This window comes from Modestobacter roseus, assembly GCF_007994135.1.
Classification (GTDB): Bacteria; Actinomycetota; Actinomycetes; order Mycobacteriales; family Geodermatophilaceae; genus Modestobacter; species Modestobacter roseus.
Genome location: NZ_VLKF01000001.1, coordinates 3,095,231 through 3,149,358 on the forward strand (window position 1 = coordinate 3,095,231; position 54,128 = coordinate 3,149,358).

The following is a 54,128-nucleotide window of genomic DNA, read 5'->3' on the forward strand; positions in this document are numbered from 1 at the left end:
AGCACCGTCCGCACCCGGCTCCTGGTCCGCGACAGCGCCCGCGCCTGGGCAGCGGTCCGCACCGAGGCCCGCCGGTCGGAGGCGCTGGCGCTGAACTCCTCCGACGCCGTGGTCGTCGTCGACCCGGCGGGGCGGCTGGTGGCCGACTCCCGGTCGATGGCCGAACTGCTGGGCCAGCCCGGTGCCGCCGGCGACTCGCTCCCGGCGATGCTGGCCACCATCGGCGTCGACCCGGCCGAGGTGCTGGCCGCCCTGGCCCGGGCCCGCGCACAGCCGGGGACCGCCACGGAGCTCGAACTCCGCGGCGGGCAGGCCGGCAGCGGCACCGTGTGGCTGGGTGGGCGCGCCGTCGACCTGCTCGACGACCCCGACGTCGGGGGCATCGTGGTCAGCGTCTACGACATCACCCCCCGCAAGCTCGCCGAGGCGGAGCTCGCCCACCAGGCGTTCTACGACGCGCTGACCGGCCTGGCCAACCGCTCGCTCTTCCTGGAGCAGACCGAGCAGGCGCTGCGCCGGGCCGGCCGCACCGGGACCCCGCCGGTCGTGCTGTGCCTGGACCTCGACGGCTTCAAGGACGTCAACGACAGCCTCGGCCACCTGGCCGGCGACGAGCTGCTGCGCACCGTCGCCTGCCGGCTGCGGGGCGCTGTCCGCGCGGCGGACACGGTGGCCCGGCTGGGCGGCGACGAGTTCGCCGTCCTGGTCGACGACCCCCGCGGCGGGCTGCCGGAGGCGACGGAGCTCGCCCAGCGGCTGCTGGACGTCATCGGGGCGCCCATCGACCTGGGCGGGCACCGGGTCTCGGTGGCCGCCAGCATCGGCGTCGTCGCCGCGGAGGCGTCCGCGACGCCGCTGTCGCTGTTCCGGGACGCCGACATCGCCATGTACCGGGCCAAGACCGCCGGCCGGGCCCAGTGGGTGGTGTTCGACCCGGAGATGCGGGCGGCTGCCCTGGAGCGGATCGAGCTGGAGCGCCAGCTGACCGGGGCCCTGGAGGCCGGGCAGCTGCGGCTGGTCTACCAACCCGTCGTCGACCTGGCCACCGAGCGGGTCGTCGGCTTCGAGGCGCTGCTGCGCTGGCACCACCCGGTGCTCGGGCCGATCGGTCCGGACCGGTTCGTCCCGGTCGCCGAGGACTCCGGGCTGATCGTGCCGATCGGCCGCTGGGTGCTGGCCGAGGCCACCCGCACCGCCGCCCGCTGGCAGCGCGCCCATCCCCGGGACACCCCGCTGTCGATGGCGGTGAACGTCTCCGCCCGCCAGCTGGCCGGTGGCACGCTGCTCGGGCACGTCACCGAGGCGCTGTCCGCCAGCGGCATCCCGCCCTCGTCGCTCGTGCTGGAGGTCACCGAGACCGCGCTGGTCACCGACCGGTCCGCGGTCGCCGCGCGGCTCGCCGAGCTGCGCGCGCTCGGCACCCGCCTGGCGCTGGACGACTTCGGCACCGGCTACTCGTCGCTGAGCTGGCTGCGCCAGTTCGACGTCGACGTGCTCAAGATCGACCGCTCGTTCGTGAGCCTGCTCGACGGCTCCCCGGACGACGCCGCGATCGTGCACGGCCTGGTCCAGCTGGGCCGCACGCTGCGCCTGGAGGTGGTGGCCGAGGGCGTCGAGACCGCTGCCCAGCGCGACCGGCTGCGCGCCGAGCGCTGCGACCTCGCCCAGGGCTACCTGTTCGCCCAGCCGCTGGAGGAGCCCGACGCCGAGCTGCTGCTCGCGGACTCGGACGCAGCGGCGCCCCGCGCCCCGGCCTGAGCCGGCCGATCAGCCCACTGCGGCGCGCAGCACCGACGCCGCGGCGTCGCGGAGCTGCCCGGCCAGCTCGGCCTCGGCGGCCGCGTCGGTGCGGACGACGACGACGCGGGGGCCGCCCGCGCCCAGCGCCGCGACCAGCTGCTCCGGCTCGGTGACCGCGGTGGCCGCCCAGCCCAGCGACCGGGCCACCGCCACCAGGTCGCGGCCGTGCGGCGTGCCGAACACCCGCCGGTAGCCCGCCGCGTACTGCGGCTGCCCCGGCTCCAGCTGGGCGAAGATGCCGCCGCCGTCGTTGTCCGGGACGACGACGGTCAGGTCCGGTCGCCGCTCGCCCTGCCCGGTGAGCAGCCCGGTGAGGTCGTGCAGGAACGTCAGGTCGCCCATCAGCGCGAACGCCGGGCCACCGCCGGCGCCCTGATGGGCCAGCGCGGCCCCGACGGCGGTGGAGATGGTGCCGTCGATGCCGGCGACGCCGCGGTTGGCCAGCACGGTCAGCCCGGGCCGGGGCACCGCCAGCCGGTCGACGTCGCGGACCGGGGTCGACGACCCCAGCACCAGCAGCGCCCCCGCCGGCAGGGTCGCCACCACGTCGCGGGCCAGCCGCGCGGCGGTGAGCGTCCGCCCGGGGCGGTCGTCGAGCAGCGCGTCGACGGCGATGCCCACCCGTTCGGCCGCCGCCGACCACTCGGCCGCCCACCCGCGCCCCGGGCGCGGGCCGCCCTCGCGCAGCGCCCTGCCCGGGTCCAGGTACGCGCTGCCGACCAGTGCGCTCCCCCGGCCCGGGTCCGCCCACCGGGGCGCCGGGGCGTAGGTCTCCACCGTCACGTCGGGGTCGGCGAGCAGTGCGTTGACCGGGCGGGACAGCGTCGGGCGGCCCACCACCAACACCCGGTCGGGGCGGTGCCCGGCCAGCCACTCCCGCGCGCCCAGCAGCAGCGCCGGTCCGCGCAGCGCCCCGGCGGCGCCCCACGCCCCGCTGCTGGGTTCGGCGAGCACCGGCCAGCCGCGCTGGTCGGCGAGGACGGCGGCGGCCCGGCCGACCCCCAGCGGCGCGTCGCCGGCGATCAGCAGGGTGCGTCCACCTGCGGGGTCGGGGCCGGTGAGCGGCGCGCCGTGCGGGGCGCGCCCGCCGGGGACCGCCGCCGTCCACGGCGCGCCGTCCGGACGGCCGGCGAACGGGCCGGTGGGCAGCGGCGGGCGGACGTCGGGGGTGACGTCGTCGGGCATCAGCGGCTCGCGCAGCGCCAGGTTCAGGTGCACCGGGCCGGGGTCGCCGGACAGCTCTCCGCAGGCCACCAGCAGCGCCTTGGCCACCAGCGAGCGCCAGTACCGGTTCTGCGCCGCCTCGCGGCCGGCCTCGGGCACCCCGACGTCGGCCGCCCAGCGCACCGCCCGCCCGTACAGGCCGGGCTGCTCGATGGTCTGGTTGGCCCCGGTCGCGCGCAGCTCCGGTGGCCGGTCGGCGGTCAGCGCGAGCAGCGGCACCCCGCTGGCGTCGGCCTCCAGCACCGCGGCGTGCAGGTGCGCGGTCGCCGTCCCGGAGGTGGTGAGCACCGGCACCGGCCGCCCGGCGGCCTTGGCCAGCCCCAGCGCCAGGAACGCCGCCGTCCGCTCGTCGATGCGCACGTGCAGCCGCAGCCGGCCGGCGGTCTCGGCGTCGGCGAGCGCGAGCGCGACCGGGGCCGACCGGGAACCGGGCGAGACGACCGCGTCGGTGACGCCGCCGCGGACCAGCTCGTCGACCAACACGCGGGCGAAGGCGGTGGCCGGGTTCACGGCGCCTGCACCGCGCTCAGCCGCTCGCGCCAGCGCCGCTCGGTCTCGGCGTCGGCCGCGGTCTGGGCGAGCCGGTCGGGCACGGGGCGGGTCACCGGCAGCGCGCCGTCGACCGGCAGCAGCGGTTCGCTGGCGACGTCGGCGGTGAACAGCGCGACCGTCGCCAGCCCGCAGGCGAACGGCAGCTCCGGCAGCGCCGCCGCCAGCGCCACCCCGGCGGCGATGCCCACCGAGCTCTCCAGCGCGGAGGAGACCACGCACGGCAGCCCGTGCGCCTCGGCCACCTCCAGCGCGGCCCGGACGCCGCCCAGCGGCTGCACCTTGAGGACGACGACGTCCGCGGCCTCGCGCAGGTCGACCCGCCGCGGGTCCGGCGCCCGGCGGACCACCTCGTCGGCGGCGATCCGCACGTCGACCCGGCGGCGCAGCGCGGCCAGCTCCTCGACCGTGGCCACCGGCTGCTCGGCGTACTCCAGGTCGAACCGGTCCAGCGCCGTCAGCCGGTCGGCCGCGGTGTCGACGTCCCAGGCGGCGTTCGCGTCGACCCGGATCGCGCCGGCCGGGCCGAGCGCGTCGCGGACCGCCTCGACCCGGGCCAGGTCGTCGGCGGCGGCCTGGCCGGGGTCGGCGACCTTCACCTTGGCGGTGCGGCAGCCGGAGGCGGCGACGATCTCGTGCGCCCGCTCCGGGCCCACCGCGGGCACCGTGACGTTCACCGGCACCGTGCCGCGCACCGGGTCGGGCCAGCCGAGCACCGCGGCCTCGTGGGCGCTGGCCCACCAGCGGCGGCTCTCGGCGACGTCGTAGTCCCAGAACGGGGAGAACTCGCCCCAGCCGGCCGGGCCGCGGACCAGCACGCCGTCGCGCACGTCGAGGCCACGGAAGCGGTTGCGCAGCCGCACGCGGTAGACGTGCGCCTCCAGCGCCGCACCGGCGCCGCCGGCTGCCGGGACGATCACCCGCCCAGCGTAGAGCGCACCCCGGTCACCTGCGGCCCGCGCAGTACCGTGGCTCCTCGTGCCCCGGCAGCTGACCCTCGTGCCGGCGCCGTCGGCCGCCGAGCCCGCCGCGGCGCTGGGCACCGTCTGGCCCGCACTGCGCGCCGCGCTGGCGGGTGGTGCCCCGCTGGCCGTGCTGCCCGCCGACCCCGGCCCGGCCGACGCCGCCCGGCAGCTGCTGCGCCCGGACGAGCCGCTGGAGCCGGGCACCGACCTGGTGGTGGTCACCTCCGGCTCGACCGGGAGCGGCAAGGGCGTGCTGCTGTCCGCCGGCGCGCTGCGCGCCTCGGCCACCGCCACCCTGGACCGGCTGGGCGGCGCGGGGAGCTGGCTGCTGGCGCTGCCGGTGTCCGCCGTCGGCGGGCTGCAGGTGCTGGTGCGCAGCGCGCTGGCCGACCGGGAGCCGGTGGTGCTCGGCCGCGGCGAGCCGCTGGCCGCCGCCACGGCCCGGCTGCCGGCCGGTGACCGCCGGTACGTCTCGCTCGTCCCGACCCAGCTGCGCCGGTTCCTGGCCGAGGAGCCCGACGCGCTGGCGTCCTTCGACGGCGTGCTCGTCGGCGGCGCGGCCAGCGACCCCGCGCTGCTCGCCGCGGCGCACGCCGCCGGGGTGCGCGTGCGCACCACCTACGGCATGAGCGAGACCGCCGGCGGCTGCGTCTACGACGGGGTGCCGCTGGACGGCGTCTCGGTGCGGGTGGCCGACGGCGGGATCGAGCTGACCGGGCCGGTGCTCGCGCACGGCTACCGGCTCGACCCCGCCGCCACCGCCGAGGCGTTCGCGCCTGGTCCCGGCGGCGGGGTGTGGTTCCGCACCCGGGACGCCGGGTCGGTCGACGACGACGGCCGGCTGACCGTGCACGGCCGGCTGGACGACGTGGTGATCAGCGGCGGGGTGAACGTCTCCCCGCCGGCGGTCGAGGCGCGGCTGCGCGAGCACCCGTCGGTCGCCGACGCCGTCGTCGCCGGGGTGCCCGATCCCGAGTGGGGTCAGCGCGTCGTCGCCGCCGTCGTCGCCGCCCCGGGCGCCGCCCCCCGGCTGGCCGAGCTGCGGCCGTGGGTGGCCGAGCGGCTCGGCGCCGCCGCCGCGCCCAAGGCGCTGCGCCTGATCGACACCGTCCCGACCCTGCACACCGGCAAGCCCGACCGGCGCGCCGTCCTCCACATCCTGGGAGACATCTAGTGGCCACCCCTGCCCAGTGGCTGGCGGGTGCCCGCCCCCGCACCCTGCCCGCCGCCCTCGCGCCGGTGTTCGTCGGCTCCGGCGTCGCCGCCGCGCTCGACGGGTTCCGGCTCGCCCCCGCCCTGCTGGCGCTGCTCGTGGCGCTCGCCCTGCAGGTCGCGGTGAACTACGCCAACGACCACTCCGACGGCAAGCGCGGCACCGACGCCGACCGGGTGGGCCCGATGCGGTTGGTCGGCTCCGGCGCCGCCAGCGCCCGGCAGGTGCTGGTCGCGGCGATGCTCGCCTTCGCCGTGGCCGCGGTGGCCGGCCTGGCGCTGGCCGCACTGTCCAGCTGGTGGCTGGTCGCGGTCGGCGCGGTGAGCATCCTCGCCGCCTGGACCTACACCGGCGGCCCGATCCCCTACGGCTACCGGGCGCTGGGCGAGGTGTTCGTCTTCGTCTTCTTCGGGCTGGTCGCCGTCGTCGGGACGACGTTCGCCCAGACCGAGTCGCTGGACGGGCTGGCGTTCGCGGCCGCGGTGCCGATCGGGCTGTGCTCGGTGGCGCTGCTGGTGGTGAACAACCTGCGGGACGTGCACGGCGACGCCGCCGTCGGCAAGCGCACGCTGGCGGTGCTCCTCGGCGAGGGGCGCACCCGGCTGTTCTTCACCGGGCTGCTCGTGGTGGTCTTCGCCGCGATCGTGCTGATCGGCCTGGCCCGGCCGTGGGCGCTGTCGGGGCTGCTCGCCGCGCCGCTGGCCGTGCCACCGGTGCGCACCGTGCTCGGCGGTGGCCGGGGCCCGGTCCTGATCGATGCGCTCAAGGGCACCGGTCAGCTGACCCTCGCCGTCGGCGTGCTGCTCGCCGTCGGCCTCGCCCTCAGCTGACAGGGCCCTCAGCTGAGTTCGGCAGCAAGGTGTGGCAGATGTGCGTGAGTCCCGCTGTCGTTCACTAGTCACGCGGCGTGGACGGCGGCCCGCAGGAGGAGCAGTTCGCCAGGGGGTACGGCCGCACAGCCAGGCCGTCCGCGAACGGCGGGCCCGAGCAATGTGCGGTCATGGCCGGTTCTGGACGCGGAAGCCGCCACGAACGCACATCACCGAGCCGTTGAACCGCCGAGAACCACAAGGAGGCTGCTTCTGGGCCTGGGTGGTCCATCGTCTCCGCTGTGCGTGCCGACCGCGGTCGGCCGCGCCCGGTTCTCTCACGGAACGTAGCCGGACTTGCGCACAGAACAACACACCCTGCTGCCGAACTCGCCGTCAGCTGACGGGGCCCTCAGCTGACGGCGTCGTCCTCGCCGCGCAGCTGGGCCCGGATCTGCTGCTTGCGCACGCTGCGCCCCGCGATCGCCTCGGTGAGCCGGTCGCGCATCGGGCGCAGCGCCAGGTAGGCCACCGGCATGCCCAGCAGCAGCCCGATCAGCAGCGCCGGGAAGCCGGGCAGCCCCAGCACCCAGATCAGCGCGATCAGGCCGGCCACGATCGCCAGCCGGGCCGCGGTGTAGGCCAGCAGCCACGGCACCAGCGGCGGCGGCTCCGCTGGTCCACCGGTCGGTCCGACCGGCCCCACGGGGGTCACCGGTGCCTGCGCGTCGTCAGCCACGACGTCCCTCCCACTTCGTTGAAAGAACCACCGTGGTCCGGGTGCGGGCCACGCCCCGGATCCGGTTGATGGCACTGATGGTGTCCTCCAGCGCCGGGATGTCGGGCACCCGCACCTTGAGCACGTAGCCCTCGCTGCCGGCCACCCGCCAGCAGTCCTCGACCGGGGTGAGCGCGGCGAGCGCCTCCTCCAGACCGACGTCGTCCACCTGGTCGCTCTCGATCACGCCCACCAGCGCGGTGACGCCCAGGCCCACCGCGGCCGGGTCGACCTCCGCGCGGTACCCGGTGATCACCCCGGCGGCCTCCAGCTTGCCCACCCGTTCGTGCACGGAGGGCGCCGAGAGGCCCACCTGCCGGGCGAGCTCGGCGTAGCTGGCCCGCCCGTTCGCCCCCAGCAGCGCGATCAGCTGCTCGTCCACCGCGTCGATGACGCCCCTCCGGTCCTGCCGTGGTCGCACCCGGCGTCCCTGTGGAGCCGCTGTGCCCGGTCTGTGCGCCTCGCACGCTCCGCGCGAGATCACCGGGTCCCAGTATCGGCGCGGTCGTACATTGGGTGCTGACGAGGGGGGTGGACCGATGGTCTTCCTGGTGATGCTGGTGATCGCTGCCGCGGTGGTCGTGCTCGTGATGCGGGCTGCCGCGGCTCAGGGCGGGGGTCCCGGCGGCTCGGGTGGGATCGGGCGGCCCGGTGCCGGACCCCGGCCGCCACGGCCGCCGAAGGCCCAGCGCCCGACCCGGCCGGTGGCGCCCGACGACGACCCGGAGTTCCTCCGGGAGCTCGAGCGCCGGGCCAAGCGGGACGACGGCAGCCTGAGCTGAACCGCCGCCCGCAGACGACGCGAGCCGTCAGCCTCCCCGGAGGCTGACGGCTCGCGTCGTTCCCGGCCCCGCTGCCGGGTCCCACCGCGAGCCAGCGAGTGGTGGGGGCAGCGGGGTCCTTGTTCAGGCGGCGGTGCGAGAGCCGCCGAAGAGCCGGCGCCAGCCGGTCCGGCGCGGGGTGGCGTGCTCCTCCGCCGGGACCTCAGCACGGTCGGTGCCGCCGTCGACGTCCAGGTCGCCGGGCCAGCCGAGGCCGGTGCCGTCGGCCGGGTCGCCCGGCCAGCCGAGCCCACCGGAGCCGGCGGCGTGCCGGGGGCCGGACGGCTCGGGCCGCTGCTGCAGCGCCGCGGCGACGAGCGGGTGCACGGACGCGCCCTCAGCCGCCAGGTGCCTACCCACAGTGAACTCCACCGGGTTCAGTCATGCGCCGAGGATGGCACGAACGCGCACCTGGCCGCGAGTCGCCACCGACCCACCCGGTGTGCCATTCACCCGATCGTGACCCTGGGTGACCGGAGGGTCAGTTGACGCCGCCGTAGCTGTGCAGCCCGGTGGACACCAGGTTGACGAACAGCAGGTTGAAGATCATCACGACCAGGCCGACGATGTTGATCCAGGCGGCGGGGCGACCGCGCCAGCCGGACGTCGTCCGGGCGTGCAGGTAGGCGGCGTAGACCACCCAGGCGATGAACGCCCAGGTCTCCTTGGGGTCCCAGCCCCAGAAGCGGCCCCAGGCGCTCTCCGCCCAGATCGCACCGGCGATGACCGCGAACGTCCAGATCGGGAAGCCGAAGACGGCCGTGCGGTGCGCGGTGCGGTCGAGCGCCGCCGCCGTGGGCAGCCGGTCCAGCAGGGACGGCGCCAGGACCTCCCCCGCCGCCGCGCGGGACTCGCGGCGACTGCGGACCAGGTACAGGATGCTGGCGATCCCGCTGACGAAGAAGATGCCGAAGCCCAGCGTCGCGGTGCTCACGTGCACCGCCAGCCAGCTGGAGCGCAGCGCGGCCACCAGCGGACCGGTCTCCACGTAGAGGAACAGCCCGATCAGCACCAGCGAGAGGACGACCGGGGCCAGCACGAAGACGCCGATGTGCCGCAGGGACGGCGTGCGCACGGCCAGCACCGCGTAGGCGATGACCGCCACGAGCACCACCGCGGTGGAGAACTCGTACATGTTGCCCCAGGGCAGCCGGTCGGCGGCCATCCCCCGGGTGACCAGCACCCCGGCGTGGGTCAACGCGCCGGCGACGGTGAGGACCATCCCGGCCAGGCCCAGCCGGCGGGCCCGGCCGGTCTCCGGCGCGTCGTCCGCACCGGCCGGGGTGCCGATGGGCTCGGCCGGTGCGTGGCCGGCCGCGACGAGCGCACGGGCACGGGCGGGCCGGCCGAAGGCCAGCTCGGCGCAGAACGCCACCACGGCGAGCGAGTACAGGCCCACGGTGACGGAGAAGAGCGTGTCGGACAGCGCGGCGAGCGACTCGTCGATCACGACGGCGGTGCCTCTCTCTCGGGTGACGGGGGCGGTGCCGGTGCGGTCGCGGCCAGCGCGCGCGTGACGTCGTCGGTCAGCTCGGCGAACCGGGGGCCGGTGTCGGCGCTGCCCCGCGTCAGCGAGCCGATCGACAGCACCGTACCCCCGCCGTCGGCCGCCGGGCCGACCCGGGCGAAGACCCGCTCGCGGCGCACCAGCAGCATGCCGAGCAGCCCGACGAGGACCGCGATCGCGGCGCCGAGCACCCAGATCTGGCCGGGGTCGTGGGACAGCTGCAGGGCGGCGAACTGCCGGTAGCTGCTGAAGGTGACCACGGTGCCGTCCGGCAGCGTCGTCGACTCCCCGACCGCCAGGTTGGCCCGGCCGACCTCGGTGAGCCGGTCCTGGTCGATCAGCCGCTGGTCGAGCGTGTAGACCGACTGCGGCAGCCCCGAGTCCAGCCCCAGGTAACCGGAGTAGACGAAGACCGCGACCTGCGGGTCGAGCGGGCGCGGGTCGGCCGAGGAGAGGATGCCGCCCTGCACGACACCGGTGGGGGCGAAGAAGCCCTGGATCGCCAGCTGCTCGGTGATGCCGGCCCCGAGGTCGGGGAGCTTGAGCACGCCCTCGCTGCCCATGACGGCCTGATCGGTGGGGAGGAACGGAGCGCAGGCGTCGGTGATCGGCTCGGCGCCGGGCACCGCCACGGTGAAGCACGGGCTGTAGCCGTGGCCGGTCACGTACACCCGGTCGCCGTCGGTGCGCAGCGGGTCGTTGACCCCGATCGTCGTCTCCTGGTCGGCACCCCCGCCGGCCGGGCCGTAGGTGATGTCGGCGGTGTAGGAGGCCGCAGTGCCGTTCTCCTCGTAGGTGGCGGAGAAGTCGGCCAGGTCCACGCAGAGGTCCGACATCTCGCCGTTGTCGACCAGCGGGCCGGCCGAGTAGGTGTCGTACTGCTGGACGGTGTTGCAGAACCCGGAGCCCTCGGTGACCAGGATGCTGCCCTCGTAGCCCCACAGCTTCCCGCCGGCCAGGCCGAGCAGCAGCGCCAGCAGGGAGAGGTGGAACAGCACGTTGCCGGTCTCGCGCAGGTACCCCTTCTCCGCCGACAGCTCCGGACCGGCCTTCCCGTCGCGGCGGACCACCCGGAACCGGCGGACCCGCAGCTCCTCCTCCACCACGTCCAGCGCCGCGGGTGCGGCCAGCGGGGTGGGCAGCGTGGCCGACTCCGGCAGCCGGTGCAGGTGCCGGGGTGCCGTGGGCGGCGGGGTGAACAGCGTGCGGCCGTGCTCGACCGCCCGCGGGAACACGCAGCCGATCAGCGAGATGAACAGCAGCAGGTAGATCGCGGCGAACCACGGCGAGCTGAACACGTCGAACAGGAACAGCCGGTCCAGCCACGGCGCGAGGGTCGGGTGGTCGACGAAGTACTGGTTGACGTTGGTCTGCGACAGCGACCGCTGCGGCAGCAACGACCCGGGGATGGCGGCCAGGGCGAGCAGGAACAGCAGGATCAGCGCGGTGCGCATGGCGGTGAGCTGTCGCCACCAGCGGAGCAGGCGGTTGGCCAGCCGGCGCCCGGCCGAGGGCGGGGCGGCGGGGCCGGGGCGGCAGCCGCGCGCGGCTGGGCGGTGGTGGTCACAGCGGCGCGCTCTCCGCGAGGCCGGTGGCGGCCAGCCAGCCCTGCAGCCAGCGCATCATCTCGGTCCACGCGCCGGTGACCAGCAGCAGCCCGACGAGCACCAGGACGGCGCCGCCGAAACGGGTCACCGCGCGGGCGTGGGTCTTCAGGAAGGACATGGTGCCGACCGCCCAGCGCGCGCCGAGCGCGACCAGCACGAACGGCACGCCCAGCCCCAGGCAGTAGGCCAGGCCCAGCAGTGCACCGCGGCCGGCGGTCGCCTCCTGGAAGGCGAGGTTCTGCACCGCCGACAGGGTGGGGCCCAGGCACGGGGTCCAGCCGAGGCCGAAGACGACACCGAGCAGCGGTGCCCCGGCCAGCCCGGCGGCCGGGCGGGCGTTCAGCCGGGCGGTGCGCTGCAGGAACGGCAGCCAGCCGAGGAAGCCGAGCCCGACGGCGATGGTGACCACGCCCATCACCCGGGTGATGATGTCGTTGTACTGCAGCAGCAGCCGACCCATACCGCCGAAGGCGCTGCTCAGCGCCACGAAGACCACGGTGAAGCCGAGCACGAACAGGACGGCGCCGAGCACCATGCGCCGGCGCGGCGCCCGCTCGGTGGTCTCCTGCCGCACCGCCGTCGCCACGCCGCTCCCGGTGGCCGGAGCCGTGGCGCGGGTGCCGGTGCCGGTGCCGACCAGGCCGGTGACGTAGGAGAGGTAGCCGGGCACCAGCGGCAGCACGCAGGGGGAGGCGAAGCTGATCAGCCCGGCGAGCGCGGACACCAGCGCCGCGACCAGCAGCGGGCCGTCGGCGACCAGGCCCTGCACCCCGTCGCCCACCTCAGGCCTCCCCGGTCAGCTGCGCCAGCACCGTGCGCAGGTCGTCCTGGCGCACCTCACCGGTGTACACCGCCGCGACCCGGTTCTCGCGGTCGAGGACGATCGTCGAGGGGATGGCGTTGGCCGGGTAGTCGCGGAAGGCCAGCGCGACCTCGCCCCGCGGGTCGTAGAGCGAGGGGAAGGTGATGCCCTTCGTCGCCACGAAAGCGTCGGCGAACTGCTGATCGGTTTCCTTGACGTTGAGGCCGAGGAACTGGACGCCGTCGTCGCGCACCTCGTCGTAGACCTCCTGAAACTGCGGGGTCTCCACCCGGCACGGCGGGCACCAGGACCCCCAGAAGTTGAGCACCGCGACGTCGCCGGCCAGCTCGGTGGAGTCGAAGTCCCCACCGTCGAGCAGGGTGCCGGAGAACTCCGGCGCGCTCTCCCGCTCCCCCTCGGGGATGACCTCGCCGGCCGGGGTGCTCGCCACGTAGCGGAACTCCCCGCCGTTGTTCACGTCCACGGCGCTCTCGCCGCTCGTGCACCCGGCCAGCAGGACGCCGGCCAGCGCGAGCGCGGCCGCCAGGCTGCTACGCACCGGGCACCTCGTCCGGGTCGGTGGCGCCGGCCGGCTCGGCGTAGGAGATGCCCACCAGCCGGTCGCCGTCGTAGCTGAGGGAGGTGACGCTGGCCAGGCCGCACTCCCGTCGGCGCGGGTCGTGCACGTACCGGCGACCCTCCACGTGCAGCCGCACCGTCCAGATCGGCAGCTGGTGGCTGACCAGCACCGCGGCCGAGCCGCGGGCAGCGTCCCGGGCGGTCTCGACCGCGGCCAGCATGCGGGCGGCGATCTCCACGTACGGCTCGCCCCAGGACGGCCGGAAGGGGTTGCGCATCAGCCACCAGTTGGCCGGCCGGCGCAGCGCGCCGTCGCCGACCCCGAAGGTCTTGCCCTCGAACGCGTTGCCGGCCTCGATGATCCGGTCGTCGGTGTGGATCTCCAGCCCCAGCGCATCGCTGATCGGCTGCGCGGTCTGCTGCGCCCGCTCCAGCGGGCTGGCCACCAGGTGCGTGACGCCCTTGTCGGCGAACCACTCGGCGCCCGCCAGCGCCATCGCCTCACCGGTGACCGACAGCCGGTAGCCGGGCAGCCGGCCGTAGAGCACGCCCGCCGGGTTGTGCACCTCGCCGTGCCGCATCAGGTGGACGGTCGTCTGGCTCACGCTGTTCAACGGTTCGCTCCCGCCCAGCGCTCCGCTCCTCGCTCGTTCCTCGCTGCGATGCTCACGCTGGTCTTCGCTCACGGCTGCAGCTCCTGGGCGTCGGTGGAGACGGCGGACGGCGCCGGTCCCCCGGCAGCGGCCGCGGCGGCCGAGGCGGCGGCGGGCAGGGCGGCGAGCACGTGCTCGACGGCCTCGTCGTCCAGCGCGGCGCTGACGAACCACGCCTCGAACGCCGACGGCGGCAGGTACACCCCGCGGGCGAGCATCGCGTGGAAGAAGGCGGTGTGCGCCGCGACGTCCTGGGTGCGGGCGTCGGCGTAGTCGCGCACCTGCCGCTCGTCGGGGACGAAGAACACCGAGAACATCGACCCGGCCTGCTGCACCCGGTGCGGCACGCCGGCGGCGAACAGCGCCGCGCTGGCGGCGCCGCGCAGCGTGGCGGCGACCTCGTCGCAGCGCGCGTAGACCTCGTCGGTGCACAGCCGCAGCGTGGTGAGCCCGGCGGCGACGGCGACCGGGTTCCCGGCCAGCGTGCCCGCCTGGTACACCGGCCCGGACGGGGCGAGCTGCTCCATCACCTCGGCGCGGCCGCCGAACGCCGCGGCCGGCATGCCGCCGCCCATGACCTTGCCGAAGGTGAACAGGTCGGCGTCGACCGGGTCGAGGCCGTACCAGCCGGCGCGGGACACCCGGAAGCCGGTCATCACCTCGTCGACGAGCAGCAGCGCGCCGTGCGCGGCGGTGATCCGGCGCAGCTCGGCGTTGAAGCCGTCCAGCGGCGGGACGACGCCCATGTTGCCCGGCGCCGCCTCGGTGACCACGCACGCGATCTGGTCACCGCGCTCGGCGAAGACGGCCTCGACCGCGGCGACGTCGTTGTAGGGCAGCACGATCGTGTCGGCCGCGGCCCCGGTGGTGACGCCCGGGGTGTCGGGCAGGCCGAGCCGGGCGACGTCGGAGCCGGAGGCGTGCAGCAGGGTGGCGACGCCGGAGCCGGCGGAGGCCAGCAGCGCGTCGACGTGGCCGTGGTAGCAGCCGGCGAACTTCACCACCAGCGGCCGCCCGGTGTACCCGCGGGCCAGCCGGAGCGCCGAGAGCACCGCCTCGGTGCCGGAGTTGACCAGCCGCACCCGCTCGACCGGGTCGACGCGGCCGGCGATCTCCTCGGCCAGCTCGGCCTCGGCCGCGGTGGGCGTGCCGAAGGTGAAGCCGTTGCGGGCCGCGGCGGTGACGGCGGCGACCACCTCGGGGTGCGCGTGCCCCAGGATCATCGGCCCCCAGGAGGCCACCAGGTCGACGTAGCGGCGGCCGTCGGCGTCGGTGAGCCAGGGGCCGGAGCCCGAGGCCATGAACCGGGGGGTGCCACCGACGGCGCGGAAGGCGCGCACCGGGGAGTTGACCCCGCCCGGCGTCACCTGCCGGGCCCGGTCGAACAACTGCGCCGACGCCGGCGCCTCGTACGGGTAGGGCTCGGTCACGGCTCCACTCTCCCAGGCGGATCTGTGGGAGCGCCGCCCCCGGGGTGCCCGGCCAGGATGGCGACGGTCACAGCCCGCGGCGCGCGGGTCGGGACGAGCACGGTGCCGCCGTCGGTACGCCGCAGCGGCAGCCCGGTGCGGCCCCGCGGCAGCGACCAGCCACCGCCCAGCACGGGGGCGCCGGCGTCCACCCCCGCCGTCCCGGCCTGGACGGCGCGCAGGTGGTCGGCGTCGACGTCGGCCAGCGGGATCCGCTCCCGGCCGACGCTCAGCGCGGCGTCGGAGCCGCGACCGCCGACCCGCACGGTCCAGGCCCGGCGGGCCGACAGCGTGCCGGCGGCCAGCACCCCCAGCACGAGGCCGGCGACCACGGCGACCACCCCGGCCGACAGGCCCGGCAGCAGTGCGGCGAGCACCAGCAGCGCGCCCAGCACGGCGGCGGCCAGCCAGAACAGCCGCCACGACCCCCCGGGCTCGACGTAGGTCGCGTCGGCCGGGGGCTCGGGGTCGGTCATCGGGGTTCCGCTTACCGCAGCCAGCGGGCGGCCTCGACCGCCCAGTAGGTGAGCACCGACCCCGCGCCGGCCCGGCGGATCGCGGTCAGCGTCTCCAGCACGGCCCGCTGCCGGTCGACCCAGCCGTTCGCGGCGGCCGCCTCGACCATCGCGTACTCACCGCTGACCTGGTAAGCGGCCACCGGGACGTCGACGGCGTCGGCGACCCGGGCGACGATGTCCAGGTAGGGCAGCGCCGGCTTGACCATGACGGCGTCCGCGCCCTCGGCGAGGTCCTGCGCGACCTCGCGCAGCGCCTCGTCGGCGTTCGGCGGGTCCATCTGGTAGGTCGAGCGGTCGCCGAACTGCGGCGCGCCCTCGGCGGCCTCACGGAAGGGGCCGTAGAAGCCGGAGGCGTACTTCGCCGCGTAGGCGAGGATCGGCGTCTCGGTGTACGCGGCGCTGTCCAGCCCGGCGCGGATGGCCGCGACCTGGCCGTCCATCATCCCGCTGGGCGCGATCACGTGCGCCCCGGCCTGGGCCTGGGCGATCGCCACGGCGGCGTACCGGTCCAGCGTGGGGTCGTTGTCCACGACGCCGGCGGGTGTCACGACGCCGCAGTGCCCGTGGTCGGTGTACTCGCAGAGGCAGAGGTCGGCCATCAGCACCAGCTCGTCGCCGAGGTCGGCGCGCAGGTGCTGCAGGGCACGGTTGACCACGCCGTCGGCCGCGTCGGCCTGCGACCCGACCGGGTCCTTGTCGGCGGGGATGCCGAAGAGCATCAGCCCGCTGATGCCCGCCTCGGCGGCCTCGTGCGCGGCCTGCCGCAGCGAGTCCTGGGTGTGCTGGACGACACCGGGCATCGAGCTGATCGGCTGCGGCTCGGCGATGCCCTCCTTGACGAAGACGGGCAGCACCAGGTCGGCCGGGGCCAGCCGGGTCTGCGCGGTCCACCGCCGCATCGCCGGGGTGGAGCGGAGCCGGCGCCCCCGGGCGAACCCGGGGTGAGCGCCGGCCCGGCGTACGTCGGGGTCGGTCACTTCTCGCCCTCGGCCTCGGCCCGGCGGGCCTGCGCGAACTCGGCCAGCGCGTCGACCAGCGGGCCGACGGCCGCGGTCTCGGGCTGGACGTCGACCCGCAGGCCGAACTCGGTGGCGCTGGCGGCGGTGGCCGGGCCGATCACCGCGACGACGGTCTTGGCGTGCGGCTTGCCGGCGATGCCGACCAGGTTGCGCACGGTGCTGGAGGAGGTGAAGCAGACCGCGTCGAAGCCGCCACCCTTGATCGCCTCGCGCACCGCGGCCGCCGGCGGCGCCGCCCGGACGGTCCGGTAGGCGGTGACGTCGTCGATCTCCCAGCCACGCTCGACCAGGCCCGCGGCCAGGGTCTCGGTCGCGATGTCGGCGCGGGGCAGCAGCACCCGGTCGATCGGGTCGAAGACGTCGTCGTAGGGCGGGAAGTCGGCCAGCAGGCCCTCGCTGGACTGCTCGCCGGTGGGCACCAGCTCCGGCACGATGCCGAAGTCGCGCACCGCCTGGGCGGTCTGCTCACCGACGCAGGCGACCTTGACGCCGGCGAAGGCCCGGGCGTCCAGGCCCAGCTCCACGAACTTCTCCCGCACCGCGCGCACGGCGTTGGTGGAGGTGAACACGATCCAGCCGTAGCGGCCGGTGACCAGGCCCTTGACCGCGCGGTCCATCTGCGCGGGGCTGCGCGGCGGCTCGACGGCGATGGTCGGCACCTCGACCGGGACGGCGCCGTAGGCGCGCAGCCGCTCGCTCATCTCGCCGGCCTGCTCCTTGGTGCGGGGCACCAGCACGCGCCAGCCGAACAGCGGGCGGCTCTCCCACCAGCCGAGCTTGCCGCGCTTGTCCACGGCGGAGCCGACGGTCACCACGACCGGGCCGGTGAGCGCGTCGAGCCCGGCGGACTTCTCCGCCACGGCCGCCAGCTTGCCGGCGATGCTCTTCTGCGCGGTGCCGCTGCCCCCGGTGGTGACCAGGACCGGCGTGGCGCCGGAGAGGCCGCCCTCGACCAGGCCGGCGGCCAGGGTCGGCAGCTGCTCGGCGGAGGCCTGCAGCACCAGCGCGGCCCCGGTGCCCGAGGCGGCGGCGGCCAGCGCGGCCAGGTCGGCCGGGGCCTCGGCGCCCGGGCGCACGTCGGCGGTCACCGAGGTGCCACCCAGCGGGACGCCGGCGTAGCCGGGCACCGCGGTGCTCACCGCGACGCCGGGGACGACGTCGAACGGGACGCTGGTACGGGTGACCGCGAGCGCCTCCTTGACCACGGCGTCACTGGTGAACGGGTCACCGGCGACCAGCCGGACCACCACGTTGCCGCTCTTGGCCGCGGCGACGGCGCCCTTGGCCACGTCGGCCGGCTCACCGCTCACCGGGGTCAGCTCGAGGTCCGGGTACGCCTCGCGCACCGCCTCGGTGACGGCGGCGGAGACGTCGGGGTCGACCAGCACCGTGTCGGCGCCGGCGAGCGCTGCGCTCGCCCGGGCGGTCAGCAGCTCCGGGTCACCGGGGCCGGCACCGACGAACACCACGGTGCCCTTGCTGCTGCCGTTCTGCTTGCGTGAGCGCGTCATCGCGTGCTCCTGTTCCTGCCCCCGGAGGGGGTCGCTGCGGGTGGTACGGGGTCGGAGGAGCGGGTGGGCACCCGCTCGGGATGGCGCGTCACCGGGGTGTCGCCATCAGCGCGGCGGCGCCGCGGTCGAGCAGTTCGGCGGCCAGCTGGCGGCCCAGCGCCTCGGCCTCGACGGCCGGGCCGGTGAGCGAGCCGCGGATGCCGTCGCTGCCGTCGATCGCGGTCACCGAGGCGCGCAGGTAGAGCTCGGCCGCGCCGTGCTCGTCCTCGGCCAGCTCGGCGGAGGCCGCCACGGGCGCGCTGCAGCCGGCCTCCAGCGCGGCGAGCACGGCGCGCTCGGCGGCGACGCAGGCGCGGGTGGCCGGGTCCTCCAGGACGGCGAGCAGCTCGCGCACCCGGGAGTCCTCGGTGCGGCACTCGACGGCGAGCGCGCCCTGGGCCGGCGCGGGCAGCACCTGGAGCGGGTCGAGCACCTCGGTCACCGCGGCCAGCCGGTCGATCCGGGCCAGCCCGGCGCGGGCCAGCACGACGGCGTCCAGGTCGGCGTCCGGCCCGAGGGCGCGGGCCATCCGGGTGTCCACGTTGCCGCGGATCGGCACCACGTCCAGGCCGAGGCCGAGCGCGCGCAGCTGCGCCATCCGCCGGGGAGCGCCGGTGCCCACGCGGGCGCCGGCGGGCAGCTCACCGAGGGTGAGCCCGTCCCGGGCGACGAGCGCGTCCCGGGCGTCCTCGCGGGGCGGGACGGCGGCGAGCGTCAGCCCCGGGGCGGGCGCGGTGGGCAGGTCCTTGTAGCTGTGCACCGCGAGGTCGACCTCACCGCGCAGCAGCGCCTCGCGCAGCGCCGCGACGAAGACGCCGGTGCCGCCGAGCTGGGTGATCGCCTCCATCGAGCGGTCGCCGTAGGTGCTCACGTGCACCAGCTCGACCGGCACGCCGGTGGCCGCGGTCAGCGCGTCGGCGACGTGCGAGGACTGGGTGAGGGCGAGCTGGCTGGCGCGGGTGCCCAGCCGCAGCGGCGCGGCGGCGGTCACGGGGCACCCCCGGCGCGCCCCTCGCGGGCGGCCTCGATCCGCGGGTCCAGCGCCGACAGCGGGGTGCCGGCCGGGAGCTGCGGGTCGACGGTGACCGCGTCGGAGAGGGTGGCCCGGTCGCCGTCGGTGGCGCCGGACAGGCCCAGGCCGAACAGCGCGCGCAGCGCGTCGGCGTAGTCGGTGCCGCCGGGAGCGGAGGCCAGCTCCTTCACCCGGACGGTCGGCTCGTGCAGCAGCTTGTCGACGACGCGGCGCACGGTGCGGGCGATCTCGCTGCGGGCCTTGGCGTCCAGGTCGGGCAGCCGGGTGGACAGCCGCAGCAGCTCGGCGTCGACGACGTCGGCGGCCTGGCTGCGCAGCGCGGAGACGGTGGGCGCCACGGCGGCGGCCTGCCGCTCGGCACGCAGCAGCGAGGTCTCCAGCTCGACGAGCGCGTGGGCGGCGGCGATGTCGTCGGCGGCGACCGACCCGGCCACCGGCTGCCCCGGGTGGGCGGCCCGCTCCCCCTGCAGCATCGCCAGGTCGACCACGTGCACGCCGGGCAGGCCGGCGACGGTGGCCTCGACGTCGCGGGGCAGCGCCAGGTCGACGACGACCAGGCGCCGGTCACCCCGGCCGCTCATCGCGCCGGCGACCAGCTCCTCGCCGATCACCGTGCCGGTGGCGCCAGTGCAGGTGACCAGCACGTCGGCGGCGGCCAGCTCCACGGGCAGCTGGTCCAGGTCGGCCTGCCGGCCGCCGATCGTCTCGGCCAGGCGCGCGGCGCTGGCCGGGGTGCGGCTGCTGACGGTGACCGCGGCGCCGCGGCGGGCCAGCGTGGTCGCGGCCAGCGCGCCCATCGAGCCCGCGCCGACGACGAGCACCGGGCGGCCGGTCAGGTCACCGATCAGGTCGGTCACCCGGTCCAGCGCGACCGACACCAGCGAGGCGCCGGCCCGGTCGATGCCGGTCTCGGCGTGCACCCGCTTGCCCACCCGCAGCGCGCGCTGGGCGATCGGGTGCAGCTCGCGCCCGACCGTGCCCTGCTCCTGGGCCAGCGCGTAGGCGGCGCGCAGCTGCCCGAGCACCTGCGTCTCCCCCACGACCATCGAGTCCAGGCCCGCGGCGACCGTGCACAGGTGCCCGATCGCCTGGTCCTCGTAGTAGACGGTGACGTAGGGCGAGAGCTCCTCGACCGTGGCGCCGGCGTGCCGGGCGAGCACCCGGCTGACGTCGGTGACGCCGCCGTGGAAGCGGTCGACCTCGGCGAAGACCTCGATCCGGTTGCAGGTGGCCAGCACCATGGCCTCGCTGACGTGGTCGCTGTCGAGGAGCTCGTGCAGCGTCTTGACCGTGTCGTCGCCGCTCATGCTGACCTGCTCGAGCAGGGCGACCGGCGCGGTCTGGTGGCTGATCCCGACGGCGAGCAGGCTCATCCCAGGCTCCCCGCGGTGCGCAGTGCGGCTGCCGGCGCGGGCACCTGGGCGCGCTGCTGGTCCAGGAAGGCCAGCACCTGCAGCTCGACGGACAGGTCGACCTTGCGGACGTCGACGCCCGCGGGGACGGACAACGCCACCGGCGCGAAGTTCAAGATGCTCCTCACCCCGGCCGCGACGAGCCGGTCGCAGACCGACTGCGCCACCTCGGCCGGTGTCGTGATGACGCCGATCGTGGCGGCGGTGGCTCGCACCACCGCCTCGAGCTCCTCCACCGGGCGGACCGTGCAGCCGCCCACCCGGGTCCCCACCGTGGCGGGGTCGCTGTCCAGCAGGCCGACGAAGGTGAAGCCGCGGCTGGCGAAGCCGGTGTAGTCGGCCAGCGCCGAGCCGAGGCGGCCGAGCCCGACGAGCACGCACGGCCGGGACCGCTCGCCGCCGAGAGCCTCGGAGAGACGTGCGCGCAGACCGGCCACCGAGTAGCCGACCCCCCGCACGCCGCAGGGCCCCAGGTGCGAGAGGTCCTTGCGGAGGCCGGCGGGGTTGACCCCGGCGGCGGAGGCCAGCTCGCCGGAGGAGACATGGCTGCGACCGTCGTCGGCGAGACCGGCCAGCACCCGCAGGTACACGGCCAGCCGGGCGACGGTGGCCTCCGGGATGTTCCGGGGCCGCGACTGGGTCACGGGCAGACTCTCCAGCGATCCGAACGCGACCCGGACGGGACCGGACGTTCGGGGGACTCGGGGCACGGGCACGTGGGGCTACGGCACGTGTAGGACCTGGGCGCGTCAGCGCCCGGCCACCTCACGGTAACCGCTTGTGAAGCCGTGAACAAAGTCGTCGACCCCGTTCGCGCAGGTCACGGGCGCCCGCTGTGGCGGATGCCACGCCGTGCGCCACCCGGTCGGGTGCGGCCGGTGGCTCAGCCGGTGCCGAGGTCGCGCCGCAGCCGCACCACGTCGACGGTGAAGTAGCTGTGCTCCCGGCCGTCGAGCAGCACCACCGGGACGCGGTCACCGTACTCGGCGCGCAGCTCCTCGTCGCCGTCGACGTCGACCAGCACCGGCGTCAGACCGGCCTCCGCACCGATGCGGGTGAGCGTCTCCTCGGCCACGGCGCACAGGTGGCACCCGGTCCGGGTGAGCAGCTGCAGGCGCGGTGTCGGCTCAGTCACCGGGTTCCTCCCAGAGGGCGGCGCGGGCCGCTCGTTCCATCCCCAGCTCCCGCAGCCGGGCGCGGCTCACCTTGCCGGTCAGCGACTGCGGCAGCTCGGGCACGACGTGCACCGCGACCGGCACCTTGAACCGCGCCAGCGACGCCGCGGCGTGCGCGCGCAGCTCCGCCTCGTCGACCTCGGCACCCGGCGCGGCCACCACGACGGCGTGCACCGCCTCCCCGGTCCGCGGGTCGGGCAGCCCGATGACCGCGCTCCGGGCGACCCCCGGGTGCGCGTCGAGCACCCGCTCGACCTCGCCCGGGTAGACGTTGAACCCGTTGACCAGCACCAGGTCGCGCCGGCGGTCGACCAGCACCAGGTCGCCGTCGACGTCGCGGTAGGCGATGTCGCCGGTGAGCAGCCAGCCCTGCGCGTCCGGGCCGTCGGCGCCGTCGGGCCAGTAGCCGCTGAACAGGTTGGGGCCGCGGGCGCAGATCTCCCCGGCCTCCTCCTGCTCGTCCTCCAGCCGGTCGTCCGAGGGGTCGTCACCGGCCGTCGGGCCACCCGCGGTGTCCCGCAGCCGCAGCTCGATCCCCGGCAGCGGTCCGCCGATGCGCCGGGGCACCGGCCGGCCGGTGACCAGCGTGCTGGCCAGCACGGGCCCGGCCTCGGTGAGCCCGTAGCCCTCCCAGACGGTGACCGCGGCCCGGTCCCGCATCGCGGTGAGCACCGCCGCCGCCAGCGGCGCGGACCCGGAGCTGGCCGTGCGGACGGCGGCGAAGGCCCGGCGGAGGACGGCGTCGGAGCCGGCGGCGTCCGCGGCCGCCAGCCAGGCCGCGTACATCGGTGGTGCCGCCGGGACGGTGGTGACCTCCTCCTCGGCCATCAGCCGGAGGGTGGCCAGCGGGTCGAACTCCTCGACCAGGACGGCGCAGGCGCCGGTGGCGGCGGCCAGCCCCCAGGCGCTGGTGAAGCCGTAGACGTGGAAGAGCGGGAGCGCGACCAGCACCCGGTCACCGGCGCGCACCGGCGGCGGGTCCAGGGCCAGGCACTGCCGCTGGTTGGCCAGCAGCGCTGCGTGGGTGAGCATCGCGCCCCGCGGCCGGCCGGTGGAGCCGCTGGTGTAGGCGAGCAGCGCCAGCGCGGCCGGGTCCTCGGGGTCGTCGGGAGCCGGGCCGTCGTCGTCCGGCGGCCCGGCCAGCACCGGCACCCCGGCCAGCTCCGGCCGCTCGGCGGTGGCCACCAGCAGCCGCGCGCCGGAGTCGGTGAGCAGGTGCGACACCTCGGGGTCGGTGTAGGCGGTGTTGACCGGGACGACGACCAGCCCGGCCCGCAGCGCGCCGGTGACCGCGACGACCCAGTCGACGCCGTTGCGCAGCTGCACCGCCACCCGGTCGCCGGTGGCCAGGCCCCGGGCGCGGTAGCCGGCGGCGGCCCGGTCGACGAGCGCGTCGAGCTCCGCCCAGGTCAGCCGGCGGTCCCCGTGCACCAGCGCCGGGGATCCGCCCGAGGTGGCGGCCGCGCGTCGCACCAGCGCGGCCAGGGACCCCACCGGCGCGGTCGACGCCACCGGGGCGCCCTCTCCTGTCACACGGACCTCCCTGGACCCACGCACCGCCCCCGACCGGCGGCGACGACGCCATCGGGGCACGATGGTGTCATCCCGGTGAGCCGCCCGCAGCGGGTCGTGCCACGCCGGGCGAGCCGGCCGGACCAGGGGTGGAGGAGCTGCACGGCATGACCCGCGCCCACCCGTCCGCGCCCGTCAGCGCGCTGCCCGGCGCCGGGCCGCGCCGCCGGTCGGTCCCCGCCCCCGGCCCGAGCCGCCCCTGGCGGGCGGCCCTCCGGTCGTCGTCGGCGAGGCGCCGGCGCCCCCCGTCGAGGACAGCGGGTCCGCGCCCGCCGGCCCGCACGCGGACCCGGACGAGGTCTGGGAGTTCGTCCGCCGGGCGCAGCAGGGCGACGCCGAGGGGTTCGGCCTGCTCTACGACCGGTACGTCGACGTGGTCTACCGCTTCCTGCTGCTCCGGGTGGGCGACCGGGCGACCGCGGAGGACTTCACCAGCGAGACCTTCGTCCGCGCGCTGCGCCGGATCGACTCGCTCACCTTCCAGGGCCGCGACGTGGGTGCCTGGCTGGTCACGATCGCCCGCAACATCGTGCTCGACCACGTGAAGAGCAGCCGCCACCGGCTGGAGGTCACCACCGCGGACATGCGCACCGCGGACCGGGCGACCGGGAGCCCGGAGGACACGGTCGTGCAGCGGCTCACGGACGCCGAGCTCGTCGCCTGCATGCAGCAGCTCTCCGCCGACCAGCGAGAGTGCCTGGAACTGCGCTTCCTCCAGGACCTCAGCGTCGCCGAGACCGCGGCCGCGATGGGCCGGAAGGACGGCGCGATCAAGGCGCTGCAGCACCGCGCGGTCCGCCGGCTCGCCGCGTTGGTGCCCCCGGGACTGCGGTGACCCCTGTGACCGTGCGGCCGCGCTGCGTAACGCCGGGCCCGGCCCGGTCGTTGCCTGGGTGGGGACGGCGCACCGATCGGCGGAGCGCGACCCGGGAGGTCCGCGGAGGGCGACGGTGACGGTGCAGCAGGACGACGCGACGGGCGCCGTCCGCCGTACCGCCGGCCCGCCCCCCAAGGCCCTGCCCTTCACCCCGGAGGACCTGGTGCTCGCCCGGCTGGAGGGGCTGCCGGCGGAGCACGCCGCCCGGCCCGACCCGGTGTTCCGCGCGACGACCCGGACCCGGCTGGTCGCGATGGCCGCCGTGCGGGAGCCCGTGACGCGACGGTGGGGCTCCCGGCGCGCGGGCGCCTCCCCCTGGCGGGGCCGGATCACCGCCGGCCTGGCCGGCGCCACCCTCACCGTCGGTGCGCTCGGGGGCCTGCTGGCCGCCGCCCAGGGCGCCGCCCCCGGCGACCTGCTCTACCAGGTCAAGCGCGGCGGCGAGGCGACCCAGCTGGTGCTCGCCGGCGACAGCAGCCGGGGGGCGACGCTGCTGGCGTTCGCCAGCGCCCGGCTCGGGGAGCTCAACGAGCTGGCCGCCGCCGGCAACGGCGCACCCGTGGTCGAGACGTTGCGCACCATGGACCGGCAGACCACCGACGGCGCCGCCTGGCTCACCGCCCGCGCGGTCGCCGACGACGACGCGGCCGCGTTGCGCGCGCTCACCAGCTGGACCGCCGGGCAGCGCGCCGGGCTGGACGCGCTCGCCGACGACGTCCCGCCCGGCGCCGACGGGGCACTGGACAGCTCCCGCGAGCTGGTCGCCGCCGTCGCCGACCGCGCCGACGCACTGGGCACCGCCCTCGACTGCCCCGGCGGGCCGGCGGTCGCGGCCGGCGACGAGCTCGGCCCGCTCCCCGCACCGTGCCCGGCCGGCGCGGCGACGGCGCAGGAGTCCGCGGGCGGTGCACCCTCGCCCTCCCCGACCGGGTCGGACACCGAGCCCGCGGCGCCGGGCCGCGTCGCGCCACCGGTCGCCTCCGGGGCGACATCCACACCGCCGCCCGCCCCGGCCGAGGCCGGGGCAGCAGCCCCCGCGCCGGCACCGACCCCTGCTCCGGCCCCGCCGCCTGCTCCCGCCGTCCGGCCCGAGCCGGCCGCCCCGGCGCCGGCCGCCACCGCGACGCCGTCCCGGCCGCGGGTGGTCGTCGAGCTGCCGCCCGTCGTCCCGGGCCTGCGGGTGTGCCTGCCGCCGGTGATCTCGCTCGACTGCCGACCTGCCGCCGACTGAGCGGTCCGGCTCGCTAGGGTCGGGTGCCCAGTGCAACCCCGACCGGGAGGTGACCCGTCGTGCGAGTTCCCTTCCGCGGGCGGGGTGCGCGCCTCCCCGGCGGGCTGGCCGACGAGGAGACCCGCGCGCTCGTCGCCGGCACCGCGTCCGCCGAGGCCGCCGAGACGACACCGGCGCCGGTCCCGCACCCGGACCCGACGGGCGCGGCGTTCTTCGACGTCGACAACACGATGATGATGGGCGCCTCGCTGTTCTGGTTCGCCCGCGGTCTGGCCGCCCGCAAGTACTTCACCAGCCGCGACGTGGCCTCCTTCATCTGGCAGCAGGCGAAGTTCCGGATCGCGGGCAGCGAGAGCAGCATCGACATGCACACCGTCCGGGACAACGCGCTCGCCTTCGTCGCGGGCCGGCCGGTCGAGGAGATCAAGCAGGCCAGCGAGGAGATCTACGACGAGCTGATGGCCGACCGGATCTGGTCGGGCACCCGGCTGCTCGCCCAGCAGCACCTGGACGCGGGGCAGCGGGTCTGGCTGGTCACCGCCACCCCGGTGGAGCTCGCCTCGATCATCGCCCACCGGCTCGGGCTCACCGGCGCGCTGGGCACGGTGGCGGAGGTGGTCGACGACCGGTTCACCGGGCGACTGGTCGGTGAGCTGATGCACGGCGACGCCAAGGCTCAGGCGGTGCGGGTGCTGGCCGAACGCGAGGGCCTCGACCTGACCCGTTGCACCGCCTACAGCGACTCCAGCAACGACCTGCCGATGCTCAGCCTGGTCGGCACGGCGGTCGCGGTGAACCCCGACTCGGAGCTGCGCGCCATCGCCCGCTCCCGCGGCTGGACGATCAAGGACTTCCGCACCGGGCGGAAGGCGGCCAAGATCGGCGTCCCCACGGTCGGCGCGGCAGCGGTCTCCGGCGGCGTGGTCGGCGGGCTGGTCGCACTCCGGCGCCGCAACCGCTGGCCGTTCTAGCCGCCGGCGGTCGCCAGTCCGCCGCCCGCGCCGTCCTGGCGCAGCGGGTCGACGAGCATCATCCGCAGCAGCGTCTGCTCCCAGGCCGTCCGCACGGCGCAGGGCTGGTCGGCGAGAGCGCCCGGTGCCGACACGCGGACGCCGCGCACGTCGTCCACCACCGCGTCGAAGGCCAACCGGAACACCAGGTCACTGGCCTGGTCCGCGGACAGGCCGGCGCCCAGCAGCGGCTCCAGCACCCAGCCCAGACCGTGCTCCTCGACGTCCACCACGAACGGTCTTCGCGTCGGCCACCCCGTTCGGATGCACCGCGGGGCCGACGTCCCGTGTTCGTCGGCGGGTGGTGCGGCCGGCGCTCAGCTGAAGACGCTGCGGCGCTGCAGGAGGAGCCGGTAGATGGAGTGCTGGATCGTCTCCCGCACCTGGTCGGTGAGGTTGAAGACGATCATCGGGTCGTCGGCGGCGGCCGGTCCGTAGGACGCGGTCTCGATCGGCTCGCCGAAGGCGATGAACCACTTCGACGGCAGCGGCACCGCGCCCAGCGGCCCCAGCAGCGGGAAGGTCGGCGTGATCGGGAAGTAGGGCAGCCCGAGCAGCCGGGCGGCGGCCTTCGCGTTGCCGAGCATCGGGTAGATCTCCTCGGCGCCGACGATCGCGCACGGCACGATCGGCACCCCGGTGCGCAGCGCGGCGCTGACGAACCCGCCACGGCCGAACCGCTGCAGCGTGTACCGCTCGCTGAACGGCTTGCCCACGCCCTTGAAGCCCTCGGGGAAGACGCCCACCAGCTCCCCGGCCGACAGCAGCCGCTCGGCGTCCTCGTTGCACGCCAGCGTCGTGCCGAGCTTGCGCGCCAGCGCGCCGATGAACGGCACCTGGAAGACGAGGTCGGCGCCGAGCAGACGCAGCCGACGTCCGGCCGGATGGTGGTCGCGCAGCGCGACGGTCTCCATCAGCGCGTCGACCGGGACGGTGCCGGAGTGGTTGGCGACCACCAGCGCGCCGCCGGTGTCCGGCACGTTCTCCAGCCCCTGCACCTCGACCCGGAACCAGCGCTCGAACCACGGCCGCAGCAGCGGGAGGAACAGGTGGTCGGTCAGGTCGGGGTCGAAGCCGAACTCGTCGGTGTCGTACTCGCCGGTCAGCCGGCGCCGCAGGAAGTCCAGGCCGGCAGCGACCTCCGCGTCCCAGCCGGGCTGCGCGGCGGGCGGCGGGAGGGGCTCGTCGTCGGGGCGGAGTGGGATGACCTGGGCCTCAGGCATCGTGCACCGCCCGCAGGCCGGGCACCGACGGCGCGGGACGCCGGCGCGGGGTGCACAGGCTGGAGGCGGTGGTCAGCCCACCGGCGAGCCGGCCCACGGCCGTGCGCACCCCGCCGGTCACCCCCGCCACCAGCTGGGGGTCCACCACCGGGGGGAGGGTGCGGCCGTAGTCGGCCAGCGCCTCGGCGGTCGTGTAGTGCGGCGAGTACCCGAAGTCCTCGCGCAGCACGCGGGTGTCGACGACCCGGCCGAAGTTGAGGAAGCGCATCTGCTCCGGGGACCAGTCGACGAGTCCGGGGCGACGGGTGAGCCGGCCGAGCGACCCCATCGCGGCCTCGGGCAGCGGCAGCTGCACCCGGCCCAGCCGGCGGATGGCCTGGGAGAGCAGCACGGTGCCCTGGGCGCCGACGTTGACCGTGCCGACGAAGTCGCCGGTGGCCGCGCGGGCCAGCACCGCCACGGCGTCGTCCTCGTGGAGGAGCTGCACCCGGGCGTCGTAGCCGAGGGCGGTGGGGATCACCGGCATCCGGAAGAACCCGGACAGCAGGGAGTCGATGCGGGGGCCGATGAGGTTCGTGAACCGCAGCACGGCCACGCCCACGTCGGGGCGGCGCCGGGCGAAGGACCGGACGTAGCCCTCGATGTCCAGGCTGTCCTTGGCGAAGCCCCCACCGGGGACCCGCCGCGCCTGCATCGTCTCGGAGAACACCGCCGGGTCGCGGGGGCTGGCCCCGTAGACCGCGCTGGTGGACTTGAGCACCAGCCGGCGCACCCGCGGCGACCGCTGGCAGGCGGCCAGCAGCTGCATGGAGCCGATGACGTTGAGCTCCTTCATCGACACCCGCCCACCGGCGCTGGCCGGGGTCGCGCTGATGTTCATGTGGACCACGGTGTCCACCGCGGCCGACTCGATCACCTTCCCGATCAACGGGTTGCGGATGTCGGCGCGGACGAACTCGGTCCGCCCGAGGCGACGGAGCACCTCGGGGGCCGGGGGGACGGTGTCCACCCCGATGACCCGGTCGATGCCCGGGTCGGCTGCGAGCTCGGCCGCCAGCGCGCCGCCCAGCCACCGGCTCACACCGGTGACGAGGACGACCGCGGGCGGCACGAGCGTCAGCTCACTTCTTGTTGCGGCGCTGCACGCGGGTCTTCTTGAGCAGCTTGCGGTGCTTCTTCTTCGCCATCCGCTTGCGGCGCTTCTTGATGACCGAACCCATGTCCTGCTCCCGACGTCGTGGTCACGCGGCGCCGGGGGCGGTGACCGGGTGGTCACGCGGTTCCTTGTCCGGGCACCGTGCGAGGTGTTCAGCTCCAGCGCGGGCCACCCCCGTGCGGGGGTGGCACCGCTCAGCGCCCGAGACTACCTGGTGCCGTTCCGGGACGGCCGCCTCGCAGGGACACGCCCTGAGCAGGTGACCGGGTGGAACGGCCGCCTCGCAGGGACCCCCGAGCGTGCGAGGGGGGCGAGGCGGTCCTTCGTCAGGCGATGTCGGTGTAGGCGTCGCGCAGGTAGTCGTGCACGGCGCGCTCGGGCACCCGGAAGGAGCGGCCGACGCGGACGGCGGAGAGCTCGCCGCCGTGCACGAGGCGGTAGACGGTCATCTTCGAGACGCGCATGAGAGCGGCGACCTCGGCGACGGTCAGGAAGGCGACCGCGGCGCGGGGGGCCGGGACGGCGCCGGGGCGGCCGACCGGCGCGGCGGCCGGGTGGGCGGCCGGGACCGGACGCGACATGGCGGCGGCGGACATCGGCCGGCCCATCGGTCGCGGCGCCGGGACACCCGGGCGGGAGGTCTGCTGGAGCGGTGCGCGCTGGGGCATGGTCACGTCGATCATCTCCGGTATCAGCACATCTTCGCGGCCACCGGCTTCCCCACCGGCGAACAGAACGCTCATGTGCTGGCACTGACAGTAAGGGGACCTGTGGGACAGAAGCGATGGGTGAAACGAACAGGCGGACCGGTCCGTCCTGGGCACAAGTGGACAGAGACAACGCGTGACACACCCGTCACGGCGTGTTGTCCCCAAGTCGACTCGCCCCGACGACCCCGCTGTCCACAGAATCTGTGGAAAACCACACCGGTGTGATTCGGATCGGGAAACAGCGGACAGCTCGGCTGGGGACCGCCCTGGGGAGCCGCTGTGGGGAGTGCGCAACCGGATGGGGCACCGACGGGCGTCCCGCGGACGACCGACCGTCGGGTCCTGGTGGGCACATGTCGACACCACCTGTCGCCATGTCGACGTCGACATGGCGACTCGACGCCCGGCCCGGCTCAGTCCTGCGGGCGCCCCAGCTCCACCGACCGCTGGTGCGCGGCCTCGATCGCCGCGATCAGCGCGGCCCGCACCCCGTGCCGCTCCAGCTCGCGGATCGCGGCGATCGTCGTCCCGCCGGGGCTCGTGACCGCCTCGCGCAGCTGGACCGGGTGCTCACCGGAGTCCCGGAGCATCACCGCCGAGCCGTAGGCCGTCTGGACGATCAGGTCCGCGGCCAGCGACCGCGGCAGGCCGAGCAGGATCCCGGCGTCGATCATCGCCTCGACCAGGAAGAAGAAGTACGCCGGGCCGCTGCCCGACAGCGCCGTCACCGCGTCCTGCTGGCTCTCCGGCACGCGCTGGACCCGGCCGACCGGCGCGAGCAGCGCCTCGGCCTCGTCCAGGTGCTCCTCGGTGGCGTGCGCCCCGGCGGACAGCACGCTCATCCCGGCGTCGACCAGCGCGGGGGTGTTGGGCATGACCCGGACCACCGGGGTGCCGGCGGGCAGCGCGGCCTCGATGCGCGCGGTGGGAACCCCGGCCGCCACGGAGACGACCAGGTGCGCGTCGGCGGCCACGTGCGGGGCGAGCAGGGCCAGCAGCGCGTCGACGTCCTGCGGCTTGACCGCGAGCAGCAGCACGCGCGCGTGCGCGGCGGCCTCGGCGAGGTCGACCGTGCCCACCCCGTACCGCGCGGCCAGTTCGGCGGCCCGCTGCGGACTGCGCTCGACGACCCAGATGCCGGCCCCGCTCCCCGCCTGGCGGACCAGCCCGGCCAGCAGCGCCTCGCCGATCTTCCCCCCACCGACGACGGCCAGCCCGCGACGACTCCCAGCGATCATGTCCGCGACGGTAGCGCCCGGCCCCGGCCCGCTCCGACGAGGTGTGGGCCGACGAGGTGTGGGCCGGCGAGGTGTGCTCCGGGGCGGCCGGGGTAGCCAGCGCCCATGTCCGGAGAACTGAACGGCAAGCGGGTGGCCGTGCTGGCCACCGACGGTGTGGAGCAGGTCGAACTGGAGCGGCCCTGGCAGGCCCTGGTGGACGCCGGCGCCCAGCCGCAGCTGGTGGGCCTGGAGCCCGGGTCGATCACCATGTACCAGCACATCGACAAGGGCGACACCAAGCCCGTCGACGTCGTGGTGTCCCAGGCGGACCCCGGCGCCTTCGACGCCCTGGTCCTGCCCGGCGGGGTCATCAACGGTGACTTCGTCCGCGCCGACGCCGACGCGGTGGCCTTCGCGAAGGCGTTCTTCGACGCCGGCAAGCCGGTGGCGGCGATCTGCCACGCCCCCTGGGTGCTCGCCGAGGCCGACGTCGTCCGGGGCCGGCGGATGACCTCCTGGCCGTCGCTGCAGACCGACCTGCGCAACGCCGGCGCGGACTGGGTGGACGAGGAGGTCGTCGTCGACGGCAACCTGACCACCAGTCGCAACCCCGACGACCTCGACACCTTCAGCGCGACGCTCGTCCAGCAGTTCGCCAGCGCCTGAGCGCGGCGGACGACGGTCCTGACCCGGCGGGTGGCCGGGTCAGGACCCCGCGAGCAGCCCGGCGGCCGGCGCGATGGCCAACATCGTGCCGGCCAGCACCAGACCGGCCAGCAACGGGACGGCGAGCGGCCCCTGGCCCTGCCTCTTCCGCCACGCGGCCACCCCGGCGACCAGCCCGGTGACGACGAGCGGCGCGGCGACCAGCGCGGCGTAGGGCATCAGTTCCCAGAGGAACGTGAACGCGAAGTAGAGCCCGATGCCGACCGCGAGGGCCACGACGAGCTCACCGACGAAGCGGACCCAGGCCAGCGCCCCCTGCGGACCACCCGCCGCGTCGGCGTCGGCCCCCGGGACCGCCGGCTGCGGCCCGGTGCGGTGCGCCCCGGCACGCCGCTCACCGGTGGTCGGTCCGCTCGAGGGCTGCAGCGCCGGGATCGCCGCCGTCGAGGGCCCGGCCACCGCCGGACCGGTGGCGGGCGCCGGGGTGGGCGCCGCGGCGGCCGGGGCCGCCGGTGACGAGGGCGGCCCGTCCGCGACCCGGGCAGGCGCATCGGTGTGCCGCCGTCCCTGCTGCGCAGGGGTGGCCGTGGGCTCCACCCGGGCCACCGGCCCGGACGCGGCGAGATCGCCCAGGCCGCTGCCCCGTGGCCGGTCGTGGGCCGGGGTCCAGCTGGGGACGGGCGCAGGCGCTGCCGCCGACGAGGACCCGGTCCGCACCGGCGGCGCGCCGTTGCGGTTGGCGTCGGGCTGGCGCGGCTGCTCACCGCGACCGGGCGACCGCCCGGCTGCCGGGGCGTGGGCTGCCGCGGACTGTGCGCGTGCGGTGACCGGACGGACCCCGGGTGCGGGGGCGGCCGGGCGCCCGGGCGTGCCGGGCCGCGGCGACGGCGCACCCGGCGCGGGCCGCGGTGTGCCGGCAGCCGGACGGCCGTTGAGGTCCACGGGCGCGGAGCGGCCGGTGGGCGCGTCGTCGGGACCCCGGCGGCGGCGACCGGGGCGGGTGCCCTGCTCGCTCTCCAGGCCGTGTTCGCGCAGGATCTCGGCCAGCGAGCGGACGTTGTACGAGTCCGACGGCTCCCCCATCACGCTCCCTCCAGCGAGTCCAGGCGCCGGAGGATGATCCCCTCCCGTAGCGCCCACGGACAGATCCGCACGAACGGTACGTCCACCGCGCGCATCGCGGCCTGCGCCACGACGGCGCCGGCCGGGACCTGATGGGCACGCTGGACCGACACCCCCTGCAGCTCGGCCAGGGCGCCGGCCTCGATCCGGGACACGAACCCGAGCACCTGCCCCAGACCTGTCACGCTCAGCTCCCGGGGCACGCGCAGGCCCGCGGCGTAGGGCGCGGCGCCGGCGAGCCGGGCGAGGGTGCGGAAGGTCTTCGAGGTGGCGGCCACCAGGTCCGGCTCCCCCGCCGCGCGCAGCTTGCGCCCGGCCGGGGCGAGCACCTCCGCGGCGTGCTCCTCCAGCCGGGCCAGGGCGGCGAGGTCCGGGCGCCCCCCGGTCTCGGCGTCGGGGAGGAAGCGCCGGGTCATCCGCCCCGCACCGAGCGGCACCGACAGGGCGACGTCGGGGTCCTCGTCCAACCCGGTGGCCAGCTCCAGCGACCCGCCACCGATGTCGAGCACCAGCAGCCGGCCGGCGCTCCAGCCGAACCACCGGCGGACGGCGAGGAACGTCAGCCGGGCCTCGTCCTCCCCGCTGAGCACCTGCAGCTCCACCCCGGTCTGCTCGCGCACCCGCCGGAGCACCGCGGCCCCGTTGTCGGCGTCGCGGATGGCGGAGGTGACGAAGGCCAGCAGCTCGTCGCAGCGCCGGTCGGCGGCCTGCCGCTTGGCCTTCTGCACCGCGGTCAGCAGTGCCTTCTCACCCGCCTTGGACAGCTTGCCGTCCTCGCCCACGTGCTCGGCCAGGCGCAGCAGCCAGCGGTCGTCGTGCATCGGGGTCGGGTGCGCACCGCGGTGCGCATCGACGACCAGCAGGTGCACGGTGTTCGAGCCGACGTCCAGCACGCCCAGTCGCATGGAGGGCAGTCTGCCGGTTCACCCGCCGCCTACGCTGCGCCGGTGGACCCGAACACCCCCACCGACCCGCCACCCGAGGTCGGGCTGGACTTCCCCCGCGAGTGGATCGAGTTCCTCGACCCGGCCGACCCCGAGCACCTCGTGCGGGCGGACCTGACCTGGCTGACCAGCGCGTGGACCTGCGTCTTCGGTCGCGGTTGCGCCGGTGTGGTGGTCGGTCGCGCGGAGGACGGGTGCTGCAACCACGGCGCCTTCTTCACCGACACCGACGACCTGGAGCGGGTCGCGGCGTCGGTGGCCGAGCTCACCCCGCTGGACTGGCAGCGCCACCCCGGGCACGCACCGGCCCGGGAGGAGTGGACCGAGCCGGACACGCTCACCGAGCCCGAGCCCGGGGAGGCCGCCGAGGAGGCGTTGCGGACCCGGGTCGTCGACGGCGCCTGCGTCTTCCTCAACCGGCCCGGTCACCCCGGCGGCGCGGGCTGCGCGCTGCACGCGATGGCGCTGCGCCAGGGCCGTCACCCGCTGGAGACCAAGCCCGACGTGTGCTGGCAGCTGCCCGTGCGCCGGGAGCAGGAGTGGGTCGACCGCCCCGACGACACCCGGGTGCTGGTCTCCTCCATCGGCGAGTTCGACCGCCGCGGCTGGGGACCGGGCGGGCACGAACTGCACTGGTGGTGCACCGGTTCCCCCACCGCCCACGTGTCCGCGCAGCCACTGGTGGAGACCTACGGCCCGGAGCTGACGGCGCTGCTGGGCGAGGCGGCCTACGCCGAGCTACGCCGGCTCACCGAGGCGCGCCTCGACGCCGGCCTCGTCGCCCCGCACCCGGCCAGCCCCCGCCCGGTGCCCGTCGAGCTGCACCGGCGACGTCCCGACTGAGGCCGCCGGGGCGGTGCCGGCGCGGGCGGCCCGGAAGGTCTGCCGGTAGGCCCGCGGGGAGACGCCGCGGCGACGGCCGAACTGCTCCCGCAGCCCCGCCGCGGTGCCGAAGCCGACCAGCCGGGCGATCTCCTCCACCGGGGCGTCACTGCCCTCCAGCAGCGACTCAGCCGCGGCGAGCCGCTGGGCGAGCAGCCAGGCGTGCGGCGTCGTCCCGGTGGCGGCCTTGAACCGCCGCGCGAAGCTGCGCGGGCTCATCAGCGCCCGGCGGGCCAGCAGCTCGACGGTGATCTCCTCGGCCAGGTGCGCCCGCGCCCACTCCAGGACGATCCCGAGCAGGTCGTCCTCGACCCGGGCGACCGGCTCGTCGATGAACTGGGCCTGCCCGCCGTCGCGGTGCGGGGGCACGACCATGTCGCGGGCCAGGGCGTTCGCGGCCGCGGGTCCCCACTCCCGGCGGACCAGGTGCAGCAGGGTGTCGACGCCAGCGGCGGTGCCCGCCCCGGTGATCAGCCGCCCGCAGTCGACGTAGAGGACGGCAGGGTCGACGGTCACGGCCGGGAAACGGGCGGCCAGCTCACCGGCGAAGCGCCAGTGCGTGGTGGCCCGGCAGCCGTCGAGCAGGCCGGCGGCGGCGACGACGAAGGCGCCGCTGCACTGGCTGACCACGGTCGCGCCCCGGGCGTGCGCGTCCCGGATCGCGGCGATCAGGGCAGCCGAGGGCTCGACGTCGAACGCCTCCCAGGCGGTGACCAGCACGATGTCGGAGACCGCCAGCCGTTCCAGCCCCTCGTCGACCAGCAACCGGACGCCCGTGTCGGTCCGCACCACCCCGGGGACCTCGCTCACCAGCGCGAAGTCGAAGCGCGGGAGGCCCATCGCGGTGCGGTCGTAGCCGAAGACCTCCGACGTCACCCCCAGGCCGAAGCTGCCCACGACGCCGTCGGCGACGACGACGCTCACCACCAGCGGACGGTCGGTCGGGTGCACGACCACAGCATGGCAGGAAAGACGCGATCCCGGTCATCTCTGCCACTCGTCCGGTCGATCGCCCCGGCGGAGGCTCTGGGCATGTTCCTGATCACCTGCCCCGTCACCCGGACCACCGAGCTGGTGGCCGACCGGCGCGTCCGGTCGGTCGTCAACCACCCGACGCACATCGCGATGACGGTCGCCTGCCCGTGCGGCGGCGAGCACGTCTACCGCACCGGACGGAACTGGGAGGCGGCCGGCTCGCCCGCGAGCCGACCGGCCCCGGTTCGGGCTGCGGACCAGCCGGTCCCCGCGTAGCTTCGAACACATGAGCGAAGCGGACACCGGGCCCGACAGCCCGCGCAGCACCGAGAAGGACCCGTCGGACTGGGTGACCGGTGACGAACCGGCCACCGGCGCGCAGAAGAGCTACCTGCACACCCTCGCGCGCGAGGCCGGGGAGGACGTCCCCGACGACATCAACAAGGCCGACGCGTCCAAGAAGATCGACGAGCTCCAAGACGAGACCGGCCGCGGCCAGTGACCCACCGGGCGGGGCCCGGAGGGTCCCCCCGGTGAGTCACTGGAGCTGAGCTGCCGGTACGGACGCCGCAGGCGGTCCCCTCGCGCGGAGGCCCGGAGGGTCTCCCGCGAGGGGACGGGGATCGGCTCAGCGCAACGCACCCCGGCACCTGGCCGCGGTGGGAGGCCGGAGGCCGACGATCAACTACGCCTCGAACTTGTAGCCGAGCCCGCGCACCGTGACGAGGTACTTGGGGTTGGCCGGGTCGGGCTCGAGCTTGGCGCGCAGCCGCTTGACGTGGACGTCGAGGGTCTTGGTGTCCCCGACGTAGTCCGCGCCCCAGACCCGGTCGATGAGCTGGCCGCGGGTGAGCACCCGCCCGGCGTTGCGCAGCAGCAGCTCGAGCAGGTCGAACTCCTTGAGCGGGAGGGCGACGGGCTGCCCGTCGACGGCGACGACGTGCCGTTCGACGTCCAGCCGCACCGGGCCGGCCTCCAGCGTGCTGTCGGCCATCGGTTCGGCGTCGGTACCGCGGCGCAGCACGGCACGGATCCGGGCCACGAGCTCACGCGCCGAGTAGGGCTTGGTGACGTAGTCGTCGGCGCCCAGCTCCAGCCCGACGACCTTGTCGATCTCGGCGTCCTTGGCGGTGAGCATGATGATCGGCACCGAACTCCGGGCCCGCAGCGAGCGGCAGACCTCGGTGCCGGAGAGCCCGGGCAGCATGAGGTCGAGCAGCACGATGTCGGCCCCGGCCCGGTCGAACTCGGCGAGCGCGTCCGTGCCGGTGGCGGCCACGACGGTGTCGTAGCCCTCTCGCCGCAGCATGTAGGACAGCGCGTCGCTGAAGGACTCCTCGTCCTCCACCACGAGCACTCGGGTCATGACCGTCCTCTCCTCGTGGCCCCTGCGGGGCCGTCGTCGTGGGACCCGACCGCGGCGTCGTGGACGTCGAGGGGTCGGGCCGGGTGGAGCGGCGGCACGGGCGGCCGCTCGGGTGCGCCGTCGTCGTCCAGGGGCTGGTCGACGCCGGCGGCGAGGGGGATGCGCAGGGTGAAGGTCGACCCCAGGCCCTCCTCGCTCCAGACGGTGACCGAGCCGCCGTGGTTGCTGGCGACGTGCTTGACGATCGCCAGCCCGAGGCCGGTGCCGCCGGTGGCGCTGGCCCGGGACTGGTCGACCCGGTAGAAGCGCTCGAAGACCCGGGAGCGGTCCGAGCGGGGGATGCCGATGCCGGAGTCGGTGACGGCGATCTCGGCGAACCCCGAGCGGGCCCGAGCGCCGACGGCGATGGTGGTCGCGGCGGGACTGTAGGCGACCGCGTTGGCCAGCAGGTTGGTGAGGGCGGTGGCCAGCTGGGCCTCGACGCCGCGCACCACCAGTCCGGGCTGGGCGGCGACGGCGAGCTGGATGTCCTTGGCGGCGGCGGCGGCGCGGGTGCGGTCGACGGCCTCGGCCACGACGGTGGCGACCGCGACGGGCACGAGGTCGGGCATCGGCTCGGCGCCCTGCAGGCGGGACAGGTCGATGAGCTCGCGCACCAGCCGGGCCAGCCGGTCGGCCTCGTGGCTCATCCGGGCGGCGAACCGCTGCACCGTCTCCGGGTCGTCGGCGGCGCCCTGGACCGCTTCGGCGAGCAGCGCGAGCGCCCCCACGGGGGTCTTCAGCTCGTGGCCCACGTTGGCCACGAAGTCCCGCCGGACGGCTTCGACCCGGCGGGCCTCGGTGACGTCCTGCAGCTCCAGGGCGACCGGTCCGGCGGCGCCGAGCGGCGCGTTGCCGAGCCGGATGCCGTGCACGCCCACGGTGCGCGGCCCGGCGCCGACCAGGTCGCCGGGGAGGGCGACGTCGGTCCGCCGACTGCCGGCGGTCTGCGCGTCGCGGGCGACCTCGAGCAGCCCGGGCACCAGCAGGCGGCTGCCGCGGACGATGCCGAGCGCTCGCGCCGAGGGGTTGGCCAGCAGGACCGCGTCGTCCGGGCCGACGACGACCACGGCGGGGTCCATGAGGTCGACCAGGCGGCGGGCGAGGGCCGCTTCCTCGTCGGCTCGGGGGTCGATCTGGCCGCGCGGGCTCACCGCGCCCCCCTCGTCGACGGGACGGTGGCGGGCGCGGACCACGGTGAGCGCCAGCAGCAGGCCGGTCGCAAGGCCCGCCACCAGGGCGACCAGCGGTTCCACGGTGCTGATGCTAGACAGGGCAGGCGACCGCACGGTCCGCTGCAGAACGCATCACCCGTCCGGGCGGGACAGTTCATCGTGCCGTGCCCACCCGTTCACCTGGCGGCCTCCTGCGCTGCGTGGCACCGTCTCTAGGCTCGTGTGCACACGCGTTCCGACGACCACCCGGGCGTCCGGGCGGTGGGCGGAGACGCCACGCGCCGAGCGGCTGGGCCAGCCGGGCCCGGACCCGGCGCGGCGACTGGACGGAGGAAAGCGTGCTGCGGGAGAGCTACCGCGAGGAACTGGACGACATCAACGCCTGCCTGGTGGAGATGGCCAACTCGGTGGGGTCCGCGATGAGCACCGCGACCACCGCCCTGCTCGACGCCGACGTGGCGCTGGCCGACCTGGTGATCGCCGGCGACGAGCGGATCGACTCCATGCGGGAGAGCATCGAGGAGCGCTGCTTCACCCTGCTGGCCCGGCAGCAGCCGGTGGCCACCGACCTGCGCACGGTCACCACCGCGATGCGGATCGTCGGTGACCTGGAGCGGATGGGCGACCTGGCCGAGCACATCGCCAAGGTCGCGCGGATGCGCTTCCCGGAGCACGCGGTGCCGCAGGAGGTGCGCCCGGTCTTCCTGGAGGCCGGCCACGTGGCCGAGAGCCTGGTCGCCAAGGCCGGCACGGTCATCGCCAAGCGCGACGTGGAGGCGGCCGCCGAGCTGGAGGCCGAGGACGACGTCATGGACCAGCTGCACAAGCAGCTGTTCCGCGAGCTGCTGCTGCCCACCTGGGGCCACGGCATCGAGTCGGCCATCGACGTCACGCTGCTGGGCCGCTACTACGAGCGCTTCGCCGACCACGCGGTCAGCGTGGCCCGCCGGGTGGTCTACCTGGTCACCGGCGAGCGTGCGATGGCCGCGACGCACGACTCCTGAGGCAGGGAGCCCCCCGGTCGCCCGCCACCGGCGCGGGCGACCGGGGGCTCGGTGCCGGGCTCGGGCGGCGGCACCTGACCGACGACGAGGGCGCTGCCCGGTGCGTCAGCGCCCGTTCGACGGCTGACGAGCCGGGCCAGGCGGTCGGCGTCCGGCGTGCCCGGCGCGGGTGAGTAGACCACCATGCGCACGTCGTCACCGGGCGCCTGGAGGACGTCGCCGTCCAGGACGAGCAGTCCGACGTCCGGGTGCTCGACGTGCTTGCGCATGCCCCGGAAGCGGGCCGGACGCGCGGCGTCCCAGCGCTCGACGAACTCCGGGCTGACCTCGCGCAGTGCGGCGACGAGGTCCACCAGCTCCGGGTCGTCCGGGTGCTCGATCAGGGACACCCGCAGGTCGCCCACGATGGCGTCCCGGTAGTTCTCGTCCTCCCGGGGGTCGATCCACACCCGCGGGTTGGGCTGGGTCATCTCGAACCAGACCACGTTGCGCTCCCGGCCCTCCTGGGAGGCGGGGTCACCGAGCAGGGCCGACCACGCCCCGTTCCACCGCAGCAACCACCAGTCCGCCGAGTACACCGCCACCGGCCAGTGCTCGAGCCGGCCCACCATGCGCTCGACGCCCTCGGGCACCGCGCGGGCCACGGGTGCGGTGACGGGGGCCAGGCCAGCGGCACGGTGCAGGAGCGCGGACTCCTCGGCGTCCAGGCGCAACGCCCGGGACAGCGCCGCGACCACGGGCGCCGACGGTCGGGAGGACCGTCCCTGCTCCAGCTGGACCAGGTAGTCCACCGAGACGCCCGCGAGCAGCGCCAGCTCCTCGCGGCGGAGACCGGGGGCACGCCGGGCGGCGACCGCACCGACGAGCCCGGACGTGCAGCGGTCCCGGAACTCGCGGAGCAGGGGTCCGAGCCCGGCCGCGCTCACCGGTTCGATCCGTGGGCCCGCACGCGCCTCATTGTGCCGCCCCACGAGCCGGGCCCGGGGAGCGGTGGGTGGTAGCGCGAGTCCTACCGACCCACGTCGCCTTCCGGCCCGCTCCGCGGCGTCGCAGGCTCCTGCCCATGGACACCATCAGCCTCATCACCGGGGGCAACAAGGGCATCGGGCACGAGACCGCCCGCCGGCTCCGGGACGCCGGGCACACGGTCCTGATCGGCGCGCGCGACGCCGGCCGCGGCCGAGCCGCCGCCGACGAACTCGGTGTCGGTCTCGTGCACCTGGACGTGACCGACCAGGCCAGCGTCGACCGGGCGGCCGCGCAGGTGCGCGAGGACCACGGGCGCCTGGACGTGCTGGTCAACAACGCGGCCGTCAACAGCGTGGTCGCACCACTGGCGGGCACCACGGCCACCGAGGCCGCCGCCCTGCTCGACGTGAACGTGCTCGGCGCGATGCGGGTGACCAACGCCTTCCTCCCGCTCCTGCACGCGTCCCGGCACGCGCGGATCGTGAACGTCTCCTCCCGCGTCGGCTCGTTCGCGGCCACCATCGAGCAGGACATGTTCGACTGGCGCGTGGTCCCGCCCGTCTACGCGATCTCCAAGACGGCGTTGACGATGCTCACCCTCAAGTACGCCCGGGAACTGCCCGGGATCCTCGTCAACGCCGCCGACCCCGGGTACACGAAGACCGACCTGAACGACCACCAGGGCACCCAGACGGTGACCGAGGGCACCGACGCGATCGTGCACCTGGCCACGCTGGGAGCAGGTGGCCCCACCGGGACCTGCATCAGCCGCGAGGACGTGGTGCCCTGGTGAGCTGAGCGGTTGCGCGCGCTCGCCGGCGTGTGCACCGCTCGACGGAGCCCCCGGCAGCGGACTGCTGGGGGCTCCGTCGTCGGTCTCCTCGTCCTCGGACTACTTCTTGCCCTGGTTCTTGACCGCCTCGATCGCGGCGGCAGCGGCGGCCGGGTCGAGGTACTGGCCGCCCTTCTGCAGCGGGCGCAGGTCGGCGTCCAGTTCGTACCGCAGGGGCACGCCGGTCGGGATGTTCAGGCCGACGACCTCCTCGTCGCCCATCCCGTCCAGGTGCTTCACCAGCGCCCGCAGGCTGTTGCCGTGCGCGGCGACCAGCACGGTGTTCCCCGACCGCAGGTCCGGCACGATCGCGTCGTACCAGTAGGGCAGCATCCGGACGACGACGTCGGCCAGGCACTCGGTGGCCGGGCGCACCTCCGGCGGCAGCATCGCGTACCGCGGGTCGCCGTCCTGGCTGTACTCGCTGCCGGGCTCGATGGGCGGCGGCGGGGTGTCGTAGGAGCGGCGCCAGGTCATGAACTGCTCCTCGCCGTACTCGGCGAGCGTCGCGGCCTTGTCCTTGCCCTGGAGCGCGCCGTAGTGCCGCTCGTTGAGCCGCCAGGAGCGCCGCACCGGGATCCACTGCCGGTCGGCGGCGGCCAGTGCCAGTTCGGAGGTGGCGATCGCCCGCTTGAGCAGCGAGGTGTGCAGGACGTCGGGCAGCACGCCCTGCTCGGCCATCAACTGGCCACCACGGGCGGCCTCGGCCCGGCCCTTCTCCGACAGCGGGACGTCCACCCAGCCGGTGAACAGGTTGGCCTTGTTCCACTCGCTCTCGCCGTGGCGGAGCAGCACGAGGGTCGCAGCGGGGCTCGCGGTCTCAGTCACGCCGCCATCCTGCCCGACCGGCGTTCAGCGCGTGAGCAGTGGCCAGCACACCCACAGCTCGAACAGCACCGGGGGCACCAGCCCCACGAGCAGCCACGGGCTCCGGATCCGCCGTCCGGCGCCCCAGCGCACCGCGGCGACCATGCCGAGGCTGCAGGCGACCGCGACGGCGCCCCAGAGCGCCAGCCGCCCGGGGTCCGGCTGGAACAGCTGCACGACCAGCAGCTGGACCGCGCACAGCAGCAGGGGGTAGGCCAGCGCGGAGGCGGCGACCAGGCCGATGAGCGCCCGGCCCTGCCGGGCCGGCGCGGGCGTCTGGTCCACCATCGCCGCCCACGCTAGCCCGGCGGGGCAGGATCGGCCCGTGCGTGCGACGGAGCGGTGGGCGGCGGAGCTGGCGGCGTGGGCGATCGACCCCGAGCTGCTGGCCGCCGCGCCGGAGTCCCCCTACGGGTTCCCCCCGGGCCTGTTCGGCGCCGACCGGGGCGCTGCGGCGACCCTCGCCGCGGTGGGCGACGTCGGCCCGGGCAGCGTGCTGGACGTCGGCTGCGGGGGCGGGGCGGCCAGCGTGCCCGTGGGCGCGCCGGAGCTGCTGGGCGTCGACGAGTCCGCGGAGCTGCTGGCCCGGTTCACCGCCGCGGCGCTGCGCTCCCCGGCGACGGCGGTGCGCACCTGGGTCGGCCGGTGGCCGGACATGGCGGACCGGGTGCCGGCGGCCGACGTCGTGGTGTGCGCGAACGTCGCCTACAACGTGCCCGACGTCGCCGCATTCGTCACCGCGCTGACGGCGCACGCCCGCCGCCGGGTGGTGGTCGAGCTGACGGACGTGCACCCGTGGACGTCGCTGGGCGGGCTGTGGTGGCACTTCCACGGCCAGGAGCGGCCCACCGGCCCGACGGCCGCGCTCTTCGGCGAGGTGCTCGCGGAGCTGGGCGTCGCGGCGGAGCAGGTGACGTGGACGCGGGCCGACCCGTGGCGCGACGCCCCCGACGACGTGGTGCTGGCCTTCACCCGCCGGCGGCTGTGCCTGCCCGTCGAACGCGAGCCGGAGGTCGCCGCGGCGATGCGGCGCACCCCCGACGACCGGCCGCGCACCGCGACCACCTTCTGGTGGCCCGGCGGCGCGTGAGTCAGCTCATCGCGGCGGCGCGCTCGGGGGCGCGGGTGCGGCGGACGGCCTCGGCGACGAGCTCCCCGGCCAGCTGCAGCTGCTCGGGGGTGTGGGTCGCCATGGCCGCCAGGCGCAGCACGCCCTGACCGCGCGGGACCGCGGGCCAGCCGACGGCGTTGGTGTAGACGCCGGCGTCGTGGGCGGCGGCCCACGCGGCGCAGGTCGCCTCGTCGTCGCCGGTGGGGACGGCGATCACCGCGCCCGAGCCGGGCAGCGGTGCGGCGCCGTGCTCGGTCAGCACGCGGCGCAGCAGCGCCCCGTTGTCCCGCAGCCGCTGCATCCGCTCGGGTTCGCGGCGCAGCACCCGCAGCGCGGCCAGCGCGGCCGCGGTCGCTGCCGGGTCGCCCGCCGCGCTGAACAGATAGGGCATGGCGGTGGTCCGGATCCCGTCGGCCACCGCGCGCGAGGTCAGCACCGCGCCGCCGACGCTGGCCAGGGACTTGCTGAACGCGACGGTGACCGCGTCGACGCGGTCGAGCACGCCGGCGGCCTCGGCGGCCCCGCGACCCCGCTCCCCCAGCACGCCCAGGCCGTGCGCCTCGTCGACGACCAGCCGGGCGCCGAACCGCCGGCACATGCCGGCGATGGCGGCCAGCGGCGCGGCCTCCCCGCTCATCGAGTAGACGCCGTCGACGACGACCACCGCGCCGGCGTCGGGCGCCAGCCGGTCCAGCCGCCGTTCCAGGGACGCCACGGAGTTGTGGGTGAACCGCTGCACGGTGCCCCGGCTGGCGGCCGCGGCGGCGTGCAGGCTGGCGTGGGCGTGGGCGTCGACCAGCAGCACGTCACCGGGGGCACCGGCGCTGGCCAGCACCGCGACGTTGGCGTTGACCCCGGCGGAGGTCAGCACGGCGTCCTCGGTCCCGTAGTGGTCGGCCAGCTCCTCCTCCAGCGTGAGGTGCAGCCGGGTGGTGCCGTTGAGCACCCGGCTGCCGGCGGCGCTGGTGCCGTAGCGGCGCAGCGCCTCGACGGCGGCCTCGACGACCTGCGGGTCGCCGGCCAGACCCAGGTAGTTGTTCGTCCCCAGGTTGATCCGCGACCGGCCGTCGTCGAACAGGGTGACCGGCTGGGGCGCGCCGCCGGTGGGCACCGAGTGGGTCGCCCGCCCCTCACGGGTGTGCCGCCGCATGGTCTCCGCGCGCGGGCTGTCCAGCAGCGGGGCGAAGGCGTCACGTCGGAGCGCGTCGCGTCGGGCGGGAGGGGCGTCGGGCACGGGGACTCCGGGAGGTCGGCGCGGTGGTCGGCGCGCGGGGTCCGCGGCCGCCCTGACCCTGGCGGTCGACACGCTCCGTGGTCAACGGTTGTCACACGGTCCCGTCGGGTGTCACCTGACCGGGCGTGGGCGGGGCCACTGATCGACGCAGCGTCCGCAGCGGGGCACGCGCGCGGGCGTGGCCGGGTGACACCCGGCCGCGCAGGAGGGAGAGGTCAGACCGGCCGGCGACGGCCGGGCAGCCACACCAGCACGACCACCGCGGCGACGACCGCACAGCCGGCGGTGCCGACGGCGGTCAGGTGCATGGCCCCGACGAATGCCTCCCGGGCCGGCTCGACGACGGCGCCGGCCCCGGCCGCGGCCTCCCCGCCGGCGGCCCGGGCCCGTTCGACGGCGGCCAGCGTCCCGATGATCGACTCGCCGGCCTGCTCCCGGGCCGCGGGCGGCAGCGCGTCGACGTCGGCCCCGAGGCGGGTGGCGTAGGCGCCGGCCAGCACCGAGCCGAGGATCGCCACGCCCAGCGCGCCGCCCACCTGGCGCACCGCGTTGTTGACCGCCGCGCCGGCACCGGCCTTCTCCCGCGGGACGACGGACATGATCGACTCCGTGGCCGGTGCCAGCACCGAGCCCATCCCGATGCCCTGCAGCGCCAGCACGGTGAGCACCAGCCACACCGGGGTGTCGGCGTCCAGCAGCTGGATGCCGGCGAAGGAGACCGTGATGAGCGTGAACCCGGTGGCGCACACGGCCTTGGCGCCGAACCGCTCGGCGAGCCCCGAGCTGCGCGGGGCCATCAGCACGATGCCCAGCGCCACCGGCACCAGGCTGGCCCCGCTGGCCAGCGGGGAGTACCCGCGCACGCCCTGCAGGTAGTAGACGAGGTAGAACGTCGCCCCCTGCAGCGCGAAGAAGTTCAGCGCGAGCGCGCCGGCCGCGGCGGAGAAGGCCGGGTTGCGGAAGAGGGTCACGTCCAGCGCCGGGTGGTCGGTGCGCCGCTGCCACCAGACGAAGAGCGCCAGCAGCAGCAGGCCACCACCCAGCGGGGCCCAGGTCTGCGGCGCGCTCCAGCCGTCACTGCCACCCCGGATGATGCCGAACACCAGGCCCGCGAGCGCCACGATCGACAGCAGCACCCCCGGCACGTCCAGCCGGCCGGGCGCGGGGTCCTTCGACTCCGGGACGACCAGCAAGATGCCCAGCACCCCCACCGCCGCGACCGGGACGCCGATCAGGAAGACCGCGCCCCACCAGTAGTGCTCGAGCACCAGCCCGCCGGCCAGCGGGCCACCGGCGACCGCGAGGCCGGAGGCGCCGGCCCACAGCCCGATCGCCCTGCCCCGTTCCCGGGCCGGGAAGACGTTGGTGATCACCGCGAGGGTGGCGGGCTGGACGGCGGCACCACCGACCCCCATGAGCGCCCGCCAGCCGATCAGCTCCAGCGCCGAGTCGCTGAACGCGGCGAGCACCGAGCCGATGGCGAAGATCGTCAGCCCGGCCAGGAGCACCTTCCGCCGGCCGAACCGGTCCCCGAGCACGCCCCAGCTGAACAGCAGCCCGGCGAAGACGAGGATGTAGGAGTCGATCGCCCACTGGAGCTCGCCCTGGGTGGCGTCGAGCTCGCGCTGCAGGGTGGGCAGGGCGACGTTCAGGATGGTGTTGCCCATGATCACCATCAGCAGGCAGACGACCATGGTGGCCAGCACCCACCACCGCCGCTCGTAGCCGGCCGGCAACGAGGTCGTCGACGAGGTCGCGGCGGGCGGGGTCACCCGGGCGGCCGCCGGGTGGGGTCGGCGAAGGCGGCGAACGCCTCCAGGTTGCGCAACGACTCCCCGCGCTTGACCCGCCACTCCCACTCACGGCGGATCGAGCTGCCGAAGCCGATCTCCAGCATCGTGTTGAAGTGCTCGTCGGCGTAGGTGAGCACCGCGCCGAGGATGCGGTCGATCTCCTCGGCGGACACCGCGGCATGGGCGAAGGTGCCGGTCAGGTACACGTCGCCGACGCTGTCGATGGAGTACGCGACCCCGTACATCCGGGCGTTGTGCTGCAGCAGCCAGGCCCACAGCTGCTCCCGGTTCTCGTCGGGCTGGCGGCAGACGAAGGCCTCGACCCGGACGCCGTGCGCGCCGATGGTCATCCCGACGACGGTGCGCAGCTTCTTCACCCCGGGCAAGGTCACCACGAAGCGGCCGGTGCCGGGGTGCTCGTACTCCAGCTCGGCGGCGCGCAGGGCCTCCTCGACGACCCCGTCGAGCTCCGCCACGCTGCGCCGGCTCATCGACCCGCCGTGCCCCCGGAGAGGAGCCGCACGGCGTCCGCGCCGCGCAGCCGGGCCGCCCGCACCGGCCGCCGGGCCCGCTCGGCCATCTCGGCCATCTCGGCCATCGCCGCGGCGTAGCCGTCGACCAGGGAGTCGACGGTGCGGTCCCAGCTGAAGGCGGCGGCGTGCCGTCGGGCGCCGGCCGCCAGCAGCTCACGGCGCTCGAGCACCCGGGTGATCGCGCCGGCGTAGTCCTCGGGGTCCCGGCCGGTGACCAGCAGGCCGGAGACGCCGTCGTCGACCGCGGTCGGGAGACCACCCACGCGGGCGGCGACCACGGGCGTGCCGCAGGCCTGTGCCTCCAGGGCCACCAGCCCGAAGGACTCGTTGTGGCTCGGGACGACGGCGACGTCGGCGGCCCGGTAGTGGTCGGCCAGCTGCGCCGGCGGCTGCGGCGGCAGGAACCGGACGACGTCGGTGACCCCGAGCCGCACCGCCAGCTCCTGGAGTCGCCGCGGCTCGGCCAGCCCGGACCCGCTGGGGGCGCCGACCACGAGCACCTGCAGCCGCGCACGCAGCGCCGGGTCGCCGGCGAGCACCCGGGCGGCGGCGTGCAGCAGCATGTCCGGCGCCTTGAGCGGCTGGATCCGGCCGACGAACAGCAGGACGACGGCGTCGTCGGGCACGCCGATCCGCGCGCGGGCGCTGCGCCGGGAGCCGGGGCGGAAGGTGCGCAGGTCGACCCCGGGCGGCACCACCAGGGTGCGGCGGGGATCGGCGCCGTAGAAGTCGACGAGCTCGCGCGCCTCCTCCGCGGTGTTGGCGACCAGCCGGTCGGCCTCGGCGACGACCTGCTCCTCGCCGATCACCCGGGCGCGCGGCTCGGGCTCGTCGCCCTCGGCCAGCGCGGCGTTCTTGACCTTGGCCAGGGTGTGCGCGGAGTGCACCAGCGGCACGCCCCAGCGGTCCCGGGCCAGCCAGCCGACCTGGCCCGAGAGCCAGTAGTGGGAGTGGACGACGTCGAAGTGCCCGGGGTCGTGCTGCGCCTCCTCGCGCAGCACCGCCGCGGTGAAGGCGCACATCTGGGCGGGCAGCTCGTTCTTGCCCAGGCCCTCGAACGGGCCGGCGCTGACGTGCCGGACGGTGACGCCCGGGCTCATCTCGACCACCGGCGGCTGGTCGCTGGAGGTGGCCCGGGTGAACACGTCGACGGCGATGCCGCGCTCGGCCAGCCGGCGGGACACCTCGACGACGTAGACGTTCATGCCCCCGGCGTCACCGGCCCCGGGCTGCTCCAGCGGGCTGGTGTGCACCGAGAGCGTCGCGACCCGGCGCGGGAGCACCGGCGCCGTGGTGTTCCCGGCAGCGCTGTCCCGGGAGGTGCTGTCCCGGGAGGTCGTGTCCCGGGCCGTCGTCTTCCCACCCGTGGTGCTGCGCCACAGGACGCCGGGACGACCGGGCCGACGACCAGGCACGGTGCCACCTCCGCTCGGGCGTCCATGGCGCCCGCGGCGGACACCCTGTCGGTGGTTCAGTGTGCAACAAGGCCAGGATGGGCACATGTCCAGCCCCGTTGCCCCCTCCCCCTCCCGAGTGCCCTTCCCCGGTACGGGCCGGGTCGCCGTCGTCACCGGAGCCTCCAGCGGGATCGGCGCCGCGACCGCGGAGCGGCTGGCCGCCGAGGGGTTCGAGGTCGTGCTCGCCGCGCGCCGGCTGGACCGGCTCACCGCGCTGGCGGAGCGGATCGGCGGCCGCGCGGTGGAGCTCGACGTCACCGACCCGGCCTCGGTCGCGGCGCTGGCGGCGTCCCTGGACCGGGTCGACGTGCTGGTGAACAACGCCGGCGGCGCGTTCGACGCCAACCCGGTGGCCGAGGCCGACCTGAACTCGTGGGAGCGCAGCTACGACGTCAACGTGCTGGGCCCGGTGCGGGTGACGAAGGCGCTGCTGCCGGCCCTCACGGCCTCCGGCGCCGGCGACCTGGTGTTCGTCGGCTCCACCGCCGGGCTGGTCAGCTACGAGGGCGGCGCCAGCTACACCGCCGCCAAGCACGGGGTGCACACGCTGGCCGAGACGCTGCGCCTGGAGCTGGTGTACGACCCGGTGCGGGTCATCGAGATCGCCCCCGGGATGGTTCGCACCGACGAGTTCTCGCTGAACCGCACCGGCAGCCAGGAGAAGGCCGACGCCGTCTACCGGGGCGTGCGCGAGCCGCTGGTGGCCGAGGACGTCGCCGACGTCATCTCCTGGGCGGTCACCCGGCCGCACCACGTGAACGTCGACCTGCTCGTCGTCCGCCCGCGGGCCCAGGCCGCCCAGCACAAGGTCGCCCGCGAGGACGGGTGACCGCACCCTGGGGCTCGTTCGGACGGGACCGGCTGTCCACCGGCTGGTCGTGGCCGGCCGAGCGGGAGCAGGTGGCCGACGAACTCAGGGCCACCGGTGCGCGGGTGGGCAGCTGCACGTTCGCCGTGCCGGAGCTCGCAGCCGTCGGGGAGCCGCTGGTGCTCGAGGTGCGCTGGGCGCCCGGTGGGCAGCTGGCGCTGCGGATCTGGGCGGTACCCACCGCCGACGCGGCGGCCGTGGCCGCCGAGCTGGCGGGCGGCTGGCTGGCGCGCGCCTGCCGGTGGGCGGCGGACGCGCCGTCCCGCGACGCCGGGTGGACGGCGACCACGCACGCGCTGTTCGTCACCCGCCCCGCCGGCCGGCTCACCGCCCTGGAGGCGTGAGCAGGTTCAGGACACGAGCTTCAGGCCGATGACGCAGCCGACGATGCCGGCCAGCAGCAGCACCCGGACCACCGAGACCGGCTCCGCGCCGGTGGCCATCGCCCAGCCGGCGGTCAGCGTCGCCCCGATGCCCACCCAGACGGCGTAGGCGGTGCCCAGCGGCAGGGTGCGCATCGCGAGGGCGAGCCCGCCCATGCTGCCGGCGAGGGCCACGCCGAAGACGACGCTCGGCCACAGGCGGGTGAAGCCCTGCGACCGGTCGAGCGCGGTGGCCCAGACGGCCTCCAGCGCGCCGGAGACGACGAGGACGAGCCAGGCCATGACCACTCCCGAGAACGCCGTCTTGTCGCTGTCCGGGTACGGCGCCGCTCGTCCGGGAGCTCCGCTGCGGGGCTCACCTCCAGGCTCGCACGCACCGGTCGCCGTGGCCAGCGGCGTCGGACGGGGGTCGACGGACGGCGCCGTGTGGGGGCACCATCGCGGGATGCACGGGGACGGGCGTGAGACGAACCAGTACTCCCCGGCCGGCACGATCGGGAAGCTCGGCGAGCTGACGGGTGGCTGGGTCACCAACCCGCGCGGCCGGCGGCGGGCGCTGCGCATGCTGCTGTGGCTGGCCGTCACCCTGGCCGTGCTGACCGCGCTGGGGGTGGGGCTCGCCCTCCTGCTGGCCTGACCGCCGGTCAGGCGGCGTGGGCGAGGAGCAGCTCGTAGGCGGCCGCGACCTGTGCGGGCGCGGCCGAGGTACCGGCGGACGCCGTCAGCGCCCGGGCAGCCTCGACGTCGGTGCTGAGCAGGTCGCCGCCGTTGAGCAGCCGCGAGATCAGCCCGGCCAGCGCGCCGTCGGCCTCCACCCGGGCCATCCAGGCGGCCATCGCACCCGCGCCACCGCCGGCCGGCACCGCGGGCGCCCGCAACGTCTCGTACAGCCCACCCAGCCGCCGGGCGTCGTCCGGCCGCACGCTCACGGGCGCACCGGCTCGGGCACCAGGGTCACGCCGAACTGCCCGCGGACCGCGTCGACGACCCGGCCGGCGAAGGCCATCAGCTCCGCCGACGTCGCGCCGGGCTCGGTGGTCAGCGCCAGGCTGTGCCGCGGTGACGTGCCGACCCGCCCGTCGCGGGTGCCCTTGCTGAACCCGGCCGACTGCACCAGCCAGGCGGCCGAGAGCTTGAGCTGCTCGGCCCCGTCGGCGCCGATCCCGGCCGGCCAGCTCGGGCAGCCGGGCACCGCCGCGGCCACCGGCACGATCGGGTTGGTGAAGAACGACCCGGCGCTGCGGGTGTCCGGGTCGGCCGGGTCCCACACCATGCCCTTGCCGCGGCGCAGGCCGAGGACCGCGTCCCGCACGGCGGCCAACGGGGCGGTCTCCCCCAGCCCGACGCCGAGGGTCCGGGCCAGCTCGGCGTAGCTCACCGCACCCGACTGCGCCGAGGGCCGCAGCGCGAAGGTCACCGCGAGCACGACGTGGGCGCCGGGCTGGGACTTGAACCGGCTCTCCCGGTAGGCGAACCCGCACTCCTCCGGGGTGAACACCCGTTCGGTGCCCGCGGCGCGGTCCCAGGTGCGCACCGAGGTGATCAGCGCGGCGACCTCCTGGCCGTAGGCGCCGACGTTCTGCACCGGGGTCGCCCCGGTCGACCCGGGGATGCCCGACAGCGCCTCCAGGCCCGCCAGCTGCTGGCCCACGGTGGCCGCGACCAGGTCGTCCCACGGCTCGCCGGCCTCGACCTCCAGCTCGACCAGTCCACCGGCGTCCCGGCGGGTCACCCCGCGGGTGCGGACCAGCACCACGTCTCCGGACCAGCCGGCGTCCGGGCCGATCAGGTTGGAACCCCCACCGAGCACCAGCAGCGGGCGGCCGGCGTCGTCGGCATCGCGGACGGCCGAGACCAGCTCCTCCCGCGTGGTGACCTCGACCAGCCGGTCGATCGGGCCGCCGACCCCGAGGGTGGTCAGCTCCGCGAAGCGGGCGTCGCGGTGTACCTGCACCCGACCACCGTAATCCGCGGCGCGACTAACCTCGTCCACCGTGAGCGACCACACCCGGCGTGCGTCGCTGCCCCCCACCCGGAAGACGCCCCGGCTCGCCGCCGGCCGCGCCCGGGCGATGGGCCTGCCCACCCGCGGCACCACCAACGCCAACCGGCTGCGCCGGGTCGACCGCTGGATCGTGACCACCCAGGTGGCCCGGCTGCGCGACGCCGCCCGGCCGCTCGTCGTCGACCTGGGCTACGGCGCCTCCGCGGTGACCACGCTGGAGCTGGCCGAGCGGCTGACCCCCGAGGTGGCCGGGCTGGAGGTGGTCGGCCTGGAGATCGACCCGGAGCGGGTGGCCGCGGTCGCCGAGCACCGTGACCCGCCGCGGGTCGACTTCCGGGTGGGCGGGTTCGAGCTGGCCGGGCTGCAGCCGGTGCTCGTGCGGGCGTTCAACGTGCTCCGCCAGTACGACGAGGAGTCCGCGGCCCGCGCCTGGGACACCATGCGCGGCGCGCTGGCCCCCGGCGGGCTGCTGGTCGAGGGCACCTGCGACGAGTGGGGACGGCGGGCGACCTGGGTCGCGCTGGACGAGGACGGGCCGCTGACCCTCACCCTGGCCGCCCGGGTGTCCGACCTCGACCGCCCGTCGGACCTGGCCGAGCGGCTGCCCAAGGCGTTGATCCACCACAACGTGCCCGGCCAGCCGGTGCACCGGTTCCTGACCGCCTTCGACGCCGCCTGGGCGTCCGCCGCCGGGCTGTCCACCTTCGGCCCGCGCCAGCGGTGGGCCGCGGCGGTGGAGACGCTGGCCGACGAGGGCTGGCCGCTGGTCGGCCCGACCCGGCGGTGGAAGCACGGCGAGGTCAGCGTCCGCTGGTCCGCGGTCGCGCCGGTCTGACCCGCCCGGTCCCCGGGTCGGCCCGCGCGCGGGCGAGATAGGCCGACGGCGGCACACCGACGACCGCCCGGAAGTCCCGGCTGAAGTGCGACTGGTCGAACCAGCCGAGCGAGGCCGCCAGCCCGGCGAGGTCGTCGGCACCCGCGTCGATCGCCGCGGCGGCGTCCTGCAGCCGGTAGCGCGCGAGCACCGCCTTGGGCTGCACGCCGACCCACCGGGCGAACCGGCGCTGCAGCGACCGCACGCCCACCCCGGCCCGGCCGGCGACCTGGTCGACCCGGACCACGGACCGGTCGGCGACCATCTCCGCCAGCAGCGCGCTCAGCTCGACGAACTCCGCCGGCGGCTCGGGCACCACCGGCAGCAGGGCGGCCTCCAGCACCGCGACGCGGTCGGCGTCGTCGGCCTGGGCGAGGAGGTCGGTCACCAACCGGACGGCGTCGACCGGGAGTTCGTGGCCGAGCGGGGTGACCGTGCCGACCGCTGGCGGCCGCCCGGTGAACGCGGCCCAGCCGCCGGGGCGGAACTTGGCCGCCGTCACCCGGCCGGCGCCCACCAGGTCGACGGTGAACCGGCGGGTCACCACCCCGTGCACCAGCACCGCGGGCAGCTCGAACCCGAAGCGGGGGTGCGTGCCCTCCTCCACCGAGAGGTTCACGCTGGGGTGGCTGAGCACCTCCGAGCGGAACGGCGGCTGACCGGTGCGGTCCCAGCGCACCGACCACCAGCGCTCGACGAAGGGCGCGAGCACCGGGTGCACGGCGACGTCCCGGCGCAGGCCGGCCACCTGCTGGGTCGCCGCCGGCCGCAGCACCCCGCGGGAGAGCGGGTCGTCCCGCGGTGTCGTGTTCGTCCAAGACGGCACGGCAGGAGCCTAGGCAGGGTGACCGACATGACGATCGAGAACGGCCGTCCCGACGGCTACACGACCCTCACCCCGTTCCTGGTCTGCTCTCCGGCGGCTCGGGCCATCGACTTCTACTGCGCCGTGTTCGGCGCCCGGGTGGTCAGCCGGATGGACGCTGCCGACGGCTCGGTGCCGCACGCCGAGCTCGACCTCGGGCTGGGGCGGTTGCAGCTCGGGGACCCGAACGGGGCCTACGAGCTCGTCGCCCCGACCGCCGGCCCGGTCAGCGCCTCGACCTGCGTCTACGTCGCGGACGTCGACGCGGTCACCGCGGCCGCCATCGAGCGGGGCGCCACGCTGCGCGAAGCGCCCGCCACCTTCGTCACCGGCGACCGGTTCGCCTCGATCATCGACCCGTTCGGGCACCGCTGGGCGGTGATGACCCGCGTGGAGGACGTGAGCCCGGCCGAGGCCGAGCGCCGGCTGGCCGAGTGGGCGGCGAGCGGCGGGGTCTGAGCCGGCGTCCGGCAGGATGGCCGGGTGGGCCGGAGGAGGAGCGAGCACCTGACGCCGCTGCCCGGGCCGGTCGAGGTCGGTGGCGGGACGGCGGAGCTGCTGGCCGATGCCGACCGGGACGGCGCGTGGGAGCTGCACCTGGACGGCGTCCCGCAGTCGCACGTCGACCTCGGCGACCCGACCCACCTGGAGTTCGAGTACGTCCGCCGGATGGGGCACGTCGTCGACCTGGTCGCCCCGGCGGGTGCGCCGCTGGACGTCGTCCACCTGGGCGGCGGGGCGCTGACCCTGGCCCGCTACGTGGCCGCCACCCGGCCCGGCTCCGCGCAGCGGGTGATGGAGCTCGACGGGCGGCTCACCGACCTGGTGCGGTCGCGGCTGCCGCTGCCCCGGGGTGCCCGGGTCCGGGTGCGGGCCATCGACGCCCGGGCCGGGCTCGCCGCGCTGCCGGACGCCAGCGCCGACCTGGTGCTGGTCGACGTCTTCGCCGGCGCCCGGACCCCGGCGCACCTGACCACCGTGGAGTTCGCCACCGACGTCGCCCGGGTGCTGCGCCCGGGCGGGACGACGGCGTGGAACGTCTCCGACGGCCCGCCGCTGCGGTTCGCCCGCACCGAGGCCGCGACGCTCGCCGCGGTCTTCGAGCACCTGGCCCTGGTCGCGGAGCCGAGCACGTTCAAGGGCCGCCGGTTCGGCAACCTGGTCGCGGTCGCCTCGGACGCCGAGCTGCCGGTCGCCGAGCTGACCCGCCGCTGCCTGACCGACCCGATGCCCGCCCGGCTGGTGCAGGGCGCCGAGCTGGGGACGTTCGTCGGGCAGCAGGCGCCGGTCACCGACGTCGACGCGCAGCCCTCGCCGCAACCCCCGGCCGGCGTCTTCGGCTGAGGACGGCGGGTCTCACCGGAGCTGCACAGGTCGACCCGGTGCCCCTAGGGTCGGGCCATGACAGCTCCTGCGTCCCGCCGCCTGACCCGCGACTCCCGGCACAAGGTGATCGCGGGGGTGTGCGCCGGCCTGGCCCGGCGGTTCGGCCTGTCCCGGAACGGCCTGCGCCTGGCGTTCGTCGTCTCCTGCGTGCTGCCGGGCCCGCAGTTCATCGCCTACATCGCCCTGTGGGTGCTCATGCCGTCGGACCGCCGCGGGTACTGACCCACCGGGTCACCAGCTGGTGTCGTTCCCGCCCCGCCGCAGCCCGCGCACCGCGGGGCGCACGTCGACCAGGT

Annotated in this window: 63 protein-coding genes and 1 riboswitch (2 of these 64 running past the window's edge); of the genes, 21 read left to right on the forward strand and 42 right to left on the reverse strand. The window is 75.9% G+C overall.

Going from position 1 to position 54,128, the window contains the following annotated elements:
• On the forward strand, positions 1 to 1,758 hold the 3' portion of the coding sequence (locus JD78_RS14680) for a putative bifunctional diguanylate cyclase/phosphodiesterase (RefSeq protein ID WP_153362556.1). Its footprint begins 870 nt before the window's first position; only the last 1,758 of its 2,628 coding nucleotides appear in the window; the start codon falls outside the window, past its left edge; its stop codon occupies positions 1,756 to 1,758.
• A 9-nt stretch (positions 1,759 to 1,767) separates the two neighbouring features.
• Here the strand turns inward: JD78_RS14680 and menD are convergent, their stop codons facing one another.
• Both menD and JD78_RS14690 read right to left on the reverse strand, forming a co-directional pair.
• Positions 1,768 to 3,534 carry a 2-succinyl-5-enolpyruvyl-6-hydroxy-3-cyclohexene-1-carboxylic-acid synthase gene (gene menD, locus JD78_RS14685; protein WP_166521206.1) on the reverse strand — a complete coding sequence of 589 codons (1,767 nt, stop codon included), beginning with the start codon at positions 3,532 to 3,534 and terminating at the stop codon, positions 1,768 to 1,770.
• The gene (locus tag JD78_RS14690) at positions 3,531 to 4,493 is read right to left on the reverse strand and encodes an o-succinylbenzoate synthase (RefSeq protein ID WP_166521207.1); all 963 of its coding nucleotides are present in this window, start codon (positions 4,491 to 4,493) and stop codon (positions 3,531 to 3,533) included. Before JD78_RS14690 ends, menD begins: the two co-directional genes overlap by 4 nt.
• Positions 4,494 to 4,551: 58 nt before the next feature.
• On the opposite strand from JD78_RS14690, the gene menE reads away from it, so the two are divergent.
• Entirely contained in the window at positions 4,552 to 5,712 is a 1,161-nt protein-coding gene (gene menE, locus JD78_RS14695) for an o-succinylbenzoate--CoA ligase (protein WP_153362568.1), read from the forward strand.
• Positions 5,712 to 6,581: a 1,4-dihydroxy-2-naphthoate polyprenyltransferase gene (locus tag JD78_RS14700; protein ID WP_166521208.1), complete on the forward strand. Its 870-nt coding sequence runs from the start codon at positions 5,712 to 5,714 to the stop codon at positions 6,579 to 6,581. Before menE ends, JD78_RS14700 begins: the two co-directional genes overlap by 1 nt.
• A gap of 391 nt (positions 6,582 to 6,972) precedes the next feature.
• Here JD78_RS14700 and JD78_RS14705 read toward each other — a convergent pair whose 3' ends face one another.
• Both JD78_RS14705 and JD78_RS14710 read right to left on the reverse strand, forming a co-directional pair.
• Complete coding sequence (locus tag JD78_RS14705) at positions 6,973 to 7,299, reverse strand: DUF4229 domain-containing protein (RefSeq protein WP_243731052.1); 327 nt, start codon at positions 7,297 to 7,299, stop codon at positions 6,973 to 6,975.
• Positions 7,292 to 7,759: an Lrp/AsnC family transcriptional regulator gene (locus JD78_RS14710; protein ID WP_228395473.1), complete on the reverse strand. Its 468-nt coding sequence runs from the start codon at positions 7,757 to 7,759 to the stop codon at positions 7,292 to 7,294. Before JD78_RS14710 ends, JD78_RS14705 begins: the two co-directional genes overlap by 8 nt.
• 118 nt (positions 7,760 to 7,877) lie before the next feature.
• Here JD78_RS14710 and JD78_RS14715 point away from each other — a divergent pair, with 118 nt between their 5' ends.
• Entirely contained in the window at positions 7,878 to 8,120 is a 243-nt protein-coding gene (locus tag JD78_RS14715; RefSeq protein WP_153362597.1) for a hypothetical protein, read from the forward strand.
• Positions 8,121 to 8,243: 123 nt separating this feature from the next.
• Here the strand turns inward: JD78_RS14715 and JD78_RS14720 are convergent, their stop codons facing one another.
• From JD78_RS14720 to JD78_RS14790, 15 genes are all read right to left on the reverse strand, one after another.
• Positions 8,244 to 8,486 carry a hypothetical protein gene (locus tag JD78_RS14720; RefSeq protein ID WP_153362598.1) on the reverse strand — a complete coding sequence of 81 codons (243 nt, stop codon included), beginning with the start codon at positions 8,484 to 8,486 and terminating at the stop codon, positions 8,244 to 8,246.
• Between the two features lie 154 nt (positions 8,487 to 8,640).
• Positions 8,641 to 9,609 (reverse strand): c-type cytochrome biogenesis protein CcsB, encoded by a 969-nt coding sequence (gene ccsB, locus JD78_RS14725; RefSeq protein WP_166521209.1) that lies wholly within the window; start codon positions 9,607 to 9,609, stop codon positions 8,641 to 8,643.
• Entirely contained in the window at positions 9,606 to 11,120 is a 1,515-nt protein-coding gene (gene resB, locus JD78_RS14730) for a cytochrome c biogenesis protein ResB (RefSeq protein WP_243731053.1), read from the reverse strand. Before resB ends, ccsB begins: the two co-directional genes overlap by 4 nt.
• 109 nt (positions 11,121 to 11,229) lie before the next feature.
• Positions 11,230 to 12,054, reverse strand: a complete 825-nt coding sequence (locus tag JD78_RS14735) for a cytochrome c biogenesis CcdA family protein (protein ID WP_153358757.1) — start codon at positions 12,052 to 12,054, stop codon at positions 11,230 to 11,232.
• A 1-nt stretch (position 12,055) separates the two neighbouring features.
• Positions 12,056 to 12,634, reverse strand: a complete 579-nt coding sequence (locus JD78_RS14740; protein ID WP_153358755.1) for a TlpA family protein disulfide reductase — start codon at positions 12,632 to 12,634, stop codon at positions 12,056 to 12,058.
• The gene (locus tag JD78_RS14745; protein WP_228395037.1) at positions 12,627 to 13,259 is read right to left on the reverse strand and encodes a histidine phosphatase family protein; all 633 of its coding nucleotides are present in this window, start codon (positions 13,257 to 13,259) and stop codon (positions 12,627 to 12,629) included. The genes JD78_RS14740 and JD78_RS14745 overlap by 8 nt, the downstream gene beginning before the upstream one ends.
• A gap of 77 nt (positions 13,260 to 13,336) precedes the next feature.
• Positions 13,337 to 14,737 carry a glutamate-1-semialdehyde 2,1-aminomutase gene (gene hemL, locus JD78_RS14750; protein WP_153358753.1) on the reverse strand — a complete coding sequence of 467 codons (1,401 nt, stop codon included), beginning with the start codon at positions 14,735 to 14,737 and terminating at the stop codon, positions 13,337 to 13,339.
• Positions 14,734 to 15,252, reverse strand: a complete 519-nt coding sequence (locus JD78_RS14755; protein WP_153358752.1) for a hypothetical protein — start codon at positions 15,250 to 15,252, stop codon at positions 14,734 to 14,736. Before JD78_RS14755 ends, hemL begins: the two co-directional genes overlap by 4 nt.
• 11 nt (positions 15,253 to 15,263) lie before the next feature.
• A complete protein-coding gene (gene hemB / locus JD78_RS14760) occupies positions 15,264 to 16,271 on the reverse strand; it encodes a porphobilinogen synthase (protein WP_153358750.1) in 1,008 nt (335 codons plus the stop codon).
• Positions 16,268 to 17,824 carry a bifunctional uroporphyrinogen-III C-methyltransferase/uroporphyrinogen-III synthase gene (locus JD78_RS14765; RefSeq protein WP_153358748.1) on the reverse strand — a complete coding sequence of 519 codons (1,557 nt, stop codon included), beginning with the start codon at positions 17,822 to 17,824 and terminating at the stop codon, positions 16,268 to 16,270. The genes hemB and JD78_RS14765 overlap by 4 nt, the downstream gene beginning before the upstream one ends.
• Positions 17,825 to 17,912: 88 nt before the next feature.
• Positions 17,913 to 18,854: a hydroxymethylbilane synthase gene (gene hemC / locus JD78_RS14770; RefSeq protein ID WP_153358746.1), complete on the reverse strand. Its 942-nt coding sequence runs from the start codon at positions 18,852 to 18,854 to the stop codon at positions 17,913 to 17,915.
• A complete protein-coding gene (locus JD78_RS14775) occupies positions 18,851 to 20,269 on the reverse strand; it encodes a glutamyl-tRNA reductase (protein ID WP_153358744.1) in 1,419 nt (472 codons plus the stop codon). The genes hemC and JD78_RS14775 overlap by 4 nt, the downstream gene beginning before the upstream one ends.
• The gene (locus JD78_RS14780) at positions 20,266 to 20,952 is read right to left on the reverse strand and encodes a redox-sensing transcriptional repressor Rex (RefSeq protein ID WP_153358742.1); all 687 of its coding nucleotides are present in this window, start codon (positions 20,950 to 20,952) and stop codon (positions 20,266 to 20,268) included. The genes JD78_RS14775 and JD78_RS14780 overlap by 4 nt, the downstream gene beginning before the upstream one ends.
• Before the next feature lie 239 nt (positions 20,953 to 21,191).
• On the reverse strand, positions 21,192 to 21,443 hold the full coding sequence (locus JD78_RS14785; RefSeq protein WP_153358740.1) for a glutaredoxin family protein: 252 nt from the start codon (positions 21,441 to 21,443) through the stop codon (positions 21,192 to 21,194).
• On the reverse strand, positions 21,436 to 22,995 hold the full coding sequence (locus tag JD78_RS14790) for an AMP-binding protein (protein WP_166521210.1): 1,560 nt from the start codon (positions 22,993 to 22,995) through the stop codon (positions 21,436 to 21,438). Before JD78_RS14790 ends, JD78_RS14785 begins: the two co-directional genes overlap by 8 nt.
• A 259-nt stretch (positions 22,996 to 23,254) precedes the next feature.
• Here JD78_RS14790 and JD78_RS14795 point away from each other — a divergent pair, with 259 nt between their 5' ends.
• From JD78_RS14795 to JD78_RS14805, 3 genes are all read left to right on the forward strand, one after another.
• A complete protein-coding gene (locus JD78_RS14795) occupies positions 23,255 to 23,890 on the forward strand; it encodes a sigma-70 family RNA polymerase sigma factor (protein ID WP_166521471.1) in 636 nt (211 codons plus the stop codon).
• A gap of 115 nt (positions 23,891 to 24,005) precedes the next feature.
• The gene (locus tag JD78_RS14800; RefSeq protein WP_153358734.1) at positions 24,006 to 25,163 is read left to right on the forward strand and encodes a DUF5667 domain-containing protein; all 1,158 of its coding nucleotides are present in this window, start codon (positions 24,006 to 24,008) and stop codon (positions 25,161 to 25,163) included.
• Between the two features lie 59 nt (positions 25,164 to 25,222).
• Entirely contained in the window at positions 25,223 to 26,134 is a 912-nt protein-coding gene (locus JD78_RS14805) for an HAD family hydrolase (protein WP_153358732.1), read from the forward strand.
• On the opposite strand, the gene JD78_RS14810 is transcribed toward JD78_RS14805, so the two are convergent.
• The 6 genes from JD78_RS14810 to proC all read right to left on the reverse strand — a co-directional run bounded on the left by JD78_RS14810 (position 26,131) and on the right by proC (position 30,500).
• Positions 26,131 to 26,406, reverse strand: a complete 276-nt coding sequence (locus tag JD78_RS14810) for a hypothetical protein (RefSeq protein WP_153358730.1) — start codon at positions 26,404 to 26,406, stop codon at positions 26,131 to 26,133. The two genes, JD78_RS14805 and JD78_RS14810, sit on opposite strands and share 4 nt — an antisense overlap.
• A gap of 84 nt (positions 26,407 to 26,490) precedes the next feature.
• Positions 26,491 to 27,396, reverse strand: a complete 906-nt coding sequence (locus JD78_RS14815; protein WP_153358728.1) for a lysophospholipid acyltransferase family protein — start codon at positions 27,394 to 27,396, stop codon at positions 26,491 to 26,493.
• Positions 27,389 to 28,507, reverse strand: a complete 1,119-nt coding sequence (locus JD78_RS14820; protein WP_153358726.1) for an NAD-dependent epimerase/dehydratase family protein — start codon at positions 28,505 to 28,507, stop codon at positions 27,389 to 27,391. The genes JD78_RS14815 and JD78_RS14820 overlap by 8 nt, the downstream gene beginning before the upstream one ends.
• A 10-nt stretch (positions 28,508 to 28,517) precedes the next feature.
• Positions 28,518 to 28,616 (reverse strand): 30S ribosomal protein bS22, encoded by a 99-nt coding sequence (locus JD78_RS14825; RefSeq protein ID WP_012854759.1) that lies wholly within the window; start codon positions 28,614 to 28,616, stop codon positions 28,518 to 28,520.
• A gap of 262 nt (positions 28,617 to 28,878) precedes the next feature.
• Entirely contained in the window at positions 28,879 to 29,295 is a 417-nt protein-coding gene (locus JD78_RS22970) for a helix-turn-helix domain-containing protein (RefSeq protein WP_228395036.1), read from the reverse strand.
• A gap of 380 nt (positions 29,296 to 29,675) precedes the next feature.
• A complete protein-coding gene (gene proC / locus JD78_RS14835) occupies positions 29,676 to 30,500 on the reverse strand; it encodes a pyrroline-5-carboxylate reductase (RefSeq protein WP_194290422.1) in 825 nt (274 codons plus the stop codon).
• A 105-nt stretch (positions 30,501 to 30,605) separates the two neighbouring features.
• Between proC and JD78_RS14840 the strand changes: the two genes are divergently transcribed.
• On the forward strand, positions 30,606 to 31,148 hold the full coding sequence (locus JD78_RS14840; RefSeq protein WP_153358724.1) for a type 1 glutamine amidotransferase domain-containing protein: 543 nt from the start codon (positions 30,606 to 30,608) through the stop codon (positions 31,146 to 31,148).
• Between the two features lie 39 nt (positions 31,149 to 31,187).
• Here the strand turns inward: JD78_RS14840 and JD78_RS14845 are convergent, their stop codons facing one another.
• The gene (locus tag JD78_RS14845) at positions 31,188 to 32,231 is read right to left on the reverse strand and encodes a hypothetical protein (protein ID WP_153358722.1); all 1,044 of its coding nucleotides are present in this window, start codon (positions 32,229 to 32,231) and stop codon (positions 31,188 to 31,190) included.
• A complete protein-coding gene (locus JD78_RS14850; RefSeq protein ID WP_153358720.1) occupies positions 32,231 to 33,175 on the reverse strand; it encodes a Ppx/GppA phosphatase family protein in 945 nt (314 codons plus the stop codon). Before JD78_RS14850 ends, JD78_RS14845 begins: the two co-directional genes overlap by 1 nt.
• 42 nt (positions 33,176 to 33,217) lie before the next feature.
• Here JD78_RS14850 and JD78_RS14855 point away from each other — a divergent pair, with 42 nt between their 5' ends.
• Positions 33,218 to 34,057, forward strand: coding sequence for a DUF3109 family protein (locus JD78_RS14855; RefSeq protein ID WP_153358718.1), 840 nt, complete (start codon positions 33,218 to 33,220; stop codon positions 34,055 to 34,057).
• Here the strand turns inward: JD78_RS14855 and JD78_RS14860 are convergent.
• Positions 33,953 to 35,047, reverse strand: a complete 1,095-nt coding sequence (locus JD78_RS14860) for a helix-turn-helix domain-containing protein (RefSeq protein WP_153358716.1) — start codon at positions 35,045 to 35,047, stop codon at positions 33,953 to 33,955. The two genes, JD78_RS14855 and JD78_RS14860, sit on opposite strands and share 105 nt — an antisense overlap.
• A gap of 81 nt (positions 35,048 to 35,128) precedes the next feature.
• Between JD78_RS14860 and JD78_RS14865 the strand changes: the two genes are divergently transcribed.
• Both JD78_RS14865 and JD78_RS14870 read left to right on the forward strand, forming a co-directional pair.
• Positions 35,129 to 35,347 (forward strand): hypothetical protein, encoded by a 219-nt coding sequence (locus JD78_RS14865; RefSeq protein ID WP_153358714.1) that lies wholly within the window; start codon positions 35,129 to 35,131, stop codon positions 35,345 to 35,347.
• Positions 35,348 to 35,357: 10 nt separating this feature from the next.
• Positions 35,358 to 35,573 carry a DUF3072 domain-containing protein gene (locus tag JD78_RS14870; RefSeq protein ID WP_153358712.1) on the forward strand — a complete coding sequence of 72 codons (216 nt, stop codon included), beginning with the start codon at positions 35,358 to 35,360 and terminating at the stop codon, positions 35,571 to 35,573.
• Between the two features lie 183 nt (positions 35,574 to 35,756).
• On the opposite strand, the gene JD78_RS14875 is transcribed toward JD78_RS14870, so the two are convergent.
• Both JD78_RS14875 and JD78_RS14880 read right to left on the reverse strand, forming a co-directional pair.
• Positions 35,757 to 36,437 (reverse strand): response regulator transcription factor, encoded by a 681-nt coding sequence (locus tag JD78_RS14875; protein ID WP_153358710.1) that lies wholly within the window; start codon positions 36,435 to 36,437, stop codon positions 35,757 to 35,759.
• Positions 36,434 to 37,732 (reverse strand): sensor histidine kinase, encoded by a 1,299-nt coding sequence (locus tag JD78_RS14880; RefSeq protein WP_153358708.1) that lies wholly within the window; start codon positions 37,730 to 37,732, stop codon positions 36,434 to 36,436. The genes JD78_RS14875 and JD78_RS14880 overlap by 4 nt, the downstream gene beginning before the upstream one ends.
• 257 nt (positions 37,733 to 37,989) lie before the next feature.
• On the opposite strand from JD78_RS14880, the gene phoU reads away from it, so the two are divergent.
• On the forward strand, positions 37,990 to 38,655 hold the full coding sequence (gene phoU / locus JD78_RS14885; RefSeq protein ID WP_228395035.1) for a phosphate signaling complex protein PhoU: 666 nt from the start codon (positions 37,990 to 37,992) through the stop codon (positions 38,653 to 38,655).
• On the opposite strand, the gene JD78_RS14890 is transcribed toward phoU, so the two are convergent.
• Positions 38,607 to 39,581, reverse strand: a complete 975-nt coding sequence (locus JD78_RS14890; RefSeq protein WP_153358706.1) for a helix-turn-helix domain-containing protein — start codon at positions 39,579 to 39,581, stop codon at positions 38,607 to 38,609. The genes phoU and JD78_RS14890 overlap by 49 nt on opposite strands.
• 137 nt (positions 39,582 to 39,718) lie before the next feature.
• On the opposite strand from JD78_RS14890, the gene JD78_RS14895 reads away from it, so the two are divergent.
• Entirely contained in the window at positions 39,719 to 40,417 is a 699-nt protein-coding gene (locus JD78_RS14895; RefSeq protein WP_153358704.1) for an SDR family NAD(P)-dependent oxidoreductase, read from the forward strand.
• Between the two features lie 99 nt (positions 40,418 to 40,516).
• Here JD78_RS14895 and JD78_RS14900 read toward each other — a convergent pair whose 3' ends face one another.
• Complete coding sequence (locus JD78_RS14900; protein ID WP_153358702.1) at positions 40,517 to 41,284, reverse strand: phosphoglyceromutase; 768 nt, start codon at positions 41,282 to 41,284, stop codon at positions 40,517 to 40,519.
• A 24-nt stretch (positions 41,285 to 41,308) separates the two neighbouring features.
• Positions 41,309 to 41,611, reverse strand: coding sequence for a hypothetical protein (locus tag JD78_RS14905; protein ID WP_153358700.1), 303 nt, complete (start codon positions 41,609 to 41,611; stop codon positions 41,309 to 41,311).
• Positions 41,612 to 41,648: 37 nt separating this feature from the next.
• On the opposite strand from JD78_RS14905, the gene JD78_RS14910 reads away from it, so the two are divergent.
• Positions 41,649 to 42,413 (forward strand): class I SAM-dependent methyltransferase, encoded by a 765-nt coding sequence (locus JD78_RS14910; RefSeq protein WP_153358698.1) that lies wholly within the window; start codon positions 41,649 to 41,651, stop codon positions 42,411 to 42,413.
• A 1-nt stretch (position 42,414) separates the two neighbouring features.
• Here JD78_RS14910 and JD78_RS14915 read toward each other — a convergent pair whose 3' ends face one another.
• The 4 genes from JD78_RS14915 to mshA form a co-directional block, all read right to left on the reverse strand.
• Positions 42,415 to 43,668, reverse strand: a complete 1,254-nt coding sequence (locus tag JD78_RS14915) for an aminotransferase class I/II-fold pyridoxal phosphate-dependent enzyme (protein ID WP_153358696.1) — start codon at positions 43,666 to 43,668, stop codon at positions 42,415 to 42,417.
• A gap of 215 nt (positions 43,669 to 43,883) precedes the next feature.
• On the reverse strand, positions 43,884 to 45,440 hold the full coding sequence (locus tag JD78_RS14920; protein ID WP_228395034.1) for an MFS transporter: 1,557 nt from the start codon (positions 45,438 to 45,440) through the stop codon (positions 43,884 to 43,886).
• Positions 45,437 to 45,952, reverse strand: a complete 516-nt coding sequence (locus tag JD78_RS14925) for a type III secretion system chaperone family protein (protein WP_153358694.1) — start codon at positions 45,950 to 45,952, stop codon at positions 45,437 to 45,439. The genes JD78_RS14920 and JD78_RS14925 overlap by 4 nt, the downstream gene beginning before the upstream one ends.
• Positions 45,949 to 47,409 carry a D-inositol-3-phosphate glycosyltransferase gene (gene mshA / locus JD78_RS14930; protein WP_228395033.1) on the reverse strand — a complete coding sequence of 487 codons (1,461 nt, stop codon included), beginning with the start codon at positions 47,407 to 47,409 and terminating at the stop codon, positions 45,949 to 45,951. The genes JD78_RS14925 and mshA overlap by 4 nt, the downstream gene beginning before the upstream one ends.
• An 85-nt stretch (positions 47,410 to 47,494) precedes the next feature.
• Here mshA and JD78_RS14935 point away from each other — a divergent pair, with 85 nt between their 5' ends.
• Both JD78_RS14935 and JD78_RS14940 read left to right on the forward strand, forming a co-directional pair.
• Entirely contained in the window at positions 47,495 to 48,280 is a 786-nt protein-coding gene (locus JD78_RS14935; protein WP_153358692.1) for an SDR family oxidoreductase, read from the forward strand.
• The gene (locus JD78_RS14940; RefSeq protein WP_153358690.1) at positions 48,277 to 48,663 is read left to right on the forward strand and encodes a hypothetical protein; all 387 of its coding nucleotides are present in this window, start codon (positions 48,277 to 48,279) and stop codon (positions 48,661 to 48,663) included. The genes JD78_RS14935 and JD78_RS14940 overlap by 4 nt, the downstream gene beginning before the upstream one ends.
• Positions 48,664 to 48,669: 6 nt before the next feature.
• Here JD78_RS14940 and JD78_RS14945 read toward each other — a convergent pair whose 3' ends face one another.
• Positions 48,670 to 48,984: a DMT family transporter gene (locus JD78_RS14945; RefSeq protein WP_153358688.1), complete on the reverse strand. Its 315-nt coding sequence runs from the start codon at positions 48,982 to 48,984 to the stop codon at positions 48,670 to 48,672.
• An 11-nt stretch (positions 48,985 to 48,995) separates the two neighbouring features.
• Positions 48,996 to 49,062, reverse strand: a riboswitch (guanidine-III (ykkC-III) riboswitch).
• An 85-nt stretch (positions 49,063 to 49,147) separates the two neighbouring features.
• Between JD78_RS14945 and JD78_RS14950 the strand changes: the two genes are divergently transcribed.
• Positions 49,148 to 49,339 carry a hypothetical protein gene (locus tag JD78_RS14950; protein WP_153358686.1) on the forward strand — a complete coding sequence of 64 codons (192 nt, stop codon included), beginning with the start codon at positions 49,148 to 49,150 and terminating at the stop codon, positions 49,337 to 49,339.
• A 7-nt stretch (positions 49,340 to 49,346) separates the two neighbouring features.
• Here JD78_RS14950 and JD78_RS14955 read toward each other — a convergent pair whose 3' ends face one another.
• Together JD78_RS14955 and JD78_RS14960 are read right to left on the reverse strand one after the other, a co-directional pair.
• Complete coding sequence (locus tag JD78_RS14955; protein WP_153358684.1) at positions 49,347 to 49,631, reverse strand: hypothetical protein; 285 nt, start codon at positions 49,629 to 49,631, stop codon at positions 49,347 to 49,349.
• The gene (locus JD78_RS14960) at positions 49,628 to 50,656 is read right to left on the reverse strand and encodes a UDP-N-acetylmuramate dehydrogenase (protein WP_153358682.1); all 1,029 of its coding nucleotides are present in this window, start codon (positions 50,654 to 50,656) and stop codon (positions 49,628 to 49,630) included. The genes JD78_RS14955 and JD78_RS14960 overlap by 4 nt, the downstream gene beginning before the upstream one ends.
• 40 nt (positions 50,657 to 50,696) lie before the next feature.
• On the opposite strand from JD78_RS14960, the gene JD78_RS14965 reads away from it, so the two are divergent.
• Positions 50,697 to 51,542, forward strand: coding sequence for a class I SAM-dependent methyltransferase (locus JD78_RS14965; protein ID WP_194290421.1), 846 nt, complete (start codon positions 50,697 to 50,699; stop codon positions 51,540 to 51,542).
• On the opposite strand, the gene JD78_RS14970 is transcribed toward JD78_RS14965, so the two are convergent.
• Entirely contained in the window at positions 51,508 to 52,407 is a 900-nt protein-coding gene (locus JD78_RS14970; RefSeq protein WP_153358680.1) for a helix-turn-helix domain-containing protein, read from the reverse strand. The two genes, JD78_RS14965 and JD78_RS14970, sit on opposite strands and share 35 nt — an antisense overlap.
• 27 nt (positions 52,408 to 52,434) lie before the next feature.
• Here JD78_RS14970 and JD78_RS14975 point away from each other — a divergent pair, with 27 nt between their 5' ends.
• From JD78_RS14975 to JD78_RS14985, 3 genes are read left to right on the forward strand one after another with little or no spacing between them, the layout of a single operon-like run.
• On the forward strand, positions 52,435 to 52,905 hold the full coding sequence (locus tag JD78_RS14975; RefSeq protein ID WP_153358678.1) for a VOC family protein: 471 nt from the start codon (positions 52,435 to 52,437) through the stop codon (positions 52,903 to 52,905).
• A gap of 24 nt (positions 52,906 to 52,929) precedes the next feature.
• Positions 52,930 to 53,790, forward strand: coding sequence for a spermidine synthase (locus tag JD78_RS14980; protein ID WP_166521211.1), 861 nt, complete (start codon positions 52,930 to 52,932; stop codon positions 53,788 to 53,790).
• Between the two features lie 57 nt (positions 53,791 to 53,847).
• On the forward strand, positions 53,848 to 54,054 hold the full coding sequence (locus JD78_RS14985; protein WP_153358676.1) for a PspC domain-containing protein: 207 nt from the start codon (positions 53,848 to 53,850) through the stop codon (positions 54,052 to 54,054).
• A 9-nt stretch (positions 54,055 to 54,063) separates the two neighbouring features.
• Here the strand turns inward: JD78_RS14985 and JD78_RS14990 are convergent, their stop codons facing one another.
• Positions 54,064 to 54,128, reverse strand: partial view of a DUF2516 family protein gene (locus JD78_RS14990; protein ID WP_153358674.1) — the 3' end only. Its footprint extends 226 nt past the window's final position; the window shows 65 of its 291 coding nt (coding positions 227-291); its start codon lies beyond the right edge, outside the window — the gene reads right to left on this strand; its stop codon occupies positions 54,064 to 54,066.

Bases quoted from the DNA above. Each gene is read 5' to 3' on its own strand.
- JD78_RS14905 (WP_153358700.1), bottom strand. From the start codon at position 41,611: ATGGTGGACCAGACGCCCGCGCCGGCCCGGCAGGGCCGGGCGCTCATC.
- JD78_RS14765 (WP_153358748.1), bottom strand. From the start codon at position 17,824: ATGACGCGCTCACGCAAGCAGAACGGCAGCAGCAAGGGCACCGTGGTG.
- JD78_RS14845 (WP_153358722.1), bottom strand. From the start codon at position 32,231: ATGGGGGAGCCGTCGGACTCGTACAACGTCCGCTCGCTGGCCGAGATC.
- JD78_RS14950 (WP_153358686.1), top strand. From the start codon at position 49,148: ATGCACGGGGACGGGCGTGAGACGAACCAGTACTCCCCGGCCGGCACG.
- JD78_RS14865 (WP_153358714.1), top strand. From the start codon at position 35,129: ATGTTCCTGATCACCTGCCCCGTCACCCGGACCACCGAGCTGGTGGCC.
- JD78_RS14840 (WP_153358724.1), top strand. From the start codon at position 30,606: ATGTCCGGAGAACTGAACGGCAAGCGGGTGGCCGTGCTGGCCACCGAC.
- JD78_RS14815 (WP_153358728.1), bottom strand. From the start codon at position 27,396: ATGCCTGAGGCCCAGGTCATCCCACTCCGCCCCGACGACGAGCCCCTC.
- JD78_RS14925 (WP_153358694.1), bottom strand. From the start codon at position 45,952: ATGAGCCGGCGCAGCGTGGCGGAGCTCGACGGGGTCGTCGAGGAGGCC.
- JD78_RS14945 (WP_153358688.1), bottom strand. From the start codon at position 48,984: ATGGCCTGGCTCGTCCTCGTCGTCTCCGGCGCGCTGGAGGCCGTCTGG.
- resB (WP_243731053.1), bottom strand. From the start codon at position 11,120: ATGCGCACCGCGCTGATCCTGCTGTTCCTGCTCGCCCTGGCCGCCATC.
- JD78_RS14975 (WP_153358678.1), top strand. From the start codon at position 52,435: ATGACGATCGAGAACGGCCGTCCCGACGGCTACACGACCCTCACCCCG.
- JD78_RS14775 (WP_153358744.1), bottom strand. From the start codon at position 20,269: ATGAGCCTGCTCGCCGTCGGGATCAGCCACCAGACCGCGCCGGTCGCC.
- JD78_RS22970 (WP_228395036.1), bottom strand. From the start codon at position 29,295: ATGAGCGTTCTGTTCGCCGGTGGGGAAGCCGGTGGCCGCGAAGATGTG.
- JD78_RS14755 (WP_153358752.1), bottom strand. From the start codon at position 15,252: ATGACCGACCCCGAGCCCCCGGCCGACGCGACCTACGTCGAGCCCGGG.
- JD78_RS14985 (WP_153358676.1), top strand. From the start codon at position 53,848: ATGACAGCTCCTGCGTCCCGCCGCCTGACCCGCGACTCCCGGCACAAG.
- JD78_RS14895 (WP_153358704.1), top strand. From the start codon at position 39,719: ATGGACACCATCAGCCTCATCACCGGGGGCAACAAGGGCATCGGGCAC.
- JD78_RS14715 (WP_153362597.1), top strand. From the start codon at position 7,878: ATGGTCTTCCTGGTGATGCTGGTGATCGCTGCCGCGGTGGTCGTGCTC.
- JD78_RS14870 (WP_153358712.1), top strand. From the start codon at position 35,358: ATGAGCGAAGCGGACACCGGGCCCGACAGCCCGCGCAGCACCGAGAAG.
- JD78_RS14825 (WP_012854759.1), bottom strand. From the start codon at position 28,616: ATGGGTTCGGTCATCAAGAAGCGCCGCAAGCGGATGGCGAAGAAGAAG.
- JD78_RS14875 (WP_153358710.1), bottom strand. From the start codon at position 36,437: ATGACCCGAGTGCTCGTGGTGGAGGACGAGGAGTCCTTCAGCGACGCG.
- JD78_RS14850 (WP_153358720.1), bottom strand. From the start codon at position 33,175: ATGCGACTGGGCGTGCTGGACGTCGGCTCGAACACCGTGCACCTGCTG.
- JD78_RS14935 (WP_153358692.1), top strand. From the start codon at position 47,495: ATGTCCAGCCCCGTTGCCCCCTCCCCCTCCCGAGTGCCCTTCCCCGGT.
- proC (WP_194290422.1), bottom strand. From the start codon at position 30,500: ATGATCGCTGGGAGTCGTCGCGGGCTGGCCGTCGTCGGTGGGGGGAAG.